Annotated in this window: 52 protein-coding genes and 1 pseudogene (1 of these 53 cut by a window edge); 32 read left to right on the top strand and 21 right to left on the bottom strand. The window is 57.4% G+C overall.

Annotated elements, in window-relative coordinates; translation table 11 throughout:
* From KO499_RS14680 to KO499_RS14665, 4 genes and pseudogenes are all read right to left on the bottom strand, one after another.
* Positions 1 to 251, bottom strand: a pseudogene (locus tag KO499_RS14680) (energy transducer TonB); the annotation flags it as partial.
* Positions 248 to 658, bottom strand: a complete 411-nt coding sequence (locus KO499_RS14675; protein ID WP_215984501.1) for an ExbD/TolR family protein — start codon at positions 656 to 658, stop codon at positions 248 to 250. The gene KO499_RS14675 and the pseudogene KO499_RS14680, both read right to left, overlap by 4 nt.
* Positions 655 to 1,050 (bottom strand): ExbD/TolR family protein, encoded by a 396-nt coding sequence (locus KO499_RS14670; RefSeq protein ID WP_215984500.1) that lies wholly within the window; start codon positions 1,048 to 1,050, stop codon positions 655 to 657. Before KO499_RS14670 ends, KO499_RS14675 begins: the two co-directional genes overlap by 4 nt.
* Positions 1,037 to 1,819, bottom strand: a complete 783-nt coding sequence (locus KO499_RS14665; RefSeq protein WP_215984499.1) for a MotA/TolQ/ExbB proton channel family protein — start codon at positions 1,817 to 1,819, stop codon at positions 1,037 to 1,039. The genes KO499_RS14670 and KO499_RS14665 overlap by 14 nt, the downstream gene beginning before the upstream one ends.
* A 189-nt stretch (positions 1,820 to 2,008) precedes the next feature.
* On the opposite strand from KO499_RS14665, the gene KO499_RS14660 reads away from it, so the two are divergent.
* Positions 2,009 to 4,375 carry a diguanylate cyclase domain-containing protein gene (locus KO499_RS14660; RefSeq protein WP_323133350.1) on the top strand — a complete coding sequence of 789 codons (2,367 nt, stop codon included), beginning with the start codon at positions 2,009 to 2,011 and terminating at the stop codon, positions 4,373 to 4,375.
* On the opposite strand, the gene KO499_RS14655 is transcribed toward KO499_RS14660, so the two are convergent.
* Positions 4,340 to 5,119: a sulfite exporter TauE/SafE family protein gene (locus KO499_RS14655; protein WP_215984497.1), complete on the bottom strand. Its 780-nt coding sequence runs from the start codon at positions 5,117 to 5,119 to the stop codon at positions 4,340 to 4,342. The genes KO499_RS14660 and KO499_RS14655 overlap by 36 nt on opposite strands.
* A complete protein-coding gene (locus KO499_RS14650; protein ID WP_215984496.1) occupies positions 5,110 to 6,237 on the bottom strand; it encodes a hypothetical protein in 1,128 nt (375 codons plus the stop codon). The genes KO499_RS14655 and KO499_RS14650 overlap by 10 nt, the downstream gene beginning before the upstream one ends.
* Positions 6,238 to 6,289: 52 nt before the next feature.
* Between KO499_RS14650 and KO499_RS14645 the strand changes: the two genes are divergently transcribed.
* From KO499_RS14645 to KO499_RS14625, 5 genes are all read left to right on the top strand, one after another.
* The gene (locus KO499_RS14645; RefSeq protein WP_215984495.1) at positions 6,290 to 7,777 is read left to right on the top strand and encodes an amidase; all 1,488 of its coding nucleotides are present in this window, start codon (positions 6,290 to 6,292) and stop codon (positions 7,775 to 7,777) included.
* A gap of 131 nt (positions 7,778 to 7,908) precedes the next feature.
* Positions 7,909 to 8,526: a hypothetical protein gene (locus KO499_RS14640; protein ID WP_215984494.1), complete on the top strand. Its 618-nt coding sequence runs from the start codon at positions 7,909 to 7,911 to the stop codon at positions 8,524 to 8,526.
* Between the two features lie 188 nt (positions 8,527 to 8,714).
* Positions 8,715 to 9,722: a methionine ABC transporter ATP-binding protein gene (locus KO499_RS14635; RefSeq protein WP_215984493.1), complete on the top strand. Its 1,008-nt coding sequence runs from the start codon at positions 8,715 to 8,717 to the stop codon at positions 9,720 to 9,722.
* Complete coding sequence (locus KO499_RS14630) at positions 9,722 to 10,387, top strand: methionine ABC transporter permease (RefSeq protein ID WP_215984492.1); 666 nt, start codon at positions 9,722 to 9,724, stop codon at positions 10,385 to 10,387. Before KO499_RS14635 ends, KO499_RS14630 begins: the two co-directional genes overlap by 1 nt.
* A 183-nt stretch (positions 10,388 to 10,570) precedes the next feature.
* Complete coding sequence (locus tag KO499_RS14625) at positions 10,571 to 11,353, top strand: MetQ/NlpA family ABC transporter substrate-binding protein (protein WP_215984491.1); 783 nt, start codon at positions 10,571 to 10,573, stop codon at positions 11,351 to 11,353.
* A 112-nt stretch (positions 11,354 to 11,465) separates the two neighbouring features.
* Here KO499_RS14625 and KO499_RS14620 read toward each other — a convergent pair whose 3' ends face one another.
* Both KO499_RS14620 and KO499_RS14615 read right to left on the bottom strand, forming a co-directional pair.
* Positions 11,466 to 12,119 (bottom strand): peroxiredoxin, encoded by a 654-nt coding sequence (locus KO499_RS14620; RefSeq protein WP_215984490.1) that lies wholly within the window; start codon positions 12,117 to 12,119, stop codon positions 11,466 to 11,468.
* A gap of 120 nt (positions 12,120 to 12,239) precedes the next feature.
* Positions 12,240 to 13,601: an alanine/glycine:cation symporter family protein gene (locus tag KO499_RS14615; protein ID WP_215984489.1), complete on the bottom strand. Its 1,362-nt coding sequence runs from the start codon at positions 13,599 to 13,601 to the stop codon at positions 12,240 to 12,242.
* Between the two features lie 181 nt (positions 13,602 to 13,782).
* Between KO499_RS14615 and KO499_RS14610 the strand changes: the two genes are divergently transcribed.
* Entirely contained in the window at positions 13,783 to 14,214 is a 432-nt protein-coding gene (locus KO499_RS14610) for a CBS domain-containing protein (RefSeq protein ID WP_215984488.1), read from the top strand.
* A gap of 69 nt (positions 14,215 to 14,283) precedes the next feature.
* On the opposite strand, the gene KO499_RS14605 is transcribed toward KO499_RS14610, so the two are convergent.
* The gene (locus tag KO499_RS14605; RefSeq protein WP_215984487.1) at positions 14,284 to 15,408 is read right to left on the bottom strand and encodes an HD-GYP domain-containing protein; all 1,125 of its coding nucleotides are present in this window, start codon (positions 15,406 to 15,408) and stop codon (positions 14,284 to 14,286) included.
* A gap of 278 nt (positions 15,409 to 15,686) precedes the next feature.
* Here KO499_RS14605 and KO499_RS14600 point away from each other — a divergent pair, with 278 nt between their 5' ends.
* Positions 15,687 to 16,697, top strand: coding sequence for a GGDEF domain-containing protein (locus tag KO499_RS14600; protein ID WP_215984486.1), 1,011 nt, complete (start codon positions 15,687 to 15,689; stop codon positions 16,695 to 16,697).
* Here KO499_RS14600 and KO499_RS14595 read toward each other — a convergent pair.
* Positions 16,661 to 18,082, bottom strand: coding sequence for an MATE family efflux transporter (locus KO499_RS14595; RefSeq protein ID WP_215984485.1), 1,422 nt, complete (start codon positions 18,080 to 18,082; stop codon positions 16,661 to 16,663). The two genes, KO499_RS14600 and KO499_RS14595, sit on opposite strands and share 37 nt — an antisense overlap.
* Before the next feature lie 85 nt (positions 18,083 to 18,167).
* Between KO499_RS14595 and KO499_RS14590 the strand changes: the two genes are divergently transcribed.
* The 3 genes from KO499_RS14590 (at position 18,168) to KO499_RS14580 (ending at position 22,324) form a co-directional block, all read left to right on the top strand.
* Positions 18,168 to 19,055 (top strand): carboxylate/amino acid/amine transporter, encoded by an 888-nt coding sequence (locus KO499_RS14590; protein ID WP_215984484.1) that lies wholly within the window; start codon positions 18,168 to 18,170, stop codon positions 19,053 to 19,055.
* A gap of 131 nt (positions 19,056 to 19,186) precedes the next feature.
* On the top strand, positions 19,187 to 20,761 hold the full coding sequence (locus KO499_RS14585; protein WP_215984483.1) for a PAS domain-containing methyl-accepting chemotaxis protein: 1,575 nt from the start codon (positions 19,187 to 19,189) through the stop codon (positions 20,759 to 20,761).
* A gap of 165 nt (positions 20,762 to 20,926) precedes the next feature.
* The gene (locus KO499_RS14580) at positions 20,927 to 22,324 is read left to right on the top strand and encodes a sodium-dependent transporter (protein ID WP_215984482.1); all 1,398 of its coding nucleotides are present in this window, start codon (positions 20,927 to 20,929) and stop codon (positions 22,322 to 22,324) included.
* 92 nt (positions 22,325 to 22,416) lie between these two features.
* On the opposite strand, the gene KO499_RS14575 is transcribed toward KO499_RS14580, so the two are convergent.
* The 4 genes from KO499_RS14575 to dctP form a co-directional block, all read right to left on the bottom strand.
* Positions 22,417 to 23,001, bottom strand: coding sequence for a hypothetical protein (locus KO499_RS14575; RefSeq protein WP_215984481.1), 585 nt, complete (start codon positions 22,999 to 23,001; stop codon positions 22,417 to 22,419).
* A gap of 101 nt (positions 23,002 to 23,102) precedes the next feature.
* Complete coding sequence (locus tag KO499_RS14570; protein WP_215984480.1) at positions 23,103 to 24,413, bottom strand: TRAP transporter large permease; 1,311 nt, start codon at positions 24,411 to 24,413, stop codon at positions 23,103 to 23,105.
* On the bottom strand, positions 24,410 to 24,958 hold the full coding sequence (locus tag KO499_RS14565; protein WP_215984479.1) for a TRAP transporter small permease subunit: 549 nt from the start codon (positions 24,956 to 24,958) through the stop codon (positions 24,410 to 24,412). Before KO499_RS14565 ends, KO499_RS14570 begins: the two co-directional genes overlap by 4 nt.
* A gap of 85 nt (positions 24,959 to 25,043) precedes the next feature.
* Entirely contained in the window at positions 25,044 to 26,090 is a 1,047-nt protein-coding gene (gene dctP / locus KO499_RS14560; RefSeq protein ID WP_215984478.1) for a TRAP transporter substrate-binding protein DctP, read from the bottom strand.
* A 558-nt stretch (positions 26,091 to 26,648) separates the two neighbouring features.
* Between dctP and KO499_RS14555 the strand changes: the two genes are divergently transcribed.
* The 7 genes from KO499_RS14555 to KO499_RS14525 all read left to right on the top strand — a co-directional run bounded on the left by KO499_RS14555 (position 26,649) and on the right by KO499_RS14525 (position 33,577).
* Positions 26,649 to 27,446 carry an SDR family NAD(P)-dependent oxidoreductase gene (locus tag KO499_RS14555; protein ID WP_215984477.1) on the top strand — a complete coding sequence of 266 codons (798 nt, stop codon included), beginning with the start codon at positions 26,649 to 26,651 and terminating at the stop codon, positions 27,444 to 27,446.
* Positions 27,443 to 27,883, top strand: a complete 441-nt coding sequence (locus KO499_RS14550; protein WP_215984476.1) for a PaaI family thioesterase — start codon at positions 27,443 to 27,445, stop codon at positions 27,881 to 27,883. The genes KO499_RS14555 and KO499_RS14550 overlap by 4 nt, the downstream gene beginning before the upstream one ends.
* A gap of 47 nt (positions 27,884 to 27,930) precedes the next feature.
* Positions 27,931 to 29,133, top strand: coding sequence for an acyl-CoA dehydrogenase family protein (locus tag KO499_RS14545; RefSeq protein ID WP_215984475.1), 1,203 nt, complete (start codon positions 27,931 to 27,933; stop codon positions 29,131 to 29,133).
* 81 nt (positions 29,134 to 29,214) lie between these two features.
* Complete coding sequence (locus tag KO499_RS14540; RefSeq protein WP_215984474.1) at positions 29,215 to 29,982, top strand: SDR family NAD(P)-dependent oxidoreductase; 768 nt, start codon at positions 29,215 to 29,217, stop codon at positions 29,980 to 29,982.
* Between the two features lie 66 nt (positions 29,983 to 30,048).
* On the top strand, positions 30,049 to 31,113 hold the full coding sequence (locus tag KO499_RS14535) for a phosphotransferase (RefSeq protein ID WP_215984473.1): 1,065 nt from the start codon (positions 30,049 to 30,051) through the stop codon (positions 31,111 to 31,113).
* The gene (gene surE, locus KO499_RS14530) at positions 31,110 to 31,889 is read left to right on the top strand and encodes a 5'/3'-nucleotidase SurE (protein WP_215984472.1); all 780 of its coding nucleotides are present in this window, start codon (positions 31,110 to 31,112) and stop codon (positions 31,887 to 31,889) included. The genes KO499_RS14535 and surE overlap by 4 nt, the downstream gene beginning before the upstream one ends.
* A 23-nt stretch (positions 31,890 to 31,912) precedes the next feature.
* Positions 31,913 to 33,577, top strand: a complete 1,665-nt coding sequence (locus KO499_RS14525; RefSeq protein ID WP_215984471.1) for a long-chain fatty acid--CoA ligase — start codon at positions 31,913 to 31,915, stop codon at positions 33,575 to 33,577.
* Between the two features lie 86 nt (positions 33,578 to 33,663).
* On the opposite strand, the gene KO499_RS14520 is transcribed toward KO499_RS14525, so the two are convergent.
* From KO499_RS14520 to KO499_RS14505, 4 genes are read right to left on the bottom strand one after another with little or no spacing between them, the layout of a single operon-like run.
* Positions 33,664 to 34,122 (bottom strand): MaoC family dehydratase, encoded by a 459-nt coding sequence (locus tag KO499_RS14520; protein WP_215984470.1) that lies wholly within the window; start codon positions 34,120 to 34,122, stop codon positions 33,664 to 33,666.
* A 22-nt stretch (positions 34,123 to 34,144) separates the two neighbouring features.
* Positions 34,145 to 34,903 (bottom strand): class II aldolase/adducin family protein, encoded by a 759-nt coding sequence (locus KO499_RS14515; protein ID WP_215984469.1) that lies wholly within the window; start codon positions 34,901 to 34,903, stop codon positions 34,145 to 34,147.
* A gap of 35 nt (positions 34,904 to 34,938) precedes the next feature.
* On the bottom strand, positions 34,939 to 36,075 hold the full coding sequence (locus KO499_RS14510) for an acyl-CoA dehydrogenase family protein (protein WP_215984468.1): 1,137 nt from the start codon (positions 36,073 to 36,075) through the stop codon (positions 34,939 to 34,941).
* Between the two features lie 10 nt (positions 36,076 to 36,085).
* The gene (locus KO499_RS14505) at positions 36,086 to 37,282 is read right to left on the bottom strand and encodes an acyl-CoA dehydrogenase family protein (RefSeq protein WP_215984467.1); all 1,197 of its coding nucleotides are present in this window, start codon (positions 37,280 to 37,282) and stop codon (positions 36,086 to 36,088) included.
* Between the two features lie 301 nt (positions 37,283 to 37,583).
* On the opposite strand from KO499_RS14505, the gene KO499_RS14500 reads away from it, so the two are divergent.
* From KO499_RS14500 to oadA, 5 genes are all read left to right on the top strand, one after another.
* Positions 37,584 to 37,904, top strand: coding sequence for a hypothetical protein (locus KO499_RS14500; RefSeq protein ID WP_215984466.1), 321 nt, complete (start codon positions 37,584 to 37,586; stop codon positions 37,902 to 37,904).
* Between the two features lie 72 nt (positions 37,905 to 37,976).
* Positions 37,977 to 38,576: a hypothetical protein gene (locus tag KO499_RS14495; RefSeq protein ID WP_215984465.1), complete on the top strand. Its 600-nt coding sequence runs from the start codon at positions 37,977 to 37,979 to the stop codon at positions 38,574 to 38,576.
* Between the two features lie 143 nt (positions 38,577 to 38,719).
* Positions 38,720 to 39,031: a hypothetical protein gene (locus KO499_RS14490; protein WP_215984464.1), complete on the top strand. Its 312-nt coding sequence runs from the start codon at positions 38,720 to 38,722 to the stop codon at positions 39,029 to 39,031.
* Between the two features lie 82 nt (positions 39,032 to 39,113).
* On the top strand, positions 39,114 to 40,535 hold the full coding sequence (locus tag KO499_RS14485; protein ID WP_215984463.1) for an acetyl-CoA carboxylase biotin carboxylase subunit: 1,422 nt from the start codon (positions 39,114 to 39,116) through the stop codon (positions 40,533 to 40,535).
* 21 nt (positions 40,536 to 40,556) lie between these two features.
* Entirely contained in the window at positions 40,557 to 42,359 is a 1,803-nt protein-coding gene (oadA, locus tag KO499_RS14480) for a sodium-extruding oxaloacetate decarboxylase subunit alpha (RefSeq protein ID WP_215984462.1), read from the top strand.
* Between the two features lie 75 nt (positions 42,360 to 42,434).
* Here the strand turns inward: oadA and KO499_RS14475 are convergent, their stop codons facing one another.
* Positions 42,435 to 43,604, bottom strand: coding sequence for an acyl-CoA dehydrogenase (locus KO499_RS14475; RefSeq protein ID WP_215984461.1), 1,170 nt, complete (start codon positions 43,602 to 43,604; stop codon positions 42,435 to 42,437).
* A gap of 183 nt (positions 43,605 to 43,787) precedes the next feature.
* Between KO499_RS14475 and KO499_RS14470 the strand changes: the two genes are divergently transcribed.
* Positions 43,788 to 45,149: a hypothetical protein gene (locus KO499_RS14470; protein ID WP_215984460.1), complete on the top strand. Its 1,362-nt coding sequence runs from the start codon at positions 43,788 to 43,790 to the stop codon at positions 45,147 to 45,149.
* Between the two features lie 23 nt (positions 45,150 to 45,172).
* Here KO499_RS14470 and KO499_RS14465 read toward each other — a convergent pair whose 3' ends face one another.
* Positions 45,173 to 46,102: a 2-hydroxyacid dehydrogenase gene (locus tag KO499_RS14465; protein ID WP_215984459.1), complete on the bottom strand. Its 930-nt coding sequence runs from the start codon at positions 46,100 to 46,102 to the stop codon at positions 45,173 to 45,175.
* A gap of 276 nt (positions 46,103 to 46,378) precedes the next feature.
* On the opposite strand from KO499_RS14465, the gene KO499_RS14460 reads away from it, so the two are divergent.
* From KO499_RS14460 to KO499_RS14445, 4 genes are all read left to right on the top strand, one after another.
* On the top strand, positions 46,379 to 47,203 hold the full coding sequence (locus KO499_RS14460; protein ID WP_215984458.1) for an IclR family transcriptional regulator: 825 nt from the start codon (positions 46,379 to 46,381) through the stop codon (positions 47,201 to 47,203).
* A gap of 164 nt (positions 47,204 to 47,367) precedes the next feature.
* Complete coding sequence (locus tag KO499_RS14455) at positions 47,368 to 49,461, top strand: 3-hydroxyacyl-CoA dehydrogenase NAD-binding domain-containing protein (protein WP_215984457.1); 2,094 nt, start codon at positions 47,368 to 47,370, stop codon at positions 49,459 to 49,461.
* Positions 49,462 to 49,587: 126 nt separating this feature from the next.
* Entirely contained in the window at positions 49,588 to 50,772 is a 1,185-nt protein-coding gene (locus KO499_RS14450; protein WP_215984456.1) for an acetyl-CoA C-acyltransferase, read from the top strand.
* Positions 50,773 to 50,821: 49 nt separating this feature from the next.
* A complete protein-coding gene (locus tag KO499_RS14445; protein WP_215984455.1) occupies positions 50,822 to 52,237 on the top strand; it encodes an aldehyde dehydrogenase family protein in 1,416 nt (471 codons plus the stop codon).
* Between the two features lie 31 nt (positions 52,238 to 52,268).
* On the opposite strand, the gene KO499_RS14440 is transcribed toward KO499_RS14445, so the two are convergent.
* Positions 52,269 to 52,850, bottom strand: a complete 582-nt coding sequence (locus KO499_RS14440) for a QsdR family transcriptional regulator (protein ID WP_215984454.1) — start codon at positions 52,848 to 52,850, stop codon at positions 52,269 to 52,271.
* A gap of 206 nt (positions 52,851 to 53,056) precedes the next feature.
* Between KO499_RS14440 and KO499_RS14435 the strand changes: the two genes are divergently transcribed.
* The 4 genes from KO499_RS14435 to msrB all read left to right on the top strand — a co-directional run.
* Positions 53,057 to 53,389 (top strand): hypothetical protein, encoded by a 333-nt coding sequence (locus KO499_RS14435; protein WP_215984453.1) that lies wholly within the window; start codon positions 53,057 to 53,059, stop codon positions 53,387 to 53,389.
* 26 nt (positions 53,390 to 53,415) lie between these two features.
* Positions 53,416 to 54,117, top strand: a complete 702-nt coding sequence (locus tag KO499_RS14430) for a response regulator transcription factor (protein WP_215984452.1) — start codon at positions 53,416 to 53,418, stop codon at positions 54,115 to 54,117.
* 2 nt (positions 54,118 to 54,119) lie between these two features.
* Positions 54,120 to 55,610: an ATP-binding protein gene (locus KO499_RS14425; protein ID WP_215984451.1), complete on the top strand. Its 1,491-nt coding sequence runs from the start codon at positions 54,120 to 54,122 to the stop codon at positions 55,608 to 55,610.
* Positions 55,611 to 55,697: 87 nt separating this feature from the next.
* A protein-coding gene (gene msrB, locus KO499_RS14420; RefSeq protein WP_215984450.1) for a peptide-methionine (R)-S-oxide reductase MsrB crosses the window boundary here: on the top strand, positions 55,698 to 56,897 show its 5' portion. It continues 12 nt past the right edge of the window; only the first 1,200 of its 1,212 coding nucleotides appear in the window; it begins with the start codon at positions 55,698 to 55,700; its stop codon lies off the right edge, out of view.

Here is a 56,897-nt window from a genome sequence, read left to right as displayed (position 1 = left end):
GGCTCTGGCTCTGGCTCTGGCTGTTGTTCTGCGGAGGGTTGTGGTTCAGGTTGTTGCACGGCTTCTTCGGGTTCAGGTGTCGTTTTCTCTGCCAGCGTGATGCGAATGGCGGGCGCAGTGTTAATCGCTGACTCACCCAGAGTGTTAAACGTCACCGTTTCTTCAGGAGCGGCCACCACCAGAGCGCCCAGGGTAATTGCGCAGGCCAGAATCAGAAGTACCAACCGTGACAGGGTGTGATGTCGGGTCATGCCTCCGGCTCCGTGAGTAACAGAATATCCACGTAGCCACCACGCTCAAGCAGCCGAAAGAGCGTTTCAAGATCTGCCATGGTAATGCTCTCGTCGGCAGCAATTCTCAGAGGCTGCTTTTCCTGCGGTTCGGGAAGGTGTGTGAGCAGGGCGTCCTTGGCAACAACTTCGCCAGCGATACTCCATTCGCCGTCTGCTTTAACCACCAGGTCGGCATGAGGCGATTGCTGGTCCACGGCTCGTGCCGTAGCCGGTAGTTCAGGCAGTGGAGTGTCCGCCAACTGGCCGGCAACGATGAAGAACATCAGCAGCAGGAAAACAAGATTGATCAGCGGCAGAAGGGCGTCTTCCACACGCTCCATCAGGCTCTTGCCGGAGGTAAACGGAGGGGGGACCAGATCAGTCATGGTGTTTTCGGATCAGTCCGTTTCCAATGAGTATCAATGCCATGGCTGGTCAGTTCGCTGAGCGTCCGGGTGAAGGCTCCGAGATTCGTCTGTGCGGTGGTTGCAAGATTGACCTCACTGACGCCGGCACGGGCAAGTTCCGGTAACAGTTGATCCAGGGGCATGGTCTGATCCTGCCATTGAATCAGGCCGTTGGCGGTCACGTTCAATACCGGCAAGGGTTCGCCAGTCACAGAACTGCGACTGGTGGTGTTGTTCGCCAGCTCCAGATAGTCCACGGGTAGCAACCTGCTGGTGAGCATGAAGAACACCAGCAGGATGAAGACCACATCAATCAGTGGTGTGATCCGGATTGGAATCGGACGGTTCGGGCGTGGTTCAACCAGCTGCATGGGCGAAGCGCTGGCCGTGGGTTGCTGTGTAGTCGTGGTCCGGGGTGTCTTCGCTTGAAGGGTTTTCCCGGCCGGGCTCAGATTCAATGACAGAGGCTTGGGTATCCTCGGCCGGCGTGACGTGGAGAATTGAAACGAGTGTGTTGTTGATGGTTTTGTGAATCCGACGCAGGCGGAACTCGATCCAGGCCGCCAGAGCTGCGAAAGGAATCGCGACCACCAGACCCGCGGCAGTGGTCGTCAAGGCCTCGTAGATACCGCCACTGAGTTGCGTCGCATTGGCTCGTCCCTCGGTGGCTGCCATGGCACTGAAGGCTTCCATCATGCCAAGCACTGTGCCCAAAAGACCCAGCAGCGGCGCTAATGCAGCAATAACCTCAATGATCTTCAGGGGTGCCTCGAAAGGCTCCAGAGCTTGTTGTGCATCCCGGATCGCGGTTTCGCGAATTTCACGATCGTCCCGGTTGTTTTTCAAGCCCTCAATAGTATTGGCCACAAGGTGGAGCAAGGGGTTCAATCTGCCCCATGCGCCGGCCTGTTCCCGAATAGAGACCGACGAAACCGACGCCGGATTTTGTTGCCAGGCCATTACGGTTTTTTTAAGTCTACCCGGCAGCCGGGGTGCGTATAGTGTGCCCAGAAGCATCAGATAAACAAAGGTAATGATACCTGCCAGGGCCAGTGTGAGAAGCACTACCATTACGGGGCCGCCCATATCCGTCAGTTGGGCCAGTGGGCTGGTACTTGCGAATAGGGAAGTGTCCGGCATGATAGTAGACTCTTTGACAGAATAACGTGGATCTAAATGATAGAGATTATCATTAGATTTGCAAGAGGTTAACCTGATAACGAAGAGCACTTTGTTACACTGTAAAGGGAAGTACGTACTACCAGCAGCTAAGAGGGTGGGAGGTTACGTCAGTTTTGGTCGTTGAAGCCGTCAGGGAGTTTGGATGTTGTGTTGATCAAACAATGGTTTGACAGTCTGGTCAATCGTGCGGTCTCCCTTGTGGTTGGCGCTATCTTCGTGTCGGCTCTTCTGGTGACAGTTTCCAACTTTCTGTTAAGCCGCTCGGAACTTGAACAGCAAGCCCGTAATCAGGTCGAAACGATCGCGAGCCTGATAGCAAAGGAGCTTGACGACAAGCTGGCCCTGCGGCTGGAGGCCCTTAGCCATGTTGCCCAGACTCTCACCATGTCGGGCGACGTTCTGGACACCCGGGCACGGGTTCTGATCCGGAGACAGACTGCGCTTGAGCACTTGTTTGATGCGGTTTTTCTCTTTGACGAGAACGGAACGATTGTTGCCGAGCACCCGGAGAAATTTGGACAGATCGGCCTGGATGTCAGTGGCCGTGAATATTTTCGCCGCGTTTCGTCAACACTCACCCCGGTGATCAGCGAGCCCTACCTGTCGCACTATCAGAAGAAGCCGGCCGTCATGATCGCCGCACCTGTGTTTGATCATCGTCAACGTTTCATCGGGGTTATAGGTGGTGCGATTGCTCTGGATGGTGACAACTTCCTTGATCAGTTCATCAACCTACGGATTGGCGCGACGGGTTATCTCGGGGTTTCCACCCGCAGCGGTTTTGTGGTGGTCAATCAACGGGATGGTGCGGCCATGTCGCCGGTAAGAGTGGCCAACCCGGTTCTGAGAGACGCCATGGAAGGGTTCGAGGGTACAGTGGAAGCCCGCGACAGTGGCCGGGAAAAGACCATTATGTCAGTGCAACAACTGACACAGGTGCCCTGGTTTGTGTCCGCCGTCTGGCCGTCTCGCGAAGCGCTGGCGCCAATCACCCGGACCGTAGGCGCCTTTATGTGGGTGCTGCTGCTGGTGATTCTGTTGATTGCGCCCCTGGCGCTCTGGCGTTTCAGGAGCTTGATGGCACCGCTAAAACTCCTGGGCAACCAGATTCGGGAACGGCATCTGGGCATGCGTTCTGAACCCGTGCACGTGTCCGGTGGCAAGGAGATCCGGCAGGTTGCAGAAATCTTCAACACGGTCATGGATGAACGTGATGACGTGCTGGTGTCGTTGGCCGAAAGAGAGGCGTTTTTCCGGTCACTCACCCATAGCGCCCCTATCGGCATCGTTCAGACCGATGTCCTGGGCCGGATTGAATTTGCCAATCCCGCCTTCGAAGCCATCGTTGGCCATCCCGCTGAGGAGCTCACCAACAGTTATCTGTCGAGCCGGGTATATGAGGCTGATCGGCTGGAGGCGACAACCGGTTGGAAACAGGCGATCAGGAGTCAGAGTATTTTCCGTGGGCGATTCCGGCTGGAGCCACAATCACCGGGCCAGGTGGTGTGGGGTGACGTGATGACGGCCGCGATTCAGACCCCTGAGAAGTCTCTGGGTACCATCACTGTAGTTCGGGATATTTCCCATGAACTGGCCGTGGAAGAGGCGCTGCGATCTGAACAGAAGAGGGCGGAGACCATTCTGGGGGTGTTGCAGGAAGGTGTCTTGATGGTGGACGTGCAGGGTGTTATCCGGTTTGCCAATGATGCTGCCTGCCGGCTCTTGGGCGCGGAGGGAGATTGTCTGCCCAGCAACTTTTTCCAGCGGGTCACGATCGAGGCTGACAAGCGGGAAATGACCAGAGAGGACTTCCTGGCTGCGGAAAATCTGATCAGCCTTTACGTGACTCTGCGGAATGCGTCGGGCGAGCCCTTCCCGATTGATCTTACGATGCTGCATATCCGTCAGGGGTGGGAAGACGAGCGCCTGGTCTTCGTGTTGCGAGACGATAGTGAGCGTCGCCGGCAGGAAGAGCGACTGTCCTGGGAAGCGACCCACGACAGCCTGACCCAACTGAAGAATCGCCGGGCATTCAATGCCTCGCTGATCAGCTGCCTGGGTGAAAGTCCTCGTCAGGGAGCCAGTTCGGTGCTGATGCTGATCGACCTTGACCATTTCAAACCGGTGAACGACGAAGGCGGCCACCTGCTTGGTGATGATCTGCTGAAGCGTCTCGCGGACCTGTTCCAGGATTCGGTTCGACAGTCAGACACGGTGGCCAGGCTGGGCGGCGATGAGTTCGGCATCATACTGCCCGCCTGCGGTATGGCCAGGGCCGAGGCGCTGGCCGAGCGAATACGTGCGGAGGTTGAAGCCCTGCGTGTTGAGCAGGACGGACGTATGTTTGGCGTTACCACTTGCATAGGCCTGACCGAGCTGAGTTCGCAGGACAGCGGTCCCAGGGAAGTTATGGCCCGTGCCGATGAGGGGTGCTATGTCGCCAAATCCCGCGGCCGCAATGCCGTTGTGGTGGTGCCGTCACCACCAGCCGGCGGAGATGCTGGCCTGCCATAGCAGGCGGACTGCGAGCGCGGTTAGTACGATGTTGAATATCAGGGTGAACTTGTGGTTGCTCAGGGATTTGAGCACATGCAGCCCGATCCATGTGCCGGCAAAGCCAAAGGCGATCATGGCGAAAATGAATGGCAGCCAGTCGAAGAACATAAAGCCTGCTGCACCGAACACCAGTGCCTTGGGTGCGTGCTGAAGTGTCATGGCCGTGGCGAACGTGGCGACGGTTTTAAAGCGGTCGGTGTGAATCTGTTTGATGAATGCGGCAACGAGCGGACCAGTGGCGCCGACGAACAGGCTGATAAAACTGGTCAACGCTGACGCCAGAAACACCCCAGGGGTTCCGAATGCCCCTTTCGGCAGACCCGGCCCCCAGCACAGGTAAAGCACGAACAGGGCTATGGTCAGCTGCCATACGTGCGCCGGAAGATTGACCAGTAACCAGGCCCCCAGCGCCGCGCCAGCCACGACCCCAGGCAGGAACGCTGCGATGACCCGCCAGTCCACATGCCGCCATGTCAGGGTTGCGCGTCCGACATTGGAGCCAAGCTGAATCATACCGTGCACCGGAATTATAGCGGTTGGCGGCATCCAGCTGGCCATCAATACCAGTAGAAGAACGCCCCCACCGGCGCCGAGGCTGGCGGTGATCATCGAGGTGATGGTGGAACTCGCCAGCAAAAACAGCGCGACGGAAAGGCTCAGACTCTCCGGTATCAGGTGGTCCAGAAAAACAGCTACTTCCATTCACAGAATTCCGTTGGTTTCAGGTAGGCCGTGCGACACAGCGCTTCGGTTGCCAGCTGGACATCGGCGACATAGTAGAGCGAAGCAAGGCCAAAACGGTCCCGGCCCAGATTATGGAAAATCAGGCCAAAGGCGATGTCACCGGCAGTAAAGCGTTCGTGGTTGGCGGCAAAATACTCCGCAGGCTGCGCCAGAAGCGGATCATCCAGCAGCGCCAGAACCCGTCCGGCGCCGCCATGATAAGCCTGGATCAGGAGGAGGGAAAATAACCGGTCTCGTTTCTCGTCGGGAAGGTGGCCGAACCGCTGCTGGAAAACCGGTGCCAGATTGCGGGCATTCTGGTTCATCAGGCGCAGGGCGCAGTCAATCTGGGCCAGTCGGTGCCAGACATTGCCGGGCGCAATTTCACAGTCCGAGAGTGCCGAGGGCGACAGTTGGAGTATGCCTCTGGCGTTTGCTTGCGAGTGGGCCCGGGCCTGCGCCCCGCTCTCGATCAGGATCTGACCTGCCAGATATCGTGGCAGAGCCCTGGGCAGGGTCAGACGGTTCTGGTTGTTGCGGTGGCCGTATACATACATCAATGCGTCGTGGAGGCTCTGGGGAGCCTCGCTGGTGGCGAAGGTCAGGTCGTCCCAGGCGCCCCAGATACGGTCGGCCGGCAAGGTGCCCAGGTAACGGGCGATTGCCTCACTGACATTAACGTGTGGCTGGTCGCAGGAAAGCGCGAAGGGATAGCCTGTCTGACCGGTGTCTCCGGCAACCCAATCCTCCACTCGGCCGCTCGCGTGCAGGGATTTCCGGGTTTCGTTCAGCAGGCGCTGGGTGGCTTCGCGGTCTTCTCCGTCACTGATCCAGGCCAGAAACCGGCCTCGCATGTCGAACAGGATGTGGCGATCGGCATCGGCGCAATAGCCGGATTCCCTGAGTACCCATCGGCGAATGGTCAGGATGTTCTCGAACACGCCCTGACTGACCCAGTACGGTGATGTCCGGATAACGCGGGTCCAGTCGCTGGTCTCAGCGGGCGTTGTCGCAGCGTTCTGGGCCATGGCAGCGCCTTCTGCCGTCACCATGACTATCAGGGCCAGGTGGCGTAAGCTCTTGAGAAAATTGACCATAGACGTTATACCCGTGACCTTCCTCAGGACAGAATAACAAAAGGGACCTGCCATGAAGCAATCTGAATACCTTCGTTTCGATGCAACCGCACTCGCTGATCTTGTCCGCAGGGGTGAGGTTACTGCAAGGGAAGTATGCGAGGCGGCGGTGGAACGGGCAACCCGGGTCAACGGCACACTCAATGCGATCTGTCATTCCCAGTTCTCCGAGGCATTTGAACAGGGCTTCCCTGAGCAGGCAGCCTTTGCCGGAGTTCCCCTGTTGCTCAAGGATCTCGCCCAGGAACAAGCGGGTCATCCCTGTACTTATGGCAGCCGGGGAATGCAAAAGAACGTTGCATCCCGGGACTCTGAGTTCGTTCGCCGGGCTCGCGAAGGCGGGCTGGTTATTATTGGACGGACCGCGACCCCCGAATTTGGTCTGAAGGGGGTCACGGAATCTGAGCTCTGGGGGCCGTCGCGCAATCCCTGGAATACTCAGCTTACGCCCGGTGGCTCCAGCGGGGGCTCCGGGGCCGCCGTGGCTGCCGGAATTGTGCCCATGGCTGGCGCCAATGACGGTGGCGGCTCGATCCGGATCCCGGCTGCGTACAATGGCCTGTTTGGCCTGAAACCGTCTCGTGGCCGCATTTCCTCCGGTCCTGACGTGGGCGAAGCCTGGACCGGTGCCTCCACCGATCATGTGGTCAGTCGGACGGTCAGAGACAGTGCCGCGATGCTTGATGTACTCAGTGGTCCGGCACCCGGTGATCCGTTTGTGATTCCCCTGCCGTCTGTGGCCTATGCCGAACTGATGCAGCGGTCGCCGGGCACTCTGCGGATCGGTGTGTTCACCTCGTCGCCGTACAACACGGAGGTGGCGCCGGAGTGTGTGGCTGCCGTTGAGGAGACCGCCCGGGTTCTTGAGAGCCTCGGTCACAAGGTTGAGTACGCAGCGCCGGAATTTGATGGTATGGCTCTGGCCCGTTGCTATCTGGGCCTGTATTTCGGCGAAGTGTCTGCGATGATGGTAAAGGCGAAAAGCCAGTTCGGTGCCAGTGACAGTGACTTCGAGCTGGATACTCGCCTGATCGGGATGCTTGGAGACACCATGCCGCTGTCCGAGTATGTCAGCCGACGCAGGCAGTGGAACGAGTTTGCGCGGGCGCAGGGCGCATTTTTCGGGAGTTACGATCTTTACCTCAGTCCTGCCACCGGGCAGTTGCCGGCCGAGATCGGGGCGCTGGAAACTCCACCGCATCTTAAATTTGCGGCCCGCATGATGCTGAAACTGAAGGCCGGTAAGCTGCTGCACCGTTCGGGTCAGGTCGACCAGATGGCTCTGGAGAGCCTCGCGCGAACGCCCTTTACCCAACTGGCCAACCTTACCGGAACGCCGGCCATGTCGGTGCCAACTTACTGGACTGCCGAGAGTTTACCGGTGGGCGTTCAGTTCGGGGCACCTCATGGTGGCGAAGCAACCCTGCTTCAGTTGGCTGCCCAGCTGGAAGAGGCCAACCCCTGGTTTGGCCACTATGAAAAGCTTGAGGAGGCGTTTTGAGTTTTCCGGGGGTTGTGATCCGGAGGGTGGAACTCCACGTTTATCTTTGCAGGCGGAACAGGCTATGCTGTTAGGCAGGAAGACCCCTTCTTCCTGATCGACCCTGATGGCATCGAGGAGGCGAGCGTATTATGAACCAACCGATGGCAATCGACGAACTGGTGTCCGTAGCACAGGCCGAGGCCATGGGGGAGCTTGATGCCCCGATGATGGCCATCGTTCTGTCCAGTGAACAAAGCTACGATTTGCCCATTAATTCTCTTGAAACTGATGCCGACAAGGCCCGCTGGGGTTTGATTCTCCGCGCCGCCCGCGAGCACGTTGAAGCGGATGCGGTGGCCGTACTCTATCCCGCCTGGACCACTATTCGTCACAAAAAACCGGAAGAGGAAGCCAAAGCGGCCGAGGAAACCGCACTGGAAGAGTCCGATGGCTCTGACGATTCCGACGGACCGATCGATACCCTGTTTGTGCAACTGCATACCAGGGACCATGTGTACTGGCGGGGTTTTGAACAGATTCGGGATCCCAAACATCAGCGCATCATCGGCTTCCGCCGGATCAAGGCGCTGTCCACCGATTATCGGCGAGACGAAGCTCCGTCGGTTGCGTCCTGGTTGAGCACCCTGTTTGAGCCCTTGCCCGAAGAAGGCGAGGAAACCACCGTCGACCGCGAACTGGCCGACCTGCTGGAAGAACCGGAAGTCAGCGCGGCGCTCTATCCGCGCCAGATGCGCGCTCTGCACTGATAAAATCCAGGCAGCCGGAGGCCCTTCTCCGGCTGATCGCTTCACCTGGTTTCGGACGCAGTCCGGTGCCAGGCAAGCGGTTAAGTAGGGATATCTACCCACACTGAGAATCATTCCCGTATTCGGGTTTGCCCACCGGATGGGCTATAATCGCGGGTTTTTAACGCTGCACCCACAAGGCGCTGACCGTGATTGTATTTGACCAGGTACAGAAGTCGTATCAGGTAGGCGGCCGGGCGATCCCCGCACTGCATCCTACCGATATGACCATTGAAACCGGCGAGGTATTCGGCATTGTTGGCCACTCCGGCGCCGGCAAATCGACGCTGGTGCGTCTGATCAACCTGCTGGAGCCACCCACCGGTGGTCGCATTCTGATCGACGATGAGAATATCACCGATTACGATGCCGCCGAACTCCGCGCGTTTCGTCGCAAAGTCGGCATGATCTTCCAGCACTTCAATTTGCTGTCGTCGAAAACCGTGGCAGACAATATCGCCTTCCCTATGAAGCTGGCTGGTATCTACTCGAAAGCCGAGATCCGGGACCGGGTTAACGAATTGCTGGCCCGGGTCAGTCTCAGTGATCACGCCAACAAATACCCGTCGCAGCTTTCCGGTGGCCAGAAACAGCGAGTGGGCATTGCCCGCGCCCTGGCCTGCCGGCCCACCATCCTGCTGTGTGATGAAGCCACCAGCGCTCTGGACCCGCAAACCACCCAGTCGGTGCTGAAACTGCTGGCGGATATCAATCGGGAGCTGGGCCTGACCATCGTGCTGATCACCCATGAAATGGACGTGGTTCGCCGTGTCTGTGACCGGGTTGCCGTGATGGATGCCGGCAAGGTGGTGGAAATGGGACCGGTCAGTGACGTTTTCCTGCACCCGCAGCATCCGACCACCCGGGATTTTGTGTTTGAGAGTGAAAGCATTGACCGGGATGAGCTTCAGGCAGACCTCAGCAAAGCCGACGGCCGGATTCTGCGGCTGACCTTCAAGGGCGAGTCCACCTACAAGCCATTGCTGGGCAGTGTCGCCCGGGAATCCGGTGTGGATTTCAGCATCCTTTCCGGGCGCATCGACCACATCAAGGAGACCCCCTACGGCCAGCTGACCCTGTCACTGGTGGGTGGTGATCTCGACATTGCCATGCAGGCGCTGCAAGCCGCCGACGTTCATGTGGAGGTGCTGCGCTGATGGAAGCCCTGTTAAGCAACGTAGACTGGAGCGAAATCGGCTGGGCCAGCTGGGATACCCTGGTGATGGTGGGTATGTCCCTGCTGTTCAGTGTGGTCATTGGCCTGCCCACCGGTGTTCTTCTGTTCCTGTTCGGCAAACGCCAGTTACTGGAACAGCCGGTGGCCTATGCGGTGCTGTCATTCGTGGTGAATGTGCTCCGCTCGGTACCGTTCATCATTCTGTTGATCGTAATGATCCCGTTCACGGTTATGCTGATCGGCACCTCTCTCGGCGTCGCCGGCGCCATTCCGCCTCTGGTGGCGGGCGGTGCTCCGTTCTTCGCCCGTCTGGTCGAAACCTCCCTGCGGGAAGTTGATCGCGGCATCATCGAAGCTACCCAGGCCATGGGTGCCAGCGTCAAACAGATCATCTTCGGGGCGTTGCTGCCCGAAGCCCTGCCGGGCATCATCGCCGGCATCACGGTGACAGCCATTACCCTGGTGTCCTATGCCGCGATGTCCGGTGTTATCGGTGGCGGCGGTCTTGGTGATCTGGCCATCCGCTTCGGCTATCAACGATTCCAGACCGATGTGATGGTTATTACAGTCGCGCTACTGGTCATTTTTGTTCAGGTTCTGCAGATGGTCGGTGACCGTCTCGTTCTGTATTTCAGTCGTAAGTAGGCTCGCTTCGGTGTAAGCCGCTGGCCGGAAAGCCCTTCCGAAAAACGCCCGTAAATACGTCCCTGTAGGGCTCGGTCGCGCCATCTCCGGCGCTCCACGTTTTCGGAAGGGCTTTCCGGCCAGCGGCCCAGAGCTTTCAGTTAAGTCATCACGCTTGTCATGCGTTAACAGGAGAATTGATTTATGAACTTCAAGAAAACATTCGCAGCACTGGCTGCAGCCGCTACTTTCTCTGGCGCCGTCGCCGCTGAAGAGCTATCCGTGGCCGCAACCCCGGTTCCTCATGCAGAGATCCTGGAATTCGTGAAGCCACAGCTGGCGGAGCAGGGTGTGGAGCTGGACGTGAAAGTATTCACTGATTACATCCAGCCGAACATTCAGGTGGACCAGAAGCGCATGGATGCCAACTTCTTCCAGCATCAGCCGTACCTTGACGAGTTTAATGCCGGCCGCGGCACCAACTTGGTGACCGTGACGGGCGTTCATGTAGAGCCATTTGGCGCATACTCCAGCAAGATTGATTCCCTGGACGAGCTGGAAGACGGTGCCGTGGTTGCCATCCCTAACGACCCAACCAACGGTGGCCGTGCGCTTTTGCTGCTGCAGAAAGCCGGACTGATTACCCTGAAGGATGAAAGCAAGATCACCGCGACACCCCGTGACATTGCTGATAACCCGAAAGACCTGGACTTCAAAGAGCTGGAAGCGGCAACCCTGCCTCGTATCCTGAACCAGGTGGATGTTGCCCTGATTAACACCAACTATGCACTGGAAGCGGGCCTTAACCCATCTGAAGATGCACTGGTGATTGAGGGTTCCGAGTCGCCGTACGTGAATATTCTGGTAGCCCGTCCGGACAACAAGGACAGCGAAGCCATGCAGAAACTGTCCGAGGCGCTGAAGTCTGACGCAGTGCGTGACTTTATCATGACGCAGTATGAAGGCGCCGTGGTTCCTGCGTTCTGATTGTCTGGAAGTGACGGAGCAGGTGGGTCTTCTTCTCACCTGACCGCATGACCAATAAAAAGGCCGGGCAGCGTGAGCTACCCGGCCTTTTTTCTATCGGCTGGTCTGGTGATCAGTCACCGCTCCAGTTAGCTTTCGGATCCGGTGTCATCCGCAGGTAGGATTTCACCGCCTTGTAGCCTTTGGGGAAACGCTGCTTGATCTCGTCCTCATCCTGCAGGGACGGTACGATGACCACATCGCCGCCACGCTCCCAGTTGCCCGGAGTTGCCACCTTGTGCTCGTCGGTGAGCTGCAGTGAGTCAATCACCCGCAGCACTTCGTTGAAGTTGCGACCAGTGCTGGCCGGATAGGTGATCATCAGTCGCACTTTCTTGTTCGGATCAATCACGAACAGTGAGCGTACGGTGAGGCTGCTGTCGGCATTGGGGTGAATCATGTCGTACAGCTGGGAGACCTTGCGGTCGTGGTCTGCAATGATCGGAAAGTTCACCGAGCAGCCCTGGGTTTCGTTGATGTCCTTGATCCACTCCTGATGCGAGTCCACCGGGTCGACACTCAGGGCAATAGCCTTGACGCCCCGTTTGGCAAACTCATCCTTCAGCTTGGCAGTCAGACCCAGTTCGGTGGTGCACACCGGGGTGAAATCTGCCGGGTGTGAGAACAACACTCCCCAGCCATCACCCAGCCAGTCGTGAAACGAAATTTCCCCTTCGCTGGAATCCTGTACGAAATCGGGTGCGGTATCTCCAAGACGTAAAGTCATCGGTAGTCTCCTCTGATTGTGGCTTTGACCACTTCGTTTGTCAGACCGGCCCCGGAATCGCCGGCTTGCTACGTGTGTATGTATCTATCCTTGGTGCTGACTGAATTAATTACAAGGGGCTCAAAGCCCCCGCTCTTGCTCTTTGTCAAAGTGGTCCCGGGTCAGTTTGAACACGACCGGGCTCAGCAGCAGCAGAGCGATCAGGTTTGGCAGTGCCATCATGGCGTTGAGCGTATCTGCTACCAGCCAGACAAAGCCCAGGTTCAGAGTGGCGCCAACGGGGATCGCCAGGATCCATGCAATCCGGTAGGGCACAATCGCCTTGACCCCGAACAGGAATTCAATACAGCGCTCACCATAGAAAGACCAACCAAGGATTGTTGTAAATGCAAAGACCGCCAGAGCAATGGCGACAAGATAGTTGCCGACGCCCGGAAGTGCCTCCTGGAACGCCATGGAGGTCAGTGCAGCACCGGATTCTCCGGAAGTCCAGGTGCCGGATGTGATAATCACCAGGCCGGTAATGGTGCAGATGATGATGGTATCAATGAAAGTGCCAAGCATGGCCACCATGCCCTGATTGATCGGGTTGCGGGTTTGCGCGGCGGCGTGGGCGATGGGGGCCGACCCCAGGCCTGCTTCATTGGAGAAAATACCCCGGGCAACCCCGAATCGGATCGCTGCCCAGACGGCCGCTCCGGCAAAACCACCTTCGGCCGCGATGGGGCTGAAGGCATGTTTGATCACGAGGGCGAGTGCGGCCGGGATATCGGCGGCGTTGATAGCCAGCACAACCAGCCCGGCGACAAGATAGGATATGGCCATCAAAGGCACCAGCGCGCTTGCAACATGGCCGATCCTGCGAATACCCCCGATCAGGACCATGCCCACCAGAACCATGAGGACCAGGCCTGTGACCCAGTGTGGCAGGCCGAAACTGGCTTGCATGACATCGGCTACCGAGTTGGCCTGAACGGTATTGCCAATGCCGAAGCCGGCGATTGCCGCAAAAACGGCAAACAGAACGCCGAGCCAGGCCCATTTGCTGCCCAGCCCGTTACGGATGTAATACATGGGGCCCCCGACGTGAGCCCCGCGTTCGTCCACTTCGCGGTAGCGGACGGCCAGAACCGCCTCGGAATATTTCGTGGCCATGCCGACCAGAGCGGTCAGCCACATCCAGAAAAGGGCCCCGGGGCCACCCAGAAACACCGCGGTTGCGACTCCGGCAATATTGCCCGTGCCAACGGTCGCGGATAGCGCTGTCATCAGGGCTTGGAATGGCGGGATTTCACCTTCAGATTCGGCACCTGAGGCACGGCGACCGGTCCACATCAGCCGGAAGCCGGCGCCAAGTTTCAGTACCGGAATCAGTTTCAGGCCCAGACTGAGAAATAGCCCGACACCCAGTATCAGGACCAGCATGGGTGGGCCCCAGACCAGAGCGTTTATCTGTCCTACAAACTCGGAAATAGCTTCCATGGGATCTCCCTCCGCCTGCCATGGATTAGTTTCAATGCTTTACCCGGATCGGGTATAACCGACTGAGTTTAGTCAGATAATTTTCTGTGTAAACTCATGGTTTGGCAAAAGTGGTGGATCCTCGTCTGATTGCCTATGCTCATAGTAACGGCGACCATCCAACAAGGGAGGCCCCCTGCCCATGCGTTCACTGAAAGTGTCAGATGTCATGTGGAATCATATTGAGCCGATCCGATGTGGTGCTCAGCTCACCAAAGTGGTGAAAGCGCTGCTGAACAACCATGTAACCGGGTTGCCAGTGGTGGATGAGAACCGAAAGGTGCTCGGATTTGTCTCGGAGCAGGATTGCATACATTCCCTTCTGGTGAGCAGCTATCACTGTGAAGGTGATCCGATAGTCGACGATGTCATGTTCCGGAAGCCGGTAACCATCTCGCCTGACATGGCCGTCGTTGATCTCGCCCAGAATCTAGGTGCGGGCAAGCCAAAGGTTTACCCGGTTGTGGATCATGGCAAACTGATTGGTATTGTTACGCGGACTGCCATTCTTGCGGAGCTTGCCCGCACCGGATGCGGGCTGGAACTGCCAAAATACGCCAGCGCCGAAGACTGATCCGCTAGTGATCGAAGACAGAAAACTCGGGGAACGCCAGCCTGCCATCAACCCCCGAAGGCACCGGGCTCAGGTACTGAAGCCCCAGACGAGGCTGAAGTCCATGGACGGCATGATTTCCGGCTCCTCCAGGGACTGGATGCCTAAGTCAGGCTTGCTGGTGTCCCGCTCGAAGGTGTCGGTATAACGATCGCCACCAGGCCCGAAGATGGCTTTCACGAAGGGCCCCCGGGCTCGTACGGGTCGGCGTGAGACCACGCCTACCTCGTTATTCTCCAGGCGTACCAGAGTGCCTGGCGGAAAATCACCCAGAACCTGCAGCAGGGCCTTGGGTATTGCATGGCGAAACTTGCCATCAGCAAGGGTTGCGACCAGCTTCCGGGCGTCGGCTACTTTCATGCGTTCCCGATAGGCACGCTTGGTTATCATGGCCACATAGCGTTCTGCCAGTGCCAGAATTTCCGCTTCGGGTCGTATCTCCGTGCCACTTAGCCCTTTCGGATAGCCGCTTCCGTCGGCTTGTTCGTGGTGTTGTGCAATGATGGTCAGCAGGAGCTTGTTGTTTATTCCGGCATCCTGGAGCGCCTGGATGCTGCGCTGCGGGTGTTTACGAATCACGCCCCTTTGCTGATCGTTCAATACGGTATTGGAGGCATTCAGCTTGTCAGCAATGGGGACCAGTGCAAGATTGGCCGTCAGGGCCGCCGTGGTCAGTACGGCGACTCTTTTCTCCTCCAGGCCAAACTGCCTACCAATGAACTGGCAGAGGATGGCGTAAAACAGGATTTGCTCATGAATGACCGGTCCGATTGAGTAAAGGTGGATCAGGGCCAGGCTGGCGTCCGGTGCGTCCGTGCAGATGCGTTCGATCATCTCGGCAAGGCCGAGCAGGCGCTTTTCTGCTGACGGTTCTGCCGCTGCAATAGCGTTGAGGGTCTCTTCCAGGGACTGAAGCAATTCCGGGTAATCCGCAAACGGGTTGCGTTCCCGGTGATCCTCGACAACTTCCTCCTGGGGCAGTTCGATCGTGCGGGGTTTGAACCGCCCGCGTTCGAACAGTTGCTCCAGCTGGGAATTGGTTTGAATCACATAGCCCTGACGCAAAAGCACATTGCCCTCTACATCGTAGACGTTCCAGGGCAGGGGCCTGCCGATGGTCAGGGCGCCGGGCGCAATTCGGACAAGTTCGGTCAAATCTAGGGATCTCGGATACAGGCTGTATGTGTAGCCAGTGTAACGCTGAATGCCAGTGCGTCTCCAGCGACGTGAACGGTTCCATCAACAGGAAACCGTGTGGTTTTACCTGGTTTTACGGATGGTACCCATCATTGATACAAAGAATGAGCGTGAGTCTCATGCTTTGTCTTTTTTGACGCCGTTTGTGTAAAGAATCGTTGCCTTGGAACGACCATCCAGGTCGGTTGAGCTATTCTGGAGTTCTGAATAGCTCTTTCCCCGGACGAAAACGCTTAATGTTGCATCGCCTTAAAACCGATTTCAGGTTATCCATTATTACTCTGCTGGCTGCCAGCGCGATATTGGGCATTACGCCCTTTGCCGCAATGCGTTTTTTGCAGGGCAATACGCTTGCGGGGGTTGTTGATGCGGCCATCCTGACCGGTATTCTGTTGACCCTGAGTTACGCGTGGGTAACGGGTGACACCCAAAGAAGCGGTGTGGTGTTTGCAGTGATTGCATGCGGTGGCGCAGTTACGGTGGGTACCCTGGTTGGCGAGCCGGGGTTGTTCTGGCTTTATCCGTGTCTGGTGACCACGTTCTTCCTCGTAAACCCCCGTCTGGCCGCGCTTTTGAACGTCGCCTCGGTTGTCACCCTGATGGTGCACGGCGGCGCCTTTCGCTCTGACGTCCAGATGTGGTCGTTTGCCTCAACGGCTCTTGTGGTCAGTGCTTGTGCTTTTGTGTTCGCCAACAGGAATCAGGATCAGCGGGAACGCCTGGAGCATCTGGCAACGATTGATCCGCTGACCGGTATCAAGAACCGGCGATCGATGGATCAGGAGCTGGATCTGGCCGCTTCAGAAGCTGAGCGGACTGGCCTGCCCTACGCCCTGGTATTGCTGGATATTGACCATTTCAAGAAGATCAATGACGAACACGGCCATAGTGTCGGGGATGACGTGTTGATCGAACTGGTCGCGCTGTTGAGACAGAACACCCGCAAGGCAGACCGGCTGTTCCGCTACGGGGGGGAGGAGTTTGTTCTGCTTCTGCCGGGCGTGGATGGCGTTGGGCTGAAGGCGGTCATGAACAATTTACAGCAGGTTTTGCGGAAGTACATGAGGGGGCCGGGCGGCCCCGTCACTGCCTCTTTTGGTGTGGCGATACTGCGGCAGGGTGAAAGCGTCGATAGCTGGCTGGTCCGTGCCGATGCCGCATTGTATGAGGCCAAGGAGACCGGGCGTGACCGGGTGGTATTCTCCGATCCTTACCGCGCTCCGGAGCTGACTGCCGATACGGCGTGAACGCCATCTGGCGCGTGCAGAAACAGTCGCCATCCCAGCAGAATGCTGGCAGACGTCAGCCCGCCAATCAGGCCTATCCAGAAGCCGGCGGCTCCCATGCCCGGCACCAGTGTGTCCGTAAAGGCCAGCAGATACCCCAGTGGCAGGCCTATCCCCCAGAACGAAAACAGCATGATGAACATCGGAATGCGGGTGTCCTTGTAACCCCGTAACGCGCTGATGCAGGTGATCTGAATAACATCCACAATCTGGAACAAAGCCGCGAACACAAGGAGCCTGACGGTGACTGCCTGCACCTCTGGGTCACTGGTGTAAAGCGCTGCGATCTGCTCGGAAAAGGCAAACAGCAGGGCAGCAAAGACCAGTGCCGTGGCGCCGGCGAGAATCAGCGAGCTGCGCGAGATCAGTCGTGCCGTGGCAGGTGCCCTGGCGCCTGTCAGGAAACTCACTCTTAGTGTCAGTGCCATACCTATGCTCAATGGCAGCATGAACAGCAAGGACACAACGTTTAGAGCAATCTGGTGACCGGCAACCACAATAGGGCCCAGCGGGACCAGAAACAGTGCGATCACCGAGAACAGGCTGGCCTCAACAAAAATGGTAAAGCCAATGGGCACGCCTATGCCGAGAATGTAGCGTATCCCCGCCAGATCCGGCTTCACCCGGTCCGCTATCAGATGAAACTGCCTGTACGCCCGGCTGCGATTCAGATACAGCAGCAGAGCAATGGCGGCGACACTGTTGGAAATGGCGGTTGCCCAACCACATCCGATGCCCCCCATGGCTGGTAGCCCCAGCTTTCCGTAGATGAAGATGTAGTTCAAAGGAAGGTTGATCAGCGTGCCCAGAACCGAGAACGCCATGACCACCCTGGTATGACCGAGACCATCCGTGAGGCCACGGAGTGCGGTGATCAGCAGTAATGCTGGCACCCCCCACGCGAACGCATTCAGATAGCCCTGGGTAATGCGGGCTGTGTTGGCCTCCAGGTTCAGGATAGCCAATATCGGATGCACCTGGGTGAGCAGCAGGATCATCACGACGGAGCCGATCGCCGCCAGGTAAATGCCCTGCCAGGTGGCGGGCATGATCTTGCCGACATCCCGCGCGCCGTTGTAACCGGAAATGATCGGTTGCAGTGCGCCGAGCATGCCCATAAAAAACAGGAACAGCGGCATCCACAGACTGCTGCCAATACCCACCGCCGCCAGGTCTTCGGCACTGGCGTGACCGGCCATGATGGTGTCAATCACGCCGTTGGCCATCTGGGCGATCTGTGCGATCAGGATAGGCCCGCCCAGTATGGCGAGGGTTCGCCATTCAGCCAGCGTTCTGGCAACCAGTGTCTGCCGGTGTTCCGGCAATGGCTGATGATTTTCATCCATAAGGTGTTATCCGCTGTTTCTGCACTGCAAGTTTCTCCCAAAACCGATAAAGTAGCCGCCTTGATCACAATAGATGGCAGTGGCGATGGGACTTCTGGTTTTTGTTACCGTTCTGTGGGCGTTCTCATTCAGTCTGATCGGTGAATTTCTGGCCGGTCAGGTGGACAGTGATTTCGCGGTGCTCAGCCGTGTTCTGCTCGGTGCCCTGGTGTTTCTGCCATTCACCCGCTGGCGTGGCGTGGCCTCGGGACAGAAACTGGGCATCCTGGTAACGGGCATGTTGCAGTTCGGTATTACCTACCTGTGCCTTTACCGGTCCTTCAGCTACCTGACGGTCCCGGAAGTACTTCTGTTCACTATCTTCACACCCATGTATGTGACGCTGCTGGATGATGCCCTGTTTCGCCGGTTTTCTCCGGTGGCGCTTCTGGCGGCGGCCATCGCAACCATTGGCGCGGGTATAATACGCTACGACGGGCTCAGTGAGGACTTCATTACGGGCTTTCTTCTGCTTCAGGTAGCGAACTTTACCTTCGCGGCCGGTCAGGTGGGTTACAAACATGTGATGCAACATTACCCCAGCAGTTTTCCTGCCTACCGCACCTTCGGCTATTTCTTTGTCGGTGCCTTGATTATCGCTCTGCCATCCTTCCTGATCTTTGGCAATGCCGACAAATTGCCGGCAACCCCGGTGCAGTGGGGCATCCTTGCGTGGTTGGGGCTTGCCGCTTCTGGTCTGGGGCTGTTCTTGTGGAACCGCGGGGCCTGTGTGGTTGATGCCGGCACCCTGGCGATTATGAACAATGCGCTGGTGCCTGCCGGCCTGATCGTGAATCTGCTGATCTGGAACCGTGATGCAGATCTGCTGAGGCTGGCGATTGGCGGCAGCGTTATTGCCTTCTCGCTGTGGATAAATGCGCGCTTTCATCCCCGGGCCCGACTGGCGGTTGCGACTCAGGAAACTTCGCACTAAGGTTTGGCGCACATCTGCCGTTACCCTCTTGGCAGGAAGATTTATGATGAATATCAATCGTATTCGTCAGATACTAATCGTCCGCCCCCGTTTCTATTTCGTAGATCAGCCCTGAGGCACAAGGTCCGTTTATGCGCAAGAATCTTCCGGTAACCCAGCGTGAAGTGAGAATGTCGAAAGGCGGACGGTTGATCACGACCACAGATACGAAAGGGGTGATCACCTACTGCAACGAAGAATTTGTGGATATCAGCGGTTTTTCCCGGGACGAGCTGGTTGGTCAGGCCCACAACATCATCCGCCATCCGGACATGCCTCAGGCCGTGTTCAAAGATATGTGGGATTACCTGAAGGCCGGTAAGGCCTGGATGGGCGTAGTCAAGAATCGCGTGAAGAACGGTGACCATTACTGGGTGAGCGCCTATGTCACACCGATGCGAGAGAATGGCCAGCTGGTTGGTTATGAGTCGGTCCGGGTAGAGCCGACCCGCGAGCAGATTGCCCGGGCTGAGCGTCTGTACGGCAAGATCTCTGCGGGTAAAGTGACGTCTTCTTTCAGCAACCGTGCGTTGTCGATGCTGCGTTCCGGCTGGCCGTTTCTGGTTTCGCTGGTACTCAGCCTCTGTGCCTTGCAGATCAATCAGCCCTGGCTGGCTGGCGGCCTGATTGTGGCCGGCCATGCTTTGGGGTTTGGTCTGGTGTTCAGCTCACTGTCGGCGCGCCTGCGGAAGCTTCTGGAGCTTCGGCCAGATGCTTTCCGGGATCCGATTGTCGCCCGTACCTACAGCGACGAGCGCGGGCTGTTCTCACAATTGTCCCTGTTACTGGTCAGCGAAGAGGCCCGGGTGCGCACGGCCCTGGCGCGCATAGAGGACCAGGCTGAACTCCTCTACGAACAGGCCCGTGCCTCCCATGGTTACATTAGTGATGGCGCTTCGGCTATTGCGCGACAGCGGGCAGAAACCGACCAGACCGCCTCGGCCATCAATGAAATGACGGCGTCGATACAGGAAGTGGTGGAATCAGTCACCAGCAATGCCCGGGAGGCTGAGGAAGCCAACCGTCTTGCCGGTGTGGGCAGCGACCGCAGCGCCGAAGCATTGGTAGCCATTGAAGAGCTGGTGACCCGGGTCAAGGGCATTGGTGTCACTATTGGCAAACTCGGTGAGTCCACCCACAGTATTGGTGAAGCTGCAAACCTGATTTCCGAGATTGCCGAGCAAACCAATCTGCTGGCGCTGAACGCTGCCATCGAAGCGGCACGCGCCGGTGAGCAGGGGCGCGGGTTCGCTGTAGTCGCGGATGAGGTGCGTTCCCTTGCAGGTCGTACCCGGGAATCGACTGTGCGTATTCAGGACATGATTGATAATTTCCGGCAACAGGTGGATTCGGCCGTTCAGGCTACCCTTGATGGTGAAGTCGTGGCCGGCCAGGGCCTGGATAAGGTACGCGAAGCCGAGAACTCCCTGAGGGATATCGTCACGTCCATTCAGTCTATTTCGGACAGTTTTATTGGTATGTCTGCGGCGTTTGAGGAGCAGAGCCAGGTGTCTGATGAGATTAACCGGCAGATTACCAATATTGCTGAGCTGGCAGACCATAGTGATGTACAGGCCGACTCTGCCAAACAAAGCAGCGACAGGCTCAGCGCCATGTCTCGTGGCCTGAAGGACCTGGTTTCCAGGTTTATCAGTAAAACCGGCTAGTTAGCCGTTTTCTTCCAGCCCCCAACCGGCCTGGCCCGGCTTGCGAGGGCGCCGGCACTGGTATCGTGGCGCCAGTGCTGGCAGAATCCCGCCCCAATTGCCCCGGCAGCGCCGTGGCTCTCCCTTTGAATAGACATTCCTCAGCCACAAGCACAGGAACACAACATGACACAGTCCAACTCGGTTTCGGGTAACGGTGCAGAGGCCGCTCGTGGCCTCTGGTCCTCCCGGTTGGCATTTATTCTGGCGGCAACCGGTTCGGCCGTTGGTCTCGGAAATATCTGGAAGTTTCCCTACGTTACCGGCGAGAACGGTGGTGGTGCCTTCGTGCTGGTTTACCTGCTGTGTATTGCCGTAATCGGTATTCCCATCATGATGGCAGAAGTGTTTATCGGCCGGAATGGTCGCCACAATCCCATCACCAGTATGCGCCTGGTGGCCGAGCGCAATCTCAGCGCGCCGGGCTGGCGCATCTCTGCCATCATTGGGATGATCGCGGCGTTCGTGATCCTTTCCTTCTATTCGGTGATCGGTGGCTGGGCGGCATCCTATGTAGGGCATGCTGCCATGGGGGATTTCACCGGCGGCACCGCGGACTCGATCGGTGATCTGTTTGGTGGTCTGCTGGCCAGTCCCGGTAAGCTGCTGCTCTGGCACACCATCTTTATGGCATTGGTCATTCTTGTGGTTTCCCAGGGGCTGAAACGTGGTCTTGAACGTGCGGTTACCATTCTCATGCCGGCCCTGTTTCTGTTGCTGCTGGTTGCGGTTGGCTATGCCACCACCACGGGCCACTTCGGAGAAGCGGTCAGCTTCCTGTTCACGCCAGATTTTGGCGCGCTGACGATCAACGGGGTGTTGATCGCTCTTGGCCATGCCTTTTTTACCTTGAGCCTGGGCATGGCCATCATGATGGCCTACGGGTCTTACCTGGGCCGGGATGTCTCCATTGGTCGCACAGCCGTCAGCGTCGCGCTCATGGATACCGTCGTCGCGCTGCTGGCCGGTCTGGCCATCTTCCCGGTGGTGTTTGCCAATGGTCTGGAAGCCGGCGCCGGCCCGGGTCTGATCTTCCAGACTCTGCCCCTGGCATTCGGCAATATGCCCATGGGCGGCCTGTTCGGCACACTTTTCTTTGTTCTGCTGCTGTTCGCCGCCTGGACCTCGGGTATCTCATTGCTGGAGCCCGTGGTTGAATGGGTTGAGGAAAAAACCAGCCTGGCCCGCACAGGCAGTGCAATTCTTGTCGGTGTGCTCTGCTGGGCGCTGGGGATTGCCTCGATACTGTCGCTCAATATCTGGGCTGATGTGACGCCGCTGGCCATGTTCGAGCGCTTTGAAGGCAAGACGGTCTTTGATCTTCTGGACTTCTTTACCGCGAACGTTTTGTTGCCGCTCTCCGGACTGCTGACGGCGGTGTTTGTAGGCTGGTTTGTCGCAAAAGAGTCTCTGAAAACCGATCTGGCTCTGGAAGGTGGTGCGTTCACACTGTGGTACAACCTGATCCGGTTTGCCACGCCCATCGCGGTTGTTATTGTGTTTGTTTACAACCTGATGTCGTGATGCAGGCGGAACCGGCCTGATGGCTGGCTGCGCAAATAAAAAGCCCGGCGGGTTGCTCCGCCGGGCTTTTTATTTTTCTGGCAGCACCGATATCAGTCGCTGCTTGTCTCCCTCAGGGCCTCGATGTGCGGGCGCACGGCTTTTACATCCGCTGCGGGCACATTGTTGACACTATCCATAGCCCTTATTGCACCTTGCATCATGGTCCGCATTTGAGCCTTCTGTTCGGCGGTCATGTTGGGGTTGTTCTCGATTTCTGCCAGGGCTGCGTTCATCTCCTGGACCGCGCCCGGATTCTGCTGTTCCATTTCAATGGCCATCCAGGCCTGGTAAACACGGTCTCCAGTTGCTGCCCAGTCTTCCAGGTTATCGAAACCGTGATCCTGCACCAGGTCTTCAAGCTGGCCATAGGCGTGGTGGCCTTCGATTTTCTTCAGGGAATCGGAAAGCATACTGGAGAAATCAGGGATTTCGCCGTCGTTTGATGACTCCATCTCATCACTGAGATCTTCAAATTCCGACTGCAGACTCTCTGCGGCCTTCAGGCTATCGATAAACGATGTGATTGTGTTGTCGGACAGGCTCTGGGCCAGGGCGTTTGCCGAGAACACGGTAAGCAGGGTAAGTAGTGCTGTAATTATCGCAGTGCGGGTGAAACCAGTTAATGAGTCGGACATAGGCATCTCTCCTTGTATGGCCCCCGGGCTCCTTGTGCCGAGGGCCATAAGAGAGTAGCGCTTACCTGTATTGGCTGGCAACTCCGGTTTCGGTTCCCGGATCAGAAGAAGAGGTCAGGCAGCCAGGTGGCAATTTCCGGGAAAACCATAATCAGGATAATGCCGATGATTTCCACAATGACAAAGGGAATGATGGATTTGTAGATATCCTTCATGGTGATCGACGGCGGCACAATACCCTTCAGGTAAAACAGGTTAAAGCCGAAGGGCGGCGTCATATAGCCGATTTCCATATTGATCACGAACAGGATGCCGAACCAGATGGGATCGAAGCCCAGGGATTCCACGATCGGCATGAATACCGGCAGGGTGATCAGCATGATGCCCACCGGATCCAGCACCATGGCCAGCAGGAATACGATCACCATCATGGCGATGATAATACCCCAGGGACCACCCGGGACCATGTTCATCAGACCCTCGATCAGTTCCTGGGCGCCCATGCTCTGATAGGCAGCACTGAAGGCGTGGGCCGCGAACAATATCCACATGATCATGCCGGTGAGCTTGAAGGTGCGGATGGCTGCTTCTTTCAGAATGCTCCATTTGAACTGGCGATAGACCGCCGCAGAGATCAGGGAGCCCAGAACGCCCATTGCGGCTGCTTCGGTTGGCGTGGTGAGGCCGCCAATGATGGAGCCCAGTACCATGACAACAACGCCAATCGGCAGGAGAACTGCTCGCAGGGCCCGAAGCTTCTCGGGCCAGGTGCCCCTCTCTTCTTTCGGAAGCGCGGGTGCCAGTTCCGGCTGCAGGTGGCAGCGGACCAGGATGTAAATCGCCGTCAGGACCATCAACAGGATACCGGGCATGATGCCGGCGGCGAACATTTTGCCTACCGAAACGCCGGTAATCAGGGCGTAGAGAATCATCAGGATGCTGGGCGGAATCAGTATGCCCCAGCCACCACCGGTATTGATCACGCCCAGGGCCATGTTTTTGTCATAGCCCCGCTCCAGCATGGAAGGCAGGGCAATGGTGCCCATGGCCACCACGGCGGCACCGCTGATGCCCACCATGGCGGCAAAGACTGCGCAGATTCCAAGAGTACCGAGTGCCAGTCCACCCTTGAGGCCGCCACACCAGAGATGCATCATCCGGTACAGATCTTTGGCCACCCCGGTTCGTTCCAGCACCATGGCCATGAATACAAACAGGGGAATGGCAACCAGGGTGAAGCTGCCCATGGTGCCCCATATCTGGGAAGCGACCATGTAGAAGGAGTCAAAGCCCCAGGTGAAGTAAAGGAACACCACCGACACACCACCCAGCACGAACGCCAGTGGCAGGCCCAGGAGCAGGAAGAACAGCAGAGCGCCAAAGAACAGGAGGGTCAGGGCTTCGATGCTCACAGCTGATCTCCTTCAGATCCGGTTTCTTGCGGCGTGTAGTAATCCAGGTTGAAAGCCACGGCGATGTCTTCCAGCAGTTTCACCAGTCCTTGCAGAACCAGCAACGCGGTACCCACGGGGATGGCAAGCTTCACCGGCCAGATGGGTGGATTCCAGGCGGAATAGGAGGTCTCCCAGCTGGACATGGATTCCTGGGCCATATCGACCCCGAACCACAACAGGGCGAGGGTGAAAATGAAGAACACCAGGGAGGTGGCAATGTCCAGGAACGCCCGCTTTCTGGGCTTGAGATGCGAGTGTAGAAGGTCAACGTTGACGTGGCCCCGATGGGCCATGATGTAACCGCCGGACATGACCGCATAAATGCCGAACACCATCTGGGTGAGTTCGTTGGTCCAAACGGTGGGTGAATTGAACAGATACCGGAACCCTACCTCAAGCAGCAGGAAGGCAAACATTGCGAAAATCAGAAGGGCTATCCACCGGCCGATGAAATCATTGAGACGGGTAACCCCTCTCATGAATGCGGCGATTATCACACTCATGGCACGCTCCCACGGGATGTTGGTTTGGTTCCGGGACTGAAGGGCCGGAGTCGGGGACCCCGGCCCTGGTCAGAGCAACGTGCTATCAGAGATAGCCAAGGTCAGCCAGGTAGCTTTTCAGCATATCGAGTGCTTTCTTGGCATTCTCGCTGCGCTTGCCCTCTTCATCCCACATGCCCTGGGCGGTGGCGACCAGCTTGTCCTGCACTTCATCGGGCAATACGTTGACTTGCACCCCATGCTCTGCAATGGCTTTGGCCAGGGTGGTACGTTCTTTGTACTGGTATTCGTTTGTGCGCACCCAGAATTGCTCGTCGAGGGCATCCTTGACGATTTGCTGCATGTCTTCTGGCAGCTTGTTCAGTGCTTTCTGGCTAACAATGATGACGTCGGTGCCGGCAATGTTCAGGGCAGGCTGCACATGGTATTTCGCGACTTCATACAGTCCCATGCTGAAAGCACCCTGGGCTGCGCCCCAGTGGGCTCCGTCGACAATGCCTGAGTCCAGGGCGGAATAGAGTTCGCTGCCCGGGATGTAGGAAGCGGCCGCGCCAGCCTCGGTCAGGAAGCTTTGCAGGGCGCCCGAGGAGCGGATCTTCAGGCTGGTGAAGTCTTCCCAGCTTTCAATCGGCTTTTTAACAACCATTTCTGTGGGATATACCTTATCAGTGGCCCAGTAGACCCCATGTTCGGCAGCTTCATCACGAAGCATCTGTTCGAAGCCCATGTTCTGATGAAAGTAGGCCGCCTCCCAGACGTTACGGAAGGCAAATGGAAGGCCTGAGGCAATTCCAGCCAGAGACACTTTGTCCTGTGCGTAAGACGGAGAAATCGTACCCATCTCAAGGATGCCGCGACTGACAGCGTTGAAGGTTTCTTTAGCCTTGAACAGGGCCCCGGCTTCATAGAGCTGGAGCTTCAGTCGACCGTCTGTGCGCTCTTCGAGAACCCGCTTGATACGACCGAGACTGTCCGTATAGGAGCTGCTGGAGCCGGGCCAGTGGGACTGGACTTTCCAGGTAAACGTATCCTGTGCAGCGGCGGGTGTGGCGACGAGGGCGGCCGACACGCCAAGAGTAAGTGCGGTGGCAAAGACCGTCAGTTTTCTTCGGGTGTTGGTAAGCAGAGTCATGGTTGGCCTCATTCGTTGTTGTATTTGTGACTTATTCAGTTTTTGTTTATGACCAATGGGTATTTCCGTGTTTCACTGTGCAGAATTGTTAACTGCATGGTGAATTGCGTTCTCTGAATCTAACACACGTCCGGTTTTTTGCAATAGGCGGTTAGCCGGTCGTTGATTGCCGTGTGTTAAGGAAGGCTAGATGAAGAGGGGGTGCCGGATAGAGTGGCTGCCCAAGCCGCTCTCAGGTGCCAGAGAGCAGGATCCCGCAGGGAGTACGCGCCCCGGCAACGCACTCCCTGCCCTTGTATGGCGGGAGGTCGCAGCGGGAATGGATGTGTGGGCGGATCCGTTGCGCGAGGAATCATTGATGCATTGGGAATCATGGCTGCATGAATACACATATCTCGCTTTTACTTTTCATTTTTGTTCTCTGCGGTGTTAGGGTGTTTTATCTAGTGAAATCACCTTTCGTTTATGTTGACTCAAAGCCGGAAGGCGTGACAAATTAATGGATCTGGAAGGCTCCAACACCATCAACAATAACGAGACAGTCCGGGGAGCAAGGATATGGGGCGGTTTGATCAACGGGTAGCCATTGTCACTGGCGCCGGCAGCGGTATTGGCCGTGCGACAGCCGTGCGCCTGGCGCAGGAAGGCGCTTCGGTGGTGCTGGTGGATATAGCGGAAGCTGGCCTGGTGGAGACTGAGAACCAGCTCCCGGAGAGGACGGCACGCCTGCGCCGGGTGGTGGATGTAGCCAGTGAGGACCAGGTGGCCGCGCTGGTGAAGGCCACCATGACGGCCTTTGGGCAGATCGATGTGCTGTGTAATGTCGCCGGCATTGCCAGCACCTCCGGAGGGCATCCGGCGGTGACCGGGAATAACCGCGCTGAGTGGGAACAGGTGCTGGCGGTGAATCTGGTCGGCACCATGCTGACCATCAAGCATGTCGCTCCGCACATGCAGGATCGTAATCTTGGTGCGATCGTCAATACCGCTTCCGTAGCCGGTATCCGGTCCGGGGCGGGGGGAAATGCCTACAGTGCTTCGAAAGCGGGTGTGATCAACCTGACCATGACCGCGGCCTGTGACCTTGGTGGCGACAATGTTCGGGTCAACGCCGTGTGTCCGGGGCTGGTGGAAACCGGTATGACCCGGGCGGTGTTTGATTATGCCCGGGCCAACGAGAAGGCTCACAAGCTGGGCGCTCGTTGTGAGCTGCGCCGGTATGGTGATCCTGAAGAAATTGCTGCGGCTATTCTGTTTCTCGCAAGCGACGATGCCAGTTACATAACCGGTCAGTCCCTCCCTGTGGACGGCGGCAATACCGCCTCCCTGAACCTCCCAGGAATGAAAGTGTTATGAGTGAGCACGAGGCCCTGTTTACCGATGGCAAAGACCTGCCCGGTTTTCACAGTCTGCTGGGTTATCGGCAGGTTTCCTGGGCAGAGAATGAAGCGGTTCTGGAGCTGGAAATACAGCCCCGGCACCTGAACCTGGGCGGGGTTATTCACGGAGGCGTACTCACCTCGCTGCTGGATATAGTGCTGGCTCAGGCTGGCACTTATTGCCCATACCCCGGCCGAATGCGCAAAGCGATCACCCTGTCTCTGACAACTACCTTCACCGGCCAATGTTCTGGCGGCACCATCCGTATCACGGGCCACAAGCGGGCTGGAGGCCGTCGTATTTTCAACAGCACCGGAGAGGTCCATGACCAGGAGGGTAACTTGCTGGCCATGGCCGAAGGCACCTTTCGTATCCGGTCTGGCAGCGATGGACCAGAGGGCGTTCCGATTTAACGAAACGGCTACCGATTCAATGACAACAACACCAAGAGGAACCGGACATGTTTGAGTTGTCTGATAAAGCGCAAAAGCTCCAGGCACAGTTGATCGAGTTCATGGATGCGTACATTTATCCGAATGAGCACAAATACCATGAGCAGCTGGAACAGGCGCAGAATCGCTGGGCGCCGGTACCCATCATTGAGGAACTCAAGGCAAAGGCGAAATCTGTCGGTCTCTGGAACCTGTTTCTGCCGGAAAGTGAATTCGGTGCTGGCCTGACCAATTATGAGTACGCGCACCTGTGTGAGGTCATGGGCCGCTCCTCCATGGCGCCCGAGGTATTCAATTGCTCGGCGCCGGATACCGGCAACATGGAAACCATTGCCCGCTACGGTAACAAGGAACAGCAGGATCAGTGGTTGAAGCCGCTTCTGGACGGTGAGATCCGCTCCTGTTTTTCCATGACGGAGCCGGAGGTGGCGTCCTCTGATGCCACGAATATTGCCTGCGAGATTCGTCGTGAGGGCGATGAGTATGTGATTAACGGTAAAAAGTGGTGGTCATCCGGTGCCATGACGACATCTTCCAGGATCGCCATCGTCATGGGTAAAACCGATCCGACTGCGCCCAGGCATCAGCAACAGTCGATGATTCTGGTGCCTCTGGATGCGCCCGGCGTGAAACTGATCCGGCCACTGACGGTGTTTGGTTATGATCATGCGCCTCACGGTCATGCCGAGATTCACTACGAAAACGTGCGGGTTCCTGCCAGCAACATATTGCTGGGTGAGGGGCGTGGTTTTGAAATCGCCCAGGGCCGCCTTGGGCCGGGCCGCATTCACCATTGCATGCGCACCATCGGTGTTGCCGAGCGCGCACTGGAACTGATGTGCCAGCGCGCCAATGCCCGTGAAGCCTTTGGTAAGCCGCTGTCCAGTTTCGATTCCATCCGCAAGGACATTGCCCGCAGCCGCATCGAGATTGAGCAGGCGCGGCTGATGACGTTGAAGGCCGCCCACATGATGGACACCGTTGGTAACAAGGTGGCGCGTCAGGAAATTGCGATGATCAAGGTGATCGCGCCGAGCATGGCGTTGAAGGTACTGGATCGGGCCATTCAGGTGCACGGTGGAGCCGGAGTGTCGCAGGACACCTTCCTGGCAGAAGCCTGGGCCAAGGTGCGCACTCTTCGACTGGCGGATGGCCCCGATGAGGTCCATCTGGATTCCGTGGCCAAGATCGAACTTGGTCAGTACCGCTGATTTTTCGCCCGTTGTCCGGGTGCATGAGCGAACAGGTCAAACCCTGTTCGTTCCACACGTGTTCAGCTCGAGGATCTAATAATGACAAATCCGCTGTTTGACATGACAGGAAAAGTTGCTCTGATTACCGGTTCCACCAAAGGTATCGGCCGTTCCATTGCGGAGGAAATGGCGCGACTCGGCGCACGAGTCGTGATATCCAGTCGCAAGGCCGAAGCCTGCGAGCAGGTGGCCAGTGAACTGAAAGCACAAGGCTTCGAGGCCATTGCAATTCCCTGCCACGTGGGCAGGAAAAGCGACTTGCAGAACCTGGTGGATAAAACCAATGAAGCCTGGGGCTCTATTGATGTTCTGGTGTGCAATGCGGCCACCAACCCGGTGTACGGAACAACCGCCGATATGACGGACGAGGCCTGGGACAAGATCATGGACACCAATGTCAAAGGCACCTTCTGGCTCAGCAATATGGTACTGCCGCAGATGGCCGTGAAAGGCGAAGGTGCTGTTGTGCTTCTGTCCAGCATTGCCGGTATCCGGGGTAACACCACCATTGGCACCTACGGTGTGTCCAAGGCCGCTGAAGCAGCCTTGGCACGTAACCTGGCGGTAGAGTGGGGTCCGAGAGGTATTCGCGTAAACAGCATCGCCCCTGGCCTGATAAAAACCGATTTCGCGAAAGCGCTGTGGGAAGATCCTGTGCGGGTTAAGCGGGCCGAGGACAAAACCCCGTTGCGCCGCATTGGCGATCCGGTTGATATCGCGGGCCTGGCGGTATTTCTGTCCACCAGAGCGAGTGCTTATATCACCGGACAGGTCATCGTCGCCGACGGCGGCGAAACCATCTGCTAGGACATCTTTCCCGCAGGCATGCCCGCCCGCCGGTCGCGGCCACTAAAAACGAAGGCAACCATAACCATGAGCATTACCCCAGAGCTGGTGGCCGTACTGCCAGCCCATCAGTTCGATGAAGCCAGCCTCCTTGGCTGGCTGCAGCATGTGATCCCCGGCTTCGGCTCAACACTGAATGTCCGGCAATTCCAGGGTGGCCAGTCCAATCCTACATTCTTGCTGGACTCCGACAGCGGTCAGTACGTGCTGCGCAAAAAACCCCCCGGAAAGACGTTACCCTCTGCGCACATGGTGGAGCGGGAATACAAAGTCATGCGGGCTTTGTCGGAGCACACCCATGTGCCGGTGCCGGCTACCCGGGCGTTTTGTGAAGACAGCAGTATTATCGGTACACCGTTCTATGTGATGGACTATCTGGAAGGTCGTATCGTCAGTCACCCGGCATTGCGTGCGCTGGACCGTCAGGAACGGATGCCGGCTCATCTGTCCGCTATCGATACCCTGGCGGCCTTGCATACGGTGGATGTCAAAGCCGTGGGGCTCGGCGATTTTGGCCGTGCGGAGGGGTATGTGGCGCGCCAGGTATCCCGGTGGACCAAGCAATACATGGCCTCAAAAACGGCTGACCTGGAAGCCATGGACAGGCTCATGGCGTGGCTGCCTGAAAACCTGCCGTCCACCGACGAATGTGCCATCGCGCATGGTGACTATCGTTTGGGCAACCTGATGCTGGCACCGGACAGACCTGAGGTAATCGCCATTCTTGATTGGGAGCTGTCCACCCTGGGGCACCCGCTGGCGGACCTGGCCTATTTCTGTCTGCCCTATCATTTACCTTCTGACCTGGAAGGCATGCGCGGATTGCAGGGTGAGGATCTGGAAGCATTGGGTGTTCCCGATGAGCAGGAAATCATCACCCGATACTGTCAGAAAACGGGGCGTGACGGCATTGCCGACTGGCATGTGTTCCTGGCGTTTTCCCTGTTCCGACTCGCGGCGATCGTTCAGGGCGTCTATGCCCGCGCTTTGCAGGGCAACGCCGCTAACGCCGACGCTCTGCAGGTCGGCAAAAGAGCCAGCATGCTGGCCGAGGCTGGCTGGCGTATTGCCAGCCAGGGAGGTCGATCATGAACGAGCCCATCGTCAAACGGATTCTGATCACCAACGATGACGGTATCAACGCTCCGGGCCTGAAAGTGCTGGAGCAGATTGCCCGCAACCTGGGTGAGGAAGTCTGGGTGGTGGCCCCGGAACACGACCGCAGCGGCGCGGGTCAGAGCATTTCCATCCACGACCCGTTACGGGTCTACGAGCATAGCACCAGGCGCTATGCAATTTCCGGCACACCGGCAGACTGCGTGCTCTATGCGCTGGCCCAGTGGTTCGGAGAAGCACCGCCTGATCTGGTGCTGTCGGGGGTAAACTGCGGTGCCAATATCAGTGACTCGGTTCAGTATTCCGGCACCGTTGGTGCCGTGCTCAGCGCCGAGCACATGGGGATACCGGCGATTGCTCTGAGCCAGGCTTTTCTGAGCCGCGAGGGGGTGGATTGGTCACCGGTTACCCGCTTTGGCGAAACCGTTGTGCGGCGATTGTGGCAGCCTGGCCAGTGCCGCGCCTGGAATGTGAATTTTCCCGCCTGTGATGCCGACGCCATTGCTCACGCGCGGTGGTGCAAACAGTCCAACGGCTCAATCCGGCGCGCGCGCCTGCTGGCTGGCCAGGATGCCCGTAGCCTGCCGTATTGGTGGCTGGGGTTCGATCGTAGCTCCCGTCATATCGTGGCACCCGATGAGGACGTCAGCGTGCTGCGGGACAAGGCGATCGCTATCACGCCGTTGCGTCACCGGGAACCTCTGCCCGGTGGTATCGAAGTGTTTGATCTTGCTGCGAAAGCGGCTCACTGAATCGAATCAAGGGGATCACAATAATGACATTTACCCGCCATCACGCCGTTTGGCCAAGAGAGCTGCCCAAAAGTCTGCAGCTTCCCCAGACCAGTGTGTTTACCAACCTGGAAATTTCGGCGCGACGTTATCCGGACCAGACCGCCATTATTTTCTACGATGCGCCTGTGACTTACCGTCAATTGTTCGATGAAGTTGAGATCATGGCCGGTTATTTGCAGTCCAGGGGAGTGCAAAAAGGCGATCGGGTGATGCTCTTCATGCAGAACTCGCCCCAGTATGTGATCGCCTATTACGCCATTTTGCGTGCCGATGCGGTTGTGATTCCGGTCAATCCGATGAACAGGGCTGCCGAACTGGAACACTTCATTGCCGATACCGGCGCCAGCGTCTGCCTGGCGGGCCAGGAACTGGTCGATTTTATCAGCCCGTTGTTGGAGACCACCGATCTCAACCATATTGTGGTGGCGTCCTATAACACGTACATCGCTCCGGATACTGATCTGGATTTGCCGGCCGAAGTGGCTGCTCCTCCATGGACGAGCGAGACGGAAGGTATGGTGAGCTGGGAGCACGCACTGGCACAGGCTTATGCGCCCTCTGCCCACACAGCCGGTCCTGAAGATCTCTCGGTGATTCCCTACAGCTCCGGTACGACCGGGGCGCCCAAGGGCTGCGTGCATACGCATCGCAGCCTGATGGCAACAGCTGTGCACCGGGCCTTCTGGAATCTGAGTACCGCCAATACGGTTCAGCTTGCAACCCTGCCGTTCTTCCATGTCACCGGCATGACCGGTTCCATGAACAGCCCGATATACAGTGCTTCCACGTCGGTGATCATGACCCGCTGGGACCGCACTACGGCCGCGCGTCTGATTGAACGATACAAAGTGACTGCCTGGGCCAACATAGTCACCATGGCGGTGGACTTCCTGTCCAACCCGGACATTGGACAGTATGACCTGAGCAGCCTGACCACCATCGGAGGTGGTGGCGCAGCCATGCCCGAGGCGGTCGCGGCCAAGCTCAAGGCCATGACCGGGCTGGACTACATTGAAGGTTATGGCTTGTCCGAAACCATGGCCGCGACCCACATCAACCCCTCGAATCGCCCGAAGCCCCAGTGCCTGGGTATCCCGGTGTTTGATGTTGATAGCCGGATCATAGATGTCGAAACCCTGGAGGAAAAAGGTCCCGGAGAGACGGGTGAAATTGTCTCCAACGGTCCTCAGGTGACGATTGGGTATTGGAAACGTCCCGCAGAAACCGAAGCGGCGTTCGTGGAGATTGATGGCAAGCGCTTTTTCCGCACCGGTGATCTGGGTTACTACGATGAAGAGGGTTATTTCTTCATGGTGGACCGGGTAAAACGGATGATTAATGCATCCGGCTTCAAGGTCTGGCCCTCAGAGGTTGAAGGTATGATGTACCGTCACCCCGGTATCCACGAAGTCTGCGTTATTTCCTCTCCGGACCCCAAGCGCGGTGAGACGGTGAAAGCCTGTATCGTACTGACCCCAGAGGCGGACAACCTCTCCGCAGACGACATCATCACCTGGTGCAAGTCGCAGATGGCGGCCTACAAGATTCCTGCGCTGATTGATTTTGTTGATCAGCTGCCGAAGTCGCCCACCGGCAAACTGATGTGGCGGGCGCTGCAGGAAGAGGAGTGGAAGGCCAAGGCGTGAAAGGTGGCTTGCCCGGCGTTCAGAAGGAGTGCCGGGCAAGCGGCTCTGGTTGTGGATGCTATCCGGGAAGACGAACGGTGCGACGGTTATCCCCGCACATACATGACCAGATTCTCTGCCACACAGGCGGGTTTTTCTTCGCCGAGGATTTCCACAGTTGTGCGGTAGGTTGCCAGTGTGCGCTGGTCGTCTACGTGGGAAATATTCAGAAGCTCCATTTTACTTCGGACCTGTGAGCCGGATGTTACCGCGGCCGGGAAGCGTAATTTGTTCAGGCCATAATTGATGCTGGCACTTTTGCCGAGCACGTTAATGACGTGCTGGTTCAGCAAGGGCATCAATGATGCGGTCAGATAACCATGGGCCACCGTGGTTTTCCAGGGTGACTCACGTTTTGCCCGCTCCAGGTCCAGATGAATCCACTGGTGGTCACCAGTGGCATCGGCAAATGCCTGAATCATCTCCTGGGTAATGGTTTTCCAGGGGCTGTAGCCAATCACCGATAGCGTGTGTTGCTCCAGGTCCTTCAACTCTACGGTCAGCATTGTTGTGCTCCTGACAGAAAATTCAGACCGCGTAGCCCGGATTCTTGCTGTCCAGGAGCCGAACCAGTGCCGGCCAGGTGAGGGCTGAGGCACTGCCCAGAGCCTGAGACTGATCCGCCGTGGTCTGGATGGCCTGTTGTGATGGGAGATGAGTGGGGCCGCAGCTTTGCGCCTTGACCTGGATCTCGCAGGATTTCATCAGGAAATACAGGAAGGTGAATGTTTCCGGCACATCCTTGCCAACCGTCAATACGCCATGATTTCGCAACATCATCATGGACTTGTTGCCAAGATCGCGAATCAACCGTTCCCGTTCATCCAGATTGAGAGCGACACCTTCGTAATCGTGGTAACTCAGGTGACTGAGGCAGAGCATGGCGGTCTGGCTCAGGGGCAGCAAGCCGTCCCGATGGGCGGATACGGCCACACCGTCCGCCGCATGCAAGTGCATCACCGAGCCGGCGTCTTCACGCCCCATATGAACGGCACTGTGAATGGTGAAACCAGCCGGGTTAACCCGGCTCAGACCACCGGAATCGACGACCTCGCCATCCTGATCTACCTTCACCAGGGAGGAGGCCGTGATTTCATGGAACAGAAGGCCATAGGGATTGATCAGGAAATGATGCTCCGGCCCGGGCACCCGTGCTGAAAGATGCGTGAACACCAGGTCATCCCAGCCGAACAGAGCCACCAGCCGGTACGCGGCTGCCAGCTCAGTACGAACATTCCATTCGGCTTTTTTAAGGTCTTGTTCAGTCGGCGCTTCGATTGTTGTCATTGTTATACCTCAAGTCCCCGGGATCACGGTTGCGGCTACTGAAGCCGCGCCGCGTATTGTTCAAGATGAAATTCGTCGTCGCCAAGCTGGTGATTGATCATCACCAGACGTTTCGCGTAATGGGCGAAGTTGTATTCCCAGGTCATGCCGATTCCGCCATGGGACTGGATGCCCTGCTCGGAAATGAACTGGCCACTGCGACCAATCACGTTCTTGGCGGCGGCCAGAATCTGGCGGCGCTCGTCGCTCTGGGGTTCGTCGGCAACGCTTGCCGCGAGAATCGCCATCGAGCGGGCCTGTTCAAGTTCCGACATCATGTCCACCATACGGTGTTGCAGTACCTGGAACCTGCCGATGGGCACCCCAAACTGCTTGCGCTGTTTCAGGTACTCCAGCGTCAGGTCACACGCAACTTCCATGGCACCAACAGCTTCGCCACACAAAGCGGCGATGGCGCGTCCGGCCTGATACTCGATCACTTCTGCGGCCTTGCCCTCTTCACCCAGCAGAGCGTCTGCGTTCAGCTTGACGTTGTCCAGCGACAGGTCACAGCCTTTGGAGCCATCAATGGTTGGGTAGATGCGGCGGTTCAGCCCCTCGGTATCGGCGCTGACCAGGAACAGGCTGATGCCTTCGGCATCGCGGCTGTCGCCTGAGGTCCGGGCAGATACGACCAGGACATCGGCACAGTGGCCGCCGATGACCACGGCCTTGTGACCGTTCAGAACGTAGCCGTCACCAGACCGCTCGGCCCGGGTCGCGACATCGTTCAGATTGTAGAAGCTCTGGGCCTCCTGCAGACCCACGGCAGCGCGCACTTCTCCGCTGGCGATGCCGCCCAGCCACTGTTCGTGCTGGCGGGCGTTGCCGGCCTGGCTGATCAGACCACCACCGAGTACCACGGACTGCAGATAAGGCTCTATACACAGACCGCGACCCAGTTCGGTCATGACACTCTGCACTTCAACGCCAGTGCCGCCAAAGCCACCGAGCTCCTCCGGGAAGGGCACGGCAGTCAGGCCCAGCTCACCGAGTTGTTTCCAGAAGTCTGCGCTGAAGCCAAGTTCGGATTGGCTGTACTCCAGGCGTTTTTCAAAACTGTATTCACCGCGCACCAGACGGGCCACGGTGTCCTGCAGCATCTGCTGCTCTTCATTGAGTCGGAAATCCATGGTTGTCTCCTTAAAGCCCGAGAATCATCTTCGACACGATATTTTTCTGGATCTCGTTGGATCCGCCGAAAATCGACAGCTTGCGGTTGTTGAAGTACTGGGCTGCCAGCGGTGCGGCGTTCTCGTCAGAAAGGAAGTCACCCTGGTAGTCCAGGTCCAGCTCCTCTTCCACGAACGGAATGGCGTAGGGACCAATCGCCCGACGCGCCAGATCGTTGATCGTCTGGCGGATTTCGGTGCCACGGACTTTCAGCATTGAGCTTTCGGCGCCGGGCATGCCGCCGCCTTCCACGGAGGCAACAATGCGCAGGTTGCTGATGGCGGCTGCCATCAGGTCAATCTCCACCTGGGCAATGCGCTGACTGAACGAGGCATCCTCAAGCAGCGGACGGCCATTCTTGATCCGGCGACCGGCCAGTTCCTTGAGATGTTGCAGAGCGGCCCTGGAAATGCCGATACCGGCCAGACCGGTGCGTTCGTAGGTCAGCAGATACTTGGCATAGGTCCAGCCCTTGTCTTCTTCGCCGACCAGGTTTTCAACAGGGACTTTGACGTCCTCGAAGAACACCTCGTTCACCTCATGTTCACCGTCCAGTGTGATGATGGGGCGGACGGTAATGCCTGGGGTATTCATGTCGATCAGCAGGAAGGAAATGCCCTCCTGGGCTTTCACTTCGGTATTGGTGCGCACCAGGCAGAAAATCATGTTGGCGTGCTGACCCAGGGTGGTCCAGGTTTTCTGGCCATTGACGATGTAATGATCACCCTCACGAACGGCACGGGTCTTCAGAGAGGCAAGGTCAGAGCCTGCACCCGGCTCGGAGTACCCCTGGCACCACCAGTCTTCGCCGCTGAGGATTCGTGGCAGGTAGGTTTGTTTTTGTTGCTCATTACCGAACTTGATGATGACCGGTGCCACCATATTTACGCCAAAGGGAACCGACCGCGGCACGCCATAGCGACAGGACTCTTCATCCCAGATATGTTTCTGAACGGGTGTCCAGCTCACGCCGCCATAGGCTTCTGGCCAATGGGTGGCATACCAGCCCTGTTCGCTCAGGATCTTCTGCCAACGCTGAAGGTCTTCTCTGGACAGACGTCGGAAGCCCTTCACCTTCGCAGCAAGATCTGCGGGCAGTTTCTTATCAAGGAACGCGCGGACCTCGTCACGGAAGGCAAGTTCCTCGGCGGTGTAGTTCAAGTTCATGGAAAACCTCTCTTGCTCAAAAGCGAAAACGTATACCGCATAGCAGAATATCCCCATGTTCCGAGATGAGGGTGGTGTCTGTCAATATATTTGCAAAAATGTATACCGCTAGGCGGAATTGAGGGGCTTCAGATCAGGATTTTCAGGTTGTGGCCGGGGATAGCTGACTGTCCCGGTGCCTGTTTGCAGGTCGTCGAGGCACATTGCGTGGTTTTAACGTGGGTTTGAGTTTGCATTGGGCCCAAAAGCCTATATGTTTGTAACAGACGAGCCGTTCAGATAACGACAGCAGACCTTGCATATGCCGAGTTATTCCATCAACAGAAGTACTCTGAAGATCAGCCTCATGGCTGTGCTGATCACCGGTCTGTTTTTGGTATTTCTTAACGGATCGTCCCATCCGGTCCTTGATCCCCAGTTTGACGATCACTTTACTCCGAGCCTCATTTCAGTTGACGGAGATTCTTCCTCGCCGGATGAATTCGTCTCGATCACCTCGCCCTTTCTGCATCCCAGTGTGGATTTTCAGGGCGTATTCTCGGCCAGCCTCGATTTTATTCAGCCGCCGCTCAGGCTGCTGAGCTACCCGGTATTGCCCCAGGGTCCCCCCGGCCTCGCCTGATTCTGACAAATACAGACAGCCCCTGTTTGCACAGGGCGCTCCAACCTGAATTCAGATTTACGAGGATTACACATGAACAGTGTATTCAATGCATTGCCAGTACAGGATCTGGCTCGTACCGGTGCGATACCAACTGCCAAACCACTGTCCCATATTGGAAGCGAAGACTCTGCCGTGCACCTTCTGACGGACTTTTCCGAACACAGATTATCTGTCCTGAGCTCTGATATGTCGGTCTCTGAAGCGAGGCTCTGGCTGAAACTCGCCGATACCTCCTTCAAGGTGGTCGAGAACCAGGCGGGCGACTGTCTGGGTATTCTGGCCATCGAAGATGTAAACGGTGAGAAGGCGATGAGTGTGGCCAACCGACAGGGTGTGTCCCTGAAGGATGTGAGGGTTCGGGACATCATGCGCCCGATCAGCGATCTGCCGGCGATACATTATCGCGATCTGCGGGCCGCAACAGTGGGAGACCTTGTCACTACGTTCCGTGAGGTTCGGGAGAGGTATCTCCTGGTGCTGGACGATGACCGGCATCAGCCGTCGCGTTCCTACCTCCGGGGCCTGGTGTGTGCCGAGCAGCTATTGCAACGACTGGATATGTCGATCGACCTGGGACACCGGGCGACCAAGTTCTACGAGATTGTCCATGTCGTGAATGGCGGCTTCTAGGCTGAGTGACGGCTCCGGTGTCGATCCGACACCGGAGCCATTTTCATCGAAAAAACCGATGCTTTTCTCCTAAAAAACCGTATTGAATTGGTGCGGTAATCACGTGACACTCTCTGCGACTTTCGTCATATCAAAGGACGCCCATGCAGGACGCCCACACATATTGCCGGATCCAGGGGTTACGCCTCGTTTTCATTCTGGCACTGGGCCTGGTTTCATTGCCCAGCCATTCCGCAGACACTGCGTCAGCCTCTCTTTTCTGTGAGTCGGCTTCCTGCCTGATTTTTCCGGATGTGACCAGCGATGGTGGTCCGGAGGGGGGCGTTTCCGATGGCAGCCACCTGCGGGACATTATCCTGCATCCAGACAGTATCCTTGCTGACAGTCGGGGCTTCTCCGGTCAGGTGCCCTGCGCCAGCTTTCCGGTGATGCCGCAGGCGCCGCCTCTTACCTGAGTGCAACAACCCTGAGGGGCGTGTCCGCCTTCTCGAACCAACCTTTCGATTCAATCGACTTCCATCACCTGGAGGATTATCCATGGCTATACGGAAGCTGCTGATCGCCAATCGCGGAGAAATAGCGGTCAGGATTGCCCGGGCCTGCAGCGAGCTGGGTATACGCTCGGTCGCCATTCATTCGGAAGCTGACGAGTATTCCCTGCACGTCAAGAAAGCCGATGAAGCCTATCAGATCAGTAAGGATCCCCTTTCGGGATACCTGAACCCTCATCATATTGTGAATATGGCGGTGGAAACCGGCTGCGATGCCTTGCACCCCGGCTATGGTTTCCTGTCCGAGAACGCCGAGCTTGCGGCCATTTGCGAACAGCGCGGCATTACCTTCGTCGGGCCCTCAGCCAAGGCCATTTCATCCATGGGCGACAAGACCCAGGCCCGGCAAACGGCGCTGGCCGCAGGCGTGCCGGTTACCCCGGGCTCGGAGGGGAACCTTGAAGATGTCGAGGATGCCGTCGGCCAGGCCGCCGACATTGGCTATCCGGTGATGCTGAAAGCCACGTCCGGTGGCGGCGGACGCGGTATCCGCCGGTGTGATAACGAGAAAGAGCTGCGCCAGAACTACGAACGGGTGATCTCCGAGGCCACCAAGGCGTTCGGCAGCGCCGAAGTGTTCCTGGAGAAGTGCATCATCGAGCCCCGTCACATTGAGGTTCAGATTCTCGCCGATACCCATGGCAACGTTGTGCACCTCTATGAGCGGGACTGCTCGATTCAGCGCCGTAACCAGAAGCTGATCGAACTGGCGCCGTCACCACAGCTCCAGGAGAGCCAGCGGGAGTATATCGGCGACCTCGCCAAGCGTGTGGCCAGGCAGTGTGGGTACGTCAATGCCGGTACCGTGGAATTCCTGCTGGATCACGATGGCAGCTTCTACTTCATGGAAATGAACACCCGCGTGCAGGTGGAGCACACCATCACCGAAGAAATCACCGGTGTCGATATCATCAAGGCCCAGATCCGCATTGCTGGCGGAGAGCCGCTGGGCCTGACCCAGGAAGAGATCAGTTACCGGGGATTTGCCGCCCAGTTCCGGATCAATGCCGAGGATCCGAAGAACGGCTTTTTGCCAAGTTTTGGCCGGATCAGTCGCTATTATTCGGCCGGCGGCCCCGGTGTTCGCACCGATGCCAACATGTACACCGGTTACGAGATCCCGCCCTACTACGATTCCATGTGCGCCAAGCTGATTGTCTGGGCCATGGACTGGGAGGAGTTGATCGCTCGATCCCGCCGCGCGCTCGGTGACATGGGCATCTACGGTGTCCAGACCACCATTCCTTACTACAAGCAGATTCTGGAGCACCCGGATTTCCAGGCCGCTGATTTCAATACAGGCTTTGTGGAGCGTAATCCGAAGCTGCTCGAGTACAGCACCAAGACCCGCCCTGAATCCATCGCTACTGCCATCGCCGCTGCTATTGCAGCCCAGGCGGGCCTGTAAAAGACACGTGGAGAGATCCCAATGACCAAGCGCAAGATACAAATTACTGACGTTATCCTCAGGGACGCTCATCAGTCACTGATTGCCACCCGATTGCGTACGGAGGACATGCTTCCGGCCTGTGAGTGGCTGGACCAGGCCGGCTACTGGTCCCTGGAGTGCTGGGGCGGAGCCACCTTTGATGCCTGTGTACGCTTCCTGAAAGAAGATCCCTGGGAGCGTCTGCGCACCCTGCGCAAGGCGTTGCCCAATACCCGTCTGCAGATGCTGTTGCGGGGTCAGAACCTGCTGGGTTACCGCCATTACGGCGACGATGTGGTTGAAGCGTTTGTGGCCAAGGCGGCTGAGAATGGCATGGACGTATTCCGGGTATTTGATGCGCTGAATGACGTGCGCAATCTGGAAACCAGCATCAGGGCCGTCAAGAAAGCCGGCAAGCATGCCCAGGGCACCATCTGCTACACCGTCAGCCCGGTGCACAATACCGATGCCTACCTGGAACAGGCCAAAGCCATGGCGGAGATGGGCGCTGACAGCATCGCCATCAAGGATATGGCCGGGCTGCTGACGCCGGCGGTAACCGCCGAACTGGTCGGCAAGCTGAAACAATCACTGGATCTGCCGGTATTCCTGCATTCCCACGCCACGTCCGGTATGGCGCCCATGTGCCAGTGGGCTGCGATGGAAGCGGGTGTTGATCATATCGATACCGCGCTGTCGGCCTTCGCCGGCGGGACCAGCCATCCGCCCACAGAGTCCCTGGTTGCGGCGCTGCACGATGCCGGTTTCGAGACCGGGCTGAATCTGGAGCTTCTGGACAAGGCCACCCGCCACTTCCGGGAAGTCCGCAAGAAGTACCACCAGTTCGAAAGTGCCTATAACGGGGTCGATACCTCAGTGCTGTTATCGCAGGTGCCCGGCGGCATGATGTCTAACCTTGCCAATCAACTGAAGGAGCAGGGTGCACTGGATCGCATCCAGGATGTGTTCGAGGAGATTCCCCGGGTTCGCAAGGACCTTGGTTTCCCGCCTCTGGTTACGCCTACCTCGCAGATTGTAGGCACTCAGGCCGTGATTAATGTCCTGGCGGGCAAGCGCTATGAGTCCGTCACCAATGAGGTCAAGAAATACCTTCAGGGCTGGTATGGCAAGGCCCCCGCCGCCGTGGACAAGGACCTGCAGCGTCGCGCGGTGGGCAAGGAAGAGCTGGTGGATGAGCGTCCGGCTAACCTGATTCCCCGGGAACTCGACGAACTGCGCAAACAGGTCGGGGAACTGGCGACCTGTGAAGAGGATGTGTTGACCTACGCCATGTTCCCGGATCAGGCCCGCGCCTACCTGGAGCAGCGCCGTGACGGCACCTTGCAGCCCGAACCGCTGGAGCCTATCCCGACCGGTCAGTCGGCCGGCAGTGTGGCCACCAGGTTCAAGATCAGCGTTCACGGTGAGAGCTACGACATTCATGTGACCGGCGCCAACCCTTCAGGCGAAAACGAACGTCGCTTCTATATGACCGTTGATGGCGTTCCTGAAGAAATCCACCTGGCGTCCCTGGGTGAGGATGGCGAGGGTGGCTCCCGATCAAGTGGCGGCCGCGCCATTGCCTCCAGAGAGGGGCATGTAACGACCAGCATGCCGGGCAATATTGTGGATGTTCTGGTCAGGGAAGGTGACGAGGTTCAGGCCGGTGATCCGGTGCTGATTATTGAAGCCATGAAGATGGAGACCGAGGTCAAAGCCACGATCGCCGGCACGGTCACAGGCGTCTTCATTGCCAAGGGCGACCGGGTAGCGCCGGGAGAGGTGTTGGTGGAGGTCGACTAAAGCCGCGAGCCTCTGAAATAAAAAGCCTCTCGGACCGAGGGGCTTTTTTTCAGCTCAAGGTTCCACGCTGATTGGTCAGCTGAACGCTGCAATACCGGTCTGACCGCGGCCGAGGATCAGGGCGTGGACATCGTGAGTGCCTTCGTAGGTGTTCACGGCTTCAAGGTTCATCACATGACGGATCACGTGGTACTCGTCGGCAATGCCGTTGCCACCGTGCATGTCGCGGGCAACCCGGGCGATGTCCAGTGCCTTGCCACAGTTGTTCCGTTTAAGCAGAGAAATCGCATCCGGAGTCACTGTGCCGGCATCCATCATGCGTCCCAGTTGCAGCACCGCTTGCAGGCCGATGGTAATCTCGGTCTGCATGTCGACCAGCTTTTTCTGGATCAGCTGATTGGCAGCCAGAGGCCTGCCGAACTGTGAGCGCTCCAGGGTGTAGTTGCGGGCAGCATGCCAGCAGAACTCGGCGGCTCCGAGAGCGCCCCAGCTGATGCCGAAGCGTGCTTTGTTCAGGCAGCTGAACGGGCCCTTCAGACCTTCCACGTTCAGGTGATTTTCTTCAGGAACGAACACCTCATCCATAAAAATGGAACCGGTTTCGGATGCCCGCAGGGAGAATTTGCCCTCGATCTTCGGAGTATCAAGGCCCTTTGATCCTTCACGCTCGATAACGAAACCGTTCACCTTGCCATCCAGTTTCGCCCAGACCACGCAGACGTCGGCAATCGGGGCATTGGTGATCCAGGTTTTGGATCCGCTCAACAGATAGCCACCGTCGACCTTTTTCGCGCGAGTTTCCATGCCGCCGGGATCGGAGCCGTGGTTGGGTTCGGTCAGGCCAAAGCAGCCCACGTATTCACCGGACGCCAGCTTGGGCAGGATACGTTTCTTCATCGCTTCCTGACCGTAGGAATAGATCGGATACATGACCAGAGAGGACTGAACACTGAGGGCGGAGCGGTAGGCCGAGTCTACCCGTTCCACCTCCCGGGCAATCAGACCGTAGCAGACATGGTTCAGACCGGGGCCGCCGTATTCCTCCGGCAGGGTGGCACCCAGCATGCCGAGCTCTCCCATCTGGTTAAAGAGGGTGCGATCGAACCGTTCGTGCCGGTTGGCCTCGGTGATGCCGGGCATTAACTGTTCATCACAGAAGCTGCGGATGCTGTCACGTACCTGACGCTCGGTTTCGTCCAGTTGGGTGTCAAAGCCCAGCAGATCATTCCAGGGTGCGGAAGCCATTTTGTGTTCTCCTGAACGCGAATATCGGGAGTCCGGTTATAGGGAGGCCGGACTAAATTGTGCTATCTTTGTGTTAACGGTGTTTCATTAAGCGAAACAGAGTTTTGTAATTGAGTGTTGGAAGACTAATCTGGGTGTGATGGAAATGCAAGCAGTGTCGGAAACCGGCCAGGGGCCTTTGGTATGAGTGACATACTCAAGTGGCTTGTCTCCCTGGCAGTGGTTACAGAGTTGGTGGCGATCTGCCTTGGGCACAGGGAACTGAGCGCCCTGGCGGGCGTTATGTTTGTCTGTGCTTTTGTGGCTGGTGCCGGTCGCCTTCAGGTATACGCCCGAACGCTTCTGGCAATTGCCCTGATTGTGGCGGCTGGTCTTGCCTGGCGTGGACTTCTGGATGCCGGGCATGTGCTGAAAGCGGCATCGGATGCGGCGTTCTACGCTGCGTTTCTGGGTAGTCTGGGCATGATGCAGTGCCTCGTGCGCCGATTCGAGGTGTTGCTCCGGATTCACGATGTGCTGCTTGGTGGCAAGCCCGCCCTGCTGTATCCCAAGTACGCCCTGGTCAGTTGTGGCGTGGCATCGGTTCTGAGTTTCGGGATGATGAATCTGCTGTGCGGAAGTCTTGCTGAGACCCTGCGCGAGCGGGGGATTACCGGTGAATCACGCCTGCAGTGGTTGCGCAGTGTTCTGATCAGTGCGCTCAGGGGATTTGCCCTAGTGCCTCTGGTGGCGCCAACCAGTGTGGCTGTCGCTATTCTTACCCGGGAATTGCCACAGTTGAGCTGGTCGCAACTGCTGCCATTCGGTCTGGTTGCGGCGCTTTTGATGGTGTTGATTGGCTGGATGCTGGAACAGCGCCGGTTCCGCGAGATCAGTAGCGAGCGTATTGCTGTCGAAGGCTGGCTGCCGGGCACCGGACGCCTGATGGTTCTTATTCTGTTGGTCTTCATAATGATGGCGGTCCTGGTGGCGACTACCGGCATCAAGGTGTCCGTGGCCGCTATGCTGGCCGTGCCGACGGTGACGTTGGCTTACATGCTATGGCAGGCGAGGAGTGTTTTGCCGGTCGTTCAGGAAGGCGCCGGCCAGATCTGGACCATGCAGAATGAAATGGCCATTTTCGCCGCTTCTGCGATCCTTGGCGTGGCTCTGTCTGCGGTCATTCCGGCCAATGCCCTGGCGGGCCTGGTTGTTACCGGCAGTGGTGTTTTCCTGGTCGCGGTCGTCGGTATGCTGATGATGCCGATGTTCTCCATGATCGGCGTCATACCCATCACCGTTCTGAGTGTTCAGGCGGGTCTGTTGCCACAACTGGTGGCCGATGGCATGAACCTTTTACCGGTTGCAGTTGCCCTGGTGATCGGTTTTTCCCTGGCGATGATGCTCTCGCCCCTGGGGCCTTCGGTTATGCTGCTATCCCGGTTCGGGCAGATATCCCGCTGGGTCGTGGCGTTTCATTGGAATGGCCTGTTTGCACTGATCACGCTGCCGGTGTTGTTGATTCTGACGGCACTGGTGGCCTGGCTGGCACCGGGGCTGTCCTGACCGGTGCCACAGGCATCGGACGCTCAGTAACCCCGATTGATATCGACGACCCCGGAAATGGCTTGTCCGGCGGCATGATCGCGGATCTTGCCGGTAATCTGTTCAATGGTGGCATCGCGCAAGGTCCGGGCCGAGATGTGAGGCGTGATGGTGATTTCCTGTCGTTGCCAGAATGGATGCGCCTCGGGCAAGGGTTCCTTTCTGAACACGTCCAGAGACGCCCTGTGCAGTATGCCTTCGTCCAGCGCACGAAGCAGGTCGTCTTCAACCAGATGCTCACCCCGGCCAACGTTGATCAGCACAGCGCCGGGCTGGAGTTGGCTCAATAACTCGTAATTGATGATGTCTCGGGTCTCATCGGTCAGAGGCAGGGTGTTAACCAGAACCCGGGTAGACGGCAGAAAGTCGCACAGTTGCTCCGGACCGGCATAGGTGCTTACCCCTTCCAGGCGCCGCGGTGTGCGTGCCCAGCCACTCACCTGATAATCCAGATCGGCGAGAGTACGTGCCACCCGAGTGCCAATATGGCCCAGGCCCATCACACCCACCGGCCACTCACTGCGCTTGATCGGGCGATGGATTTTCCAGACTCCCGTTCGCTGCTGTTCCCGGTAGGTTTCCATCTCGCGGCTGGCTTCCAGCAGCTGGTGTAGCACGTACTCCGCCATCTGCACCGCCATGCCGGCATCTTCCAGCCGCACGACCGTAAGGTGTTCCGGCAGGTTGGCAACGTTGAGCAGGCCGTCAATGCCGGCACCCAGATTGAACACCGCTTTCAGGTGTTTTTCCCGCTCAAACAGCGCTGCCGGTGGTTGCCACACAATGGCGTAGTCTGCATCAACGGCGGGTCCGTCAGGATCCCAGACGAAAATTTCTGCAGAGGGTAACTGCTGCTTGATAGGCACCGTCCAGCGTTCCGGCTTGGGGTCGCCTGCCACAAAAAGAATCTTCATTTTGCCTCCGGGGATCGCCACAGGGGGCGTTGGCTGTTAACGTGTTTTGCAATGCAGAACAAAATATCGGTAATACTGGTTAAAGTTGGTATCAGGTACCGCCATGCGAATCCTGCTTCGAATCATAAGCGAGAAGTGTTTCATATTTGGTACGAATTTTGAAAAGACTTTCTGGTACTTGATTTCTGCAGCGATTAAAATGATGCATCATTGACTATTCATCAGATTAATACACCGGTTACCACAGCGGGCGACGGGGTTGGAGGACGTCCCATTATGGCAGGAAAGAAGCAGATTTCACCGGAACTGACAGCAGCATCCAGTGACGGTGAGCCCGTAAAGCCGGAAAAAGACCGAAAATTCGTTGAGGCGCTGTCCCGTGGTCTGGATGTACTTCGCGCTTTCAGCCAGGGCTCGGTAATTCTGGGCAACCAGGATATTGCCCGGATCACAGGGCTGCCCAAGCCGACGGTGTCGCGGATGACCTATACCCTCACCAAGCTCGGGTACCTGAGCTACAACACCCAGCTGGAGAAATATCAGTTGAGTTCCGGGGTACTGGCGCTGGGGTATGCCTATGTGTCCAACCTCAAGGTGCGCCAGCTGGCCAAGCCCTACATGGACGAGTTTGCCCGCCAGACCAACATGTCAGTGGGGCTCACCTGCCGGGATCGCTTGCACATGATCTATGTGGAAAACCGCCTGCCACCGGAAGCGTCCCTGTTGCGCATGGACATCGGCCTGAAGCTTCCCATGGCCACAACCTCAGCCGGTCGCGCCTATTATTGCGCAATCAGCGGCAGGGCCCGTCAGGTGATTGATGATGCGATGGCCGCCAAATATGGCGATGCCTGGCCGGAGAAAAAGGCCGGTCTTGATCAGGCCATGAAAGATTACAAAGAGCATGGCTTCTGCCTGTCCATCGGCGAGTGGGACCGGAATATCAATTCTGCCGGTGTGCCTATCCATTTGCAGGACGGCACCATCATGGCCCTGACCTGTGCGGCACCGTCCTACCTGGTCCCCGTTGAAAAGCTTCGCGGTTCCATTGCCCACCAGCTGGCCATGCTGGCGGGAGACATCGAGTCACTGGGTGTCTGATACCGTGCGTTAACGAAAGGGTGAATCCAGAACCGCAGAGGAACCTCTGCGGTTTTTTTATGCCTGTAGTTTAACGAGTGGTTGAAACCGCAACGCAACTTGTATTAAATCGTAAGCATGTTTCGCTAGTTAAAATTATATTCCGGAAAATGCGAGGAGGAATCATGTCTGAGGTCGTTCGTTATAACCGAGAAGGAAATGTCGGCGTTATTACTGTGGATTATCCGCCGGTGAATGCTCTCGGTCAGGCGGTTCGTTCCGGCCTGCTCGCAGCCCTGGAGCAGGGCCAGAAGGATTCAGAGGCCAGGGCCTTGCTGCTGGTGTGCGACGGGCGCACATTCATTGCCGGTGCCGACATCCGCGAGTTCGGCAAACCCATGCAGGAGCCCACGCTGCCGACCCTGGTAAATACCTTTGAAAGCAGTGACAAGCCACTGATTGCCGCGATTCATGGTACCGCCCTGGGCGGGGGGCTGGAAACTGCGTTGAGCTGTCATTACCGGGTTGCGCTCAGCAGCGCGAAGGTGGGGCTGCCCGAAGTGAAACTGGGGCTGCTGCCTGGGGCAGGCGGAACCCAGCGACTACCGCGCCTGGTCGGCGCTCTGAAAGCCCTGGAAATGATCACTACCGGTGACTTCGTTGGCGCCCGGGATGCGTTGACCCTCGGTATTCTCGATGCGGTTGAAGACGGTGACGATATCCGTGCCGCAGGTCTAGCCTATGCCCGGAAGGTGGTTGATGAGGGCAAACCGGTACGCCGGGTTCGGGATATCACCGATAAGATTGCTGCAGGCAAGGGCAGCGACGTTTTTGAGCAATTCCGGGAACATCTCAATAAACGCGCCCGGGGCCTGTTCTCGCCCTTTAAATGTGTCGATGCCGTTGAGGCTGCTTTCAACCTGCCGTTCGATGAGGGTATGAAGCGCGAACGGGCACTGTTCATGGAATGTATGGAATCTCCGCAACGCGCCGGTCTGATCCATTCGTTCTTCGGCGAACGGGAGGTTTCCAAGGTCAAGGGTCTGCCCAAGGAAACGCCGGTTCGTGATGTGAAGAGCGTCGGCATCATTGGTGCCGGCACGATGGGCGGTGGGATTGCCATGAATTTCGTTAACGTGGGCATTCCGGTCACCATCGTCGAGGTACAGCAGGAAGCCCTGGACAAGGGTCTGGCTATCATCCGCCGCAACTATGAGAACTCCGCGAAGAAGGGCAAGCTGACTCAGGCGCAGGTGGAGCAGCGCATGGAGCTGATCACCCCGAGCCTGACCTATGATGATTTCCGGGATGTTGATCTTGTGATCGAAGCTGTGTTCGAAAACATGGCCATCAAGAAGGAAATTTTTGCCAGGCTGGATGAGGTGTGCAAGCCGGGTGCGATTCTGGCGTCCAATACCTCAACCCTGGATATCGACGAGATTGCCTCTGCCACCAAGCGACCGGAAGACGTGGTTGGTATGCACTTCTTCAGCCCCGCAAACGTGATGAAGCTGCTTGAGAACGTCCGGGGCAGCAAGACCTCCGACGAGGTCAAAGCCACGGTGATGGCGGTCGCCAAGAAGATCAGGAAGGTGGGTGTCATGGTAGGCAACTGCTATGGCTTTGTCGGTAACCGGATGCTGCACAAGCGCGGCACCGAAGCCATGTCCCTGGTGGATGAGGGGGCCACTCCGCAACAGGTCGACCGGGTGTTAACCGATCTCGGGTTCCCCATGGGCCAGTTCGCAATGTCCGATCTGGCAGGTATTGATGTGGGCTATCGCATCCGGGAAGAGCGGCGTAAGAGTGGCGAAGATGTTCCTGCCAGCTGGATGGACAAGCTCGCGGAACAGGGTCGCCTTGGTCAGAAGACTCAGGCCGGCGTATACCGCTATGAAGAAGGCAGCCGCAAGCCGATTCCGGATCCGGGGGTGGAGCAGCTGATCGAGCAGTTCCGCAAGGAGCAGGGCATCACACCCCGGGAGATCACCGATCAGGAGATCCTCGAGCGCTGCATGTATGTGATGGTCAATGAGGGTGCCAAGATCCTCGAGGAAGGTATTGCTGATCGCCCACTGGATATCGACATTGTCTGGATTTACGGCTATGGCTTCCCGGCCTACCACGGCGGCCCCATGTTCTGGGCCGATCAGGAAGGTCTGGACACCATTCTCACTGCGGTGAAGAGGTATCAGCAAAGCGTCGGTGGCGAGCAGTGGGAGCCGGCGCCTTTGCTTGAGAAGCTGATTGCCGATGGTCGCAGATTCGCTGACCTGTAACGTCATGGGCAGGCCCCGGGCCGGGCTTGCCCCAGTGCTGCAGGCCTTTAGTTTGCAGGTCAATTCGATGTCGGGTGACGGCCTCGCCTAACCCGATCTACATGTTCCAAAATTGAGGACATTGTTATGTCTGAAGCCGTTATTGTCTCAACCGCTCGTACCGGACTGGGTAAATCCTACCGGGGTTCGTTGAACAACACTCACAGTGTCGATCTGGCGGGTCATGTCATTAAACACGCCGTTGAACGTGCGGGGATTGATCCGTCCATTGTTGAAGATGTCATTATGGGTGCGGCCTTTCAGGAGGGCGCCCAGGGCCGGAATATTGCCCGGTTGGCAGCCATTCGCGCGGGTCTTCCGGTAACCACTGCCGGCTTCTCCATCAACCGGTTCTGCAGCTCGGGTCTGCAGTCGATCGCTCTGGCCGCTCAGCGGGTTGTGTCCGAGAAGGTTCCGGCCATGGTGGCGGGAGGCGTCGAGTCCATTTCTCTGGTGCAGAACGAGAAGATCAACAGCTTTCATGCCACTAACGAATGGCTGATGAAGAACAAGCCGGAACTGTATCTTTCAATGATCGAGACGGCGGATGTTGTGGCCAGGCGTTACAACGTCAGTCGTGAAGCCCAGGATGAATACTCCCTGATCTCCCAGCAGCGCACGGCGGCGGCTCAGCAAGCCGGCAGGTTTGATGATGAAATCGTTCCTTTCGATGCCACCATGCTGGTAAAAGACAAGGAAACCGGTGAGGTCAGTGAGAAGCAGGTGACCCTGACAGGTGACGAATGCAATCGTCCGACCACCACATCTGAAGGTCTGGCGGGTCTCGAGCCGGTGCGTGGGCCGGATCAGTTCATCACCGCTGGCAATGCCAGCCAGTTGTCGGATGGTGCCTCTGTGTGCACGGTGATGAACAGCACCTACGCCGAGAAGCACAACATCGAACCCATGGGGATCTTCCGTGGATTCGCGGTAGCCGGTTGTGAGCCGGATGAGATGGGCATCGGCCCGGTTTTCGCGGTACCTCGGCTTCTGGAAAGGGCCGGCCTGACCATGGACGACATTGATCTGTGGGAGCTTAACGAAGCCTTTGCGTCGCAAGTGGTGTACTGTCGTGACCGTCTCGGCATTCCCATGGAGAAGCTGAATGTGAACGGTGGTTCCATTTCCATCGGTCATCCCTTTGGTGTGACTGGCTCCCGTCAAACGGGTCATGCTCTGATTGAGGGCAAGCGTCGTGGTGCGAAGTACGTGGTGATCACGATGTGCATTGGCGGTGGACAAGGTGCCGCCGGCCTGTTTGAAGTAGTGTGAGGCCGGCAAGAACGCCGATGGCGTTATCGTATTTGATGAAGGGGGAAGCATGAACGAGCTGAACAGGAATTACATCAACGGCCAGTGGGTTACCTGGTCCGGTGACATGATCGACGTTCACGAAGCCGGCACTGGCGACGTGATTGCGCGGGTGCCTGCCTCTGGTGCGTCAGAGATGGAGCAGGCGATTGCGGCGGCGGACGCAGCGTTTGAGGCGTGGGCTGAAAGCCCGCTGGAAGAACGTATCAAGGTGCTGGAGCAGTTGCACAAGGGCCTGAAAGAGCGCCAGCCGGAAATTGCCGAGACCGTCTGCCGGGAAGTGGGCATGCCTATCAAACTGGCCACTCCGATTCAGGCCGGTATGCCGGCTGCGGTGACAAAGAGCTACCTCAAACTGTTGCCGGAGTTCGAATTTACCGAACAGTCCGGAAACTCCGAAGTGCAATATGCGCCGGTGGGTGTGGTTGGCTGCATTACTCCGTGGAACTACCCGCTGCACCAGGTGATCCTGAAGATTGTTCCGGCCATTGCGGCCGGTTGCACCGTGGTACTCAAACCCTCTGAAATCGCTCCCCAGACCGCGTTCATTCTTGCCGAGATTCTGGATGGCACCGACCTGCCGAAGGGTGTATTCAACATGGTGTGCGGTCTTGGTCAGACCGTGGGTGATACCCTGATCAAGCATCCGGATGTGCGCATGGTGTCCTTCACCGGCTCCACCCGCACAGGCAACCTAATCGCCCATGCCGCCGCGGACGATTTCAAGCGCATTGCCCTGGAAATGGGCGGAAAATCCGCCTCAGTCATTCTCCCGGATGCCGACCTGGCAAGTGCGGTCAAAGGTACGATCAACAACTGCTTGCTGAACTCCGGTCAGACCTGCACGGCGCTTACCCGTATGCTGGTCCCGGCAGACAGACACGACGAGGCCTGTGATCTGGCGGCTGCCGCGGTGGCCAAAATGACCCCCGGAAACCCGCTGGAAGAAACCACTCGCCTGGGCCCGCTGTCGTCGGCTCAGCAGCGCGACAAGGTTCTCGATTATATCAAGCTGGGCATCGAGGAAGGCGCCAGACTGGTTGCGGGAGGCCCGGAAGCACCCGACGGATGTGACAAGGGTTACTTCGTCAAGGCCACAGTGTTTGGCAACGTGAAGCCAGAAAGCCGCATCGCCCAGGAGGAGATCTTCGGGCCGGTTCTCTGCGTGATTCCTTACGAGGATGAAGCGCAAGCTGTTCAGATTGCCAACGGTACTCAATACGGCCTTTCAGGTGCGGTGTGGTCAGGCGATGATGCCAAGGCCAGGAAAGTCGCCAGTAAGCTGCGTACGGGTCAGGTATTCGTCAACGGTGGTGCGTTCAACCCCATGGCACCGTTCGGTGGCTTTGGCCACTCGGGTATTGGCCGCGAATTCGGGAAGTGGGGCCTTGAGGAGTTTCTGGAAATTCGCTCACTGCAGTTGTAAATGGTGACGGACTAGCCTGCCGGTTGGCGGGCTAGGCTTTTCCTCCGAGTAGAATCCGAACCGCCGTACAGGCATCCTCCAGCTCCGCGTCCCGGGGCTCCCGACCGCCGATAATGTCGCTGTACAGGCAGGATTCTGCCAGGCGAATCATGAAGTAGGACAGGCTGAAAATGTTCATCGGCGGTTTTATGTGCCCGGCAGACACCTGATCTTTGAGCATCCGGGTGTTGGTTTCCACAGTCCGGCTGTGCAGAATCGACTGGGACGAGGTGAGGATCTTCAAAGCGTATTCCGAGTCCTGGTTGATGAATCGTCGCAGCGGCTCGAAATGCAGGATGGAGGAGTTGGTGCGCCGGTAGACTCCGACAATATAGTCCACTCCCACGCCCGGCGTTTCCGCCAGCGCCTGTCGCCAAAGAGGCTCATAGAGAGACCAGAGGATCTCTCCGACCAGCAGATCCTTGTTACCCACCCAGCGAAACAGAGTAGCGCGGCCGATGCCGAGTTCATCAGCCAGCGGCGCCAGATGAATGCGTTCACCCTTCAGCCACATGCGACGTGCTCGCTTGAATGCGTCAGCGGGTGTTGCCCTGATTACGGTTTTGTCTGCCACTGAAACCTCGTGCCGGAATTTGCATTCATTTTAACGGGTAAACCCGGAGCCGGCTATCGACGCGGTTTAGCTGGCCTGTGATGGTTTTGTGAAGTTTCCGCCATACACTCTTTAAGTGTCCGTGATTCTCCCGTAAGCCCCGCTGTGCAAACTGTTTCAGAGGTCGGAACCGAGACCGGCCCTAATCAACTTACGGAGAGATCACTATGAAAAAGCTGAGCCAGGTATTTGCGATCACCATGCTGGGACTGATGGCGGCTTCCGTCACTGCCGATGAGATGAAGTCCTCGGATGATGGCATGAAAGAAGATGTCATGATGAAAGATAACATGACAGATAAGGCAATGTCGGATCACGGCATGGAAAAGGATGACATGTCAGGAGACATGGGGCACGGTATGAAGAAGGATGAAATGTCTCATGATATGAAGAAAGATGACATGTCTCATGGCTCTATGGATGGTGATGGGATGAGTGACATGAAGAAGGATGGCATGTCGATGAAAGACAGCGCCATGGAAGACAAGGATAAGATGTAGGCAGACCTTAACGGAGCCCTGTGCGCATGACGCGAACGGTATTGATTATCGAAGATAACCCCGGCATCGGCGAGCTGGTGCGCATGCAGGTGTCAGACCTGGGGATGAGTGCCATCCTTGTGGATCGGGGGGATACCGGTCTGGAGCGGTTCCGTGAGGGTGGCATCGATCTGGTAATTCTGGATCTGATGCTGCCCGGTCTGGATGGACTGGCGGTTTGTCGGGAGATACGGTCCTGCCGGGGCTATGTACCAGTGCTGATGCTGACGGCGAAGAGCACAGAGCTTGATCGGGTTCTGGGTCTGGAAATGGGTGCCGATGACTACCTGACCAAACCCTTCAGTGTGGCGGAACTGGCGGCACGCGTTAAAGCGCTGTTCCGGCGCGTGGATGCTTTGTCGCAAAGTGCCTCTGCAAGCGAGGACGCTGAAGAGGTTCAGGTGGGCGGGCTGCGCATTGATCCGGTTCGTCGCCGGGTATTTGTCGACGATCAGGAAGTGGAGCTCACCGCCCGTGAGTTTGATCTGCTCTGGCATTTCGTCTCTCATCGGGGACGGGTTTTCAGCCGGGCGCAATTGCTTGACGCTGTCTGGGGCTATAACCATGAAGGGTATGAGCATACGGTGAACACCCACATAAATCGCTTGCGCAACAAGATTGAGACTGATCCCTCCGACCCCGGGTATGTCCAGACGGTCTGGGGTGTCGGCTATCGGTTCATGGACTAATGATGACTCTGTCTGTGTTCCGAACGCTGTATGCCCGCCTGGCGATTGGTCTGTTTTTGCTGCTGTTGGTGGTGGGCGGATTGTTCACCTTTTTAAGCCTGGCCTCGGTGAGGGAGTATTCAGCGGCAGTAAATCAGCAGCTGAACCGGGATCTTGCCCTTAATCTGGTGTCTGATCGCAACCTGGTAACCGATGGAAAGCTCAACCGCGATGCCCTGAAACAGCTTTTCAAGCTGTATATGACGATCAATCCCAGCATAGAAATTTACCTTCTGGATACGGACGGCGATATCCTCTCCTATTCGGCTGACCCGAACAGGATCAAGCGTAACCGGGTGTCTCTGGAGCCCATTAAAACGTTGCTTGAAAGCCCCGAGCTCTACCCGTTACCCGGCGATGACCCCAGAAGCCATGACCGGCGCAAAGTCTTTTCGGTGACACCGGTACCGTCAGCGGACGAACCATCGGGATATCTCTACGTTGTTCTCCGGGGCGAAGAATACGACCTGGCGGAGAACATGGTGCACAGCAACCGGCTTTTGCAGATGGGGGCAGGCGCGCTGGCGGTCAGTTTGTTTGTTGGTCTGCTGGCGGGGCTTGTGTTCTTCCGGTTGCTGACACGCCGACTTTCACGTCTGACCGGGCAGGTGGAGTCATTCGAGCGCGAAATGTCCCCGGAGACGACCGCAGTAGTTGCCGGGAAGGGCGATGATATTGATTACCTGGCTGCCCGGTTTGATCAGATGGCACAGAGGATCGTTGCCCAGCTCGACCTTCTGAAGCAGAAGGATACGCAGCGCCGCCAGCTGGTTGCCCAGGTCTCCCACGATTTACGAACACCCCTGGCATCCGTTCAGGGTTACATTGAAGCGTTACGAATGAAGCAGGAAACGCTCGGTGCCGATGAGCGTGCCCGTTTTCTGGATGTGGCCCTTGCTGAAAGTCATCGGCTTGGTCGGCTGGTGGAGGAGCTGTTTGAACTGGCGGCACTGGACGCCCGTGAAAAGCAGCCGAAAGCGGAACCTTTTGTAATGGCCGAACTTCTGCACGATGTGGTGCAGAAGCATCAGCCGGAAGCCGAGCGTGCCGGCGTGGCTCTGTCGATTGTCTCCGTGGCGCCGCTCAGGGTGCTGGCAGACATCGCCATGACCGAGCGGGTGCTGGACAATCTGATCAGTAACGCCATCAGCCATTCCCCGACGGCTTCGGAGGTCACACTGAGTGTTACCGAAAGGGATGGAGGGGCCGAAATTACAGTGGCAGATGCGGGTCCCGGCATTGCCGAGAAAGACCTTGAGCATGTTTTCGAACCTTTCTACCAGGCCGCAGACGCTTCCCGCTCCGGGCACGTCGGGCTTGGTTTGGCCATTGCCCAGAGAATGGTTTCACTGCAGCAGGGACGACTCTGTGTGCGCAATGACAATGGCGCTGTATTCAATGTCTGGCTTCCACTGGCCGGCGCCAGCTCCGTGTCGGCCGGAAAAAATCCATAGCGTTATGAATTCGTAATATCTAATGAACGTTTTCGTGAATCCACGACGATAGGCTGTCGGTATGGAATCACGTAAAGGAGAAGTCTGATGAAACGTAATGTCCTGGGTCTGTTTTCTGCATTGGCACTGGTCTCCGCAGCCGGTCTTTATACGGCTCATGCGGCGGCAGAAAAGCCGGAATATGAGAAGAGTCGATTTGCACCGGATAACCCGGATCTGGCGGTGGCTACCTTTGCCGGTGGCTGTTTCTGGTGTGTCGAGGCCGGTTACGAAAAAATTCCCGGTGTCGTGGAGGCCGTCTCCGGCTACGCCGGTGGTGAAAAGAAGAACCCCAGCTATAAACAGGTCTCATCGGGGAAAACCGGTCATACCGAGGCTGTTCAGGTTTACTACGATCCTGAAAAAATGACCTATGAAGGGCTGGTTGCCGGGCTATGGCGGATGATGAATCCGACTGATCTGAACGGTCAGTTTGTTGATCGGGGACCACAGTACCGCCCAACGATCTTCTATCATAACTCCGAGCAGAAACGCATTGCAGAAGCCGCCAAGCAGGCGCTTGAGGCCTCTGGTGTTTATGACAAGCCGGTTCTGATTCCGATTGAACCGCTGGGGAGCTTCTACCCGGCTGAGGAATACCATCAGAACTATCACAAGACAAACCCGGTGCGCTATAAACTCTACACCTACAATTCTGGCCGCTACCAGTTTGTTGAGAAGGTGTATGGTGAAGATTACGAACTGGATTTCTCCCGCTTCCAGCAGGACGCCAGCGCGGCTGCCGGTGACGACATGATGTCCGGCGACCAGGGTGCCAAGGCGGAATCAGGGTCGATGGGGAATGGCTTTGATCCCGAGAGCTTTGAAAAGCCGGGTCATGATGTCCTGAAGCAGCGACTGAGCGACATGCAGTACGAGGTCACTCAGGAAGACGGCACCGAACCGGCGTTCAATAATCGCTACTGGGATAACAAGCAGCCCGGGCTCTATGTGGACATTGTTTCGGGCGAGCCGTTGTTCTCATCACGGGACAAGTACAAGTCCGGAACTGGCTGGCCCAGCTTTACCCGGCCCCTTACACCGGATGCCGTGGTTGAACATGAGGATAACTCGTTCTTCATGACCCGGACAGAGATCCGAAGCATCCACGCTGACTCGCATCTTGGCCATGTCTTTAACGACGGCCCCGCACCTACCGGACTGCGTTATTGTATGAACTCAGCGGCACTGAAGTTTATCCCGCTGGAGGAGATGGAAGAGGCCGGTTATGGCAACTGGATTTCCGAG

The sequence above is a fragment of the Marinobacter sp. F3R08 genome (assembly GCF_018860425.1).
Taxonomy (GTDB): Bacteria; Pseudomonadota; Gammaproteobacteria; order Pseudomonadales; family Oleiphilaceae; genus Marinobacter.
Note: the sequence above shows the minus strand (reverse complement) of the source record. Positions and strands in the feature narration are given on the sequence as shown.

What these genes read in the sequence shown, in the direction of transcription:
- oadA (WP_215984462.1), top strand. Translation starts at nt 40,557, where the DNA reads ATGACCAAGCGCAAGATACAAATTACTGACGTTATCCTCAGGGACGCT.
- KO499_RS14475 (WP_215984461.1), bottom strand. Translation starts at nt 43,604, where the DNA reads ATGGCTTCCGCACCCTGGAATGATCTGCTGGGCTTTGACACCCAACTG.
- KO499_RS14425 (WP_215984451.1), top strand. Translation starts at nt 54,120, where the DNA reads ATGACTCTGTCTGTGTTCCGAACGCTGTATGCCCGCCTGGCGATTGGT.
- KO499_RS14450 (WP_215984456.1), top strand. Translation starts at nt 49,588, where the DNA reads ATGTCTGAAGCCGTTATTGTCTCAACCGCTCGTACCGGACTGGGTAAA.
- KO499_RS14430 (WP_215984452.1), top strand. Translation starts at nt 53,416, where the DNA reads ATGACGCGAACGGTATTGATTATCGAAGATAACCCCGGCATCGGCGAG.
- KO499_RS14630 (WP_215984492.1), top strand. Translation starts at nt 9,722, where the DNA reads ATGGAAGCCCTGTTAAGCAACGTAGACTGGAGCGAAATCGGCTGGGCC.
- KO499_RS14665 (WP_215984499.1), bottom strand. Translation starts at nt 1,819, where the DNA reads ATGCCGGACACTTCCCTATTCGCAAGTACCAGCCCACTGGCCCAACTG.
- KO499_RS14640 (WP_215984494.1), top strand. Translation starts at nt 7,909, where the DNA reads ATGAACCAACCGATGGCAATCGACGAACTGGTGTCCGTAGCACAGGCC.
- KO499_RS14465 (WP_215984459.1), bottom strand. Translation starts at nt 46,102, where the DNA reads ATGAAGATTCTTTTTGTGGCAGGCGACCCCAAGCCGGAACGCTGGACG.
- KO499_RS14540 (WP_215984474.1), top strand. Translation starts at nt 29,215, where the DNA reads ATGACAAATCCGCTGTTTGACATGACAGGAAAAGTTGCTCTGATTACC.
- KO499_RS14620 (WP_215984490.1), bottom strand. Translation starts at nt 12,119, where the DNA reads ATGACTTTACGTCTTGGAGATACCGCACCCGATTTCGTACAGGATTCC.
- KO499_RS14515 (WP_215984469.1), bottom strand. Translation starts at nt 34,903, where the DNA reads ATGACAACAATCGAAGCGCCGACTGAACAAGACCTTAAAAAAGCCGAA.
- KO499_RS14600 (WP_215984486.1), top strand. Translation starts at nt 15,687, where the DNA reads ATGTTGCATCGCCTTAAAACCGATTTCAGGTTATCCATTATTACTCTG.
- KO499_RS14525 (WP_215984471.1), top strand. Translation starts at nt 31,913, where the DNA reads ATGACATTTACCCGCCATCACGCCGTTTGGCCAAGAGAGCTGCCCAAA.
- KO499_RS14510 (WP_215984468.1), bottom strand. Translation starts at nt 36,075, where the DNA reads ATGGATTTCCGACTCAATGAAGAGCAGCAGATGCTGCAGGACACCGTG.
- KO499_RS14555 (WP_215984477.1), top strand. Translation starts at nt 26,649, where the DNA reads ATGGGGCGGTTTGATCAACGGGTAGCCATTGTCACTGGCGCCGGCAGC.
- KO499_RS14500 (WP_215984466.1), top strand. Translation starts at nt 37,584, where the DNA reads ATGCCGAGTTATTCCATCAACAGAAGTACTCTGAAGATCAGCCTCATG.
- KO499_RS14590 (WP_215984484.1), top strand. Translation starts at nt 18,168, where the DNA reads ATGGGACTTCTGGTTTTTGTTACCGTTCTGTGGGCGTTCTCATTCAGT.
- KO499_RS14550 (WP_215984476.1), top strand. Translation starts at nt 27,443, where the DNA reads ATGAGTGAGCACGAGGCCCTGTTTACCGATGGCAAAGACCTGCCCGGT.
- KO499_RS14610 (WP_215984488.1), top strand. Translation starts at nt 13,783, where the DNA reads ATGCGTTCACTGAAAGTGTCAGATGTCATGTGGAATCATATTGAGCCG.
- surE (WP_215984472.1), top strand. Translation starts at nt 31,110, where the DNA reads ATGAACGAGCCCATCGTCAAACGGATTCTGATCACCAACGATGACGGT.
- KO499_RS14485 (WP_215984463.1), top strand. Translation starts at nt 39,114, where the DNA reads ATGGCTATACGGAAGCTGCTGATCGCCAATCGCGGAGAAATAGCGGTC.
- KO499_RS14580 (WP_215984482.1), top strand. Translation starts at nt 20,927, where the DNA reads ATGACACAGTCCAACTCGGTTTCGGGTAACGGTGCAGAGGCCGCTCGT.
- KO499_RS14645 (WP_215984495.1), top strand. Translation starts at nt 6,290, where the DNA reads ATGAAGCAATCTGAATACCTTCGTTTCGATGCAACCGCACTCGCTGAT.
- KO499_RS14460 (WP_215984458.1), top strand. Translation starts at nt 46,379, where the DNA reads ATGGCAGGAAAGAAGCAGATTTCACCGGAACTGACAGCAGCATCCAGT.
- KO499_RS14435 (WP_215984453.1), top strand. Translation starts at nt 53,057, where the DNA reads ATGAAAAAGCTGAGCCAGGTATTTGCGATCACCATGCTGGGACTGATG.
- KO499_RS14625 (WP_215984491.1), top strand. Translation starts at nt 10,571, where the DNA reads ATGAACTTCAAGAAAACATTCGCAGCACTGGCTGCAGCCGCTACTTTC.
- KO499_RS14535 (WP_215984473.1), top strand. Translation starts at nt 30,049, where the DNA reads ATGAGCATTACCCCAGAGCTGGTGGCCGTACTGCCAGCCCATCAGTTC.
- KO499_RS14545 (WP_215984475.1), top strand. Translation starts at nt 27,931, where the DNA reads ATGTTTGAGTTGTCTGATAAAGCGCAAAAGCTCCAGGCACAGTTGATC.
- KO499_RS14520 (WP_215984470.1), bottom strand. Translation starts at nt 34,122, where the DNA reads ATGCTGACCGTAGAGTTGAAGGACCTGGAGCAACACACGCTATCGGTG.
- KO499_RS14595 (WP_215984485.1), bottom strand. Translation starts at nt 18,082, where the DNA reads ATGGATGAAAATCATCAGCCATTGCCGGAACACCGGCAGACACTGGTT.
- KO499_RS14565 (WP_215984479.1), bottom strand. Translation starts at nt 24,958, where the DNA reads ATGAGTGTGATAATCGCCGCATTCATGAGAGGGGTTACCCGTCTCAAT.
- KO499_RS14505 (WP_215984467.1), bottom strand. Translation starts at nt 37,282, where the DNA reads ATGAACTTGAACTACACCGCCGAGGAACTTGCCTTCCGTGACGAGGTC.
- KO499_RS14585 (WP_215984483.1), top strand. Translation starts at nt 19,187, where the DNA reads ATGCGCAAGAATCTTCCGGTAACCCAGCGTGAAGTGAGAATGTCGAAA.
- KO499_RS14675 (WP_215984501.1), bottom strand. Translation starts at nt 658, where the DNA reads ATGACTGATCTGGTCCCCCCTCCGTTTACCTCCGGCAAGAGCCTGATG.
- KO499_RS14445 (WP_215984455.1), top strand. Translation starts at nt 50,822, where the DNA reads ATGAACGAGCTGAACAGGAATTACATCAACGGCCAGTGGGTTACCTGG.
- KO499_RS14670 (WP_215984500.1), bottom strand. Translation starts at nt 1,050, where the DNA reads ATGCAGCTGGTTGAACCACGCCCGAACCGTCCGATTCCAATCCGGATC.
- KO499_RS14470 (WP_215984460.1), top strand. Translation starts at nt 43,788, where the DNA reads ATGAGTGACATACTCAAGTGGCTTGTCTCCCTGGCAGTGGTTACAGAG.
- KO499_RS14495 (WP_215984465.1), top strand. Translation starts at nt 37,977, where the DNA reads ATGAACAGTGTATTCAATGCATTGCCAGTACAGGATCTGGCTCGTACC.
- KO499_RS14490 (WP_215984464.1), top strand. Translation starts at nt 38,720, where the DNA reads ATGCAGGACGCCCACACATATTGCCGGATCCAGGGGTTACGCCTCGTT.
- KO499_RS14615 (WP_215984489.1), bottom strand. Translation starts at nt 13,601, where the DNA reads ATGGAAGCTATTTCCGAGTTTGTAGGACAGATAAACGCTCTGGTCTGG.
- KO499_RS14575 (WP_215984481.1), bottom strand. Translation starts at nt 23,001, where the DNA reads ATGTCCGACTCATTAACTGGTTTCACCCGCACTGCGATAATTACAGCA.
- KO499_RS14650 (WP_215984496.1), bottom strand. Translation starts at nt 6,237, where the DNA reads ATGGTCAATTTTCTCAAGAGCTTACGCCACCTGGCCCTGATAGTCATG.
- KO499_RS14655 (WP_215984497.1), bottom strand. Translation starts at nt 5,119, where the DNA reads ATGGAAGTAGCTGTTTTTCTGGACCACCTGATACCGGAGAGTCTGAGC.
- dctP (WP_215984478.1), bottom strand. Translation starts at nt 26,090, where the DNA reads ATGACTCTGCTTACCAACACCCGAAGAAAACTGACGGTCTTTGCCACC.
- KO499_RS14455 (WP_215984457.1), top strand. Translation starts at nt 47,368, where the DNA reads ATGTCTGAGGTCGTTCGTTATAACCGAGAAGGAAATGTCGGCGTTATT.